Here is a 57,671-nt window from a genome sequence, read left to right as displayed (position 1 = left end):
GACCGGCAAGGTCGATCGTCGCGCCCTGTCCGACATGGCCGAGACTCCGGCGGAACGTACGGACCACAGGGAGCGTACGGACCACAGGGAGCGTACGGACCTTGCGCACCATGCGGACCGTGCGGACTTGGCGGTGAAGGACGCCGGGGTGGCGCCGGAGCAGGCCTTGACAGCACTGTCGGCGTCCCTGCCCGCACAGCCGAAGTCCCTGCCCGCACAGCCGAATTCCCCGCTCGCACAGCCGAAGTCCCTGTCCGCGCCATCGCCGTCCATGACCGCACCGTCGTCGACGACCGTCGGCCGTGGTACTCCCCCGGCGACGCCGACCGAACGACGGCTGGCCGGGATCTGGTCCGAACTGCTGGAGGCCGGACCGGTCTACCGGGAGGACGACTTCTTCGACCTCGGCGGCGACTCGATGCTGGTCCTCCAGGTCTTCGCGCGGCTCGGGAAGCAGGAAGGGCCGTTGCCCAGGCCGACCGCGGTCTACCGTCACCGCACCCTGTCCGCACTCGCCGGGGCGGTGGACGCGGCGATGGATGCGGCGGTGGACACGGCCGCCGGGCAACCGCGCGACTCGACCACAACCGCGGCCGTCCGCCCGGCGGGAGAAGACCATACGGCCCCGTTCCCGCTCACGCCGGGTCAGCGCGGTTTCCTCCTCGCCGAGGAGCTCTCACCGGGCGGCGGTGCCTGGCTGGCGCGGCTGCGGCTGTCCGGCCCGCTGGACCAAGAGGTCTTCCAGGCCGCGGTCGACCTGCTGGTGGAACGCCACGCCATGCTGCGTACCGTCTTCCCCTTCGGTGCCCGGCCGCCCGTCCAGCAGGAACTGCCGCGCTCGCTGCGGCTGCCGGTCGTCTTCGAGACGCTCGCCGACCGCGGCGAGGTGGACGAGCGTGCCGCGGCCGAGGCCGACCGACGCTTCGAGCCGTGGACCTGGCCCCTGCTGCGGCTTCGCGTGCTCACTGTGGCCCCGCAGGAGCACGTACTCCTCGTCCACGCACACCACCTCATCGGCGACGGGTACAGCGCCGCGTTGCTCATGCAGGAACTGACGGACGTGTACGACCGGCTGGCCGCCGGCCACACGACCGAGCTGTCCACACCGCGCGCCGCCTTCCGCGACCACTGTCTGCTGCTCGCCGGAGCGGAGTCCGGGGCCGCCGGAGCAGAGCCCGGCTCAGTGCCGGACGCCGCGGAACGCCGAGCCCGGCTGGGCGCCCCCTACCGGCCTCCGGTCCTTCGCGCCCCCGACGACGGCAGCGGCAGTACGGCAATCGGCAGTACGGCGATCGGCGGCGCGGCCACCGCGTTCCACTCGGCGGAGTTCGTGCTCGACGCGAGCCGGACAGCAGGGCTGCGGGCGCTCGCGGCGGAGGCGGGGGCGACGCTGTACGCGCCGCTGTTGACCGCCTACCACCAGCAGTTGACGGAGGCGACCGGCCAAGCGGACCTGATCGTCGGGCTGGCGGTGAGCGGCCGGGATCGTCCGCTGCCGGACGTGCACCGGATCTTCGGCCCGTTCGCCGCCGCCGTACCGGTGCGGCCGCCCGCCACAGCGGAACAGGAGCCGGCGGAAGGACACTTCGCCGGTGCTCTGCGCCGGATCGTGGCCGAGGCCGAGGAGGCGCGGACCCACGAGGACGTCCTGCCGCGGCACGCCAATGGGCTGCCGCTGACGTCGCAGTTCTTCTTCACCTTCCTGGACTTCTCCGCGCTGGCCGCCCCCAACGACGGCGGGCTGACGCTGTCGTGGGAGGAGGCGGACTCCGCGTTCGCCCCGCCTTCCACCGCGACGGACGTGTTTATGGCGGTGCGACCGGACGGGGACGGGCTGCGGGTAACGCTCCGCGGGTCCGCGAGGGCGTTCTCGCCGCCCGCGCTGGACAGCTTCGCGCGCTCCATCCGCGCCCGGCTCACGCGGGCCACAAGTCCTGGTTCCGCGGTTCGCCGGCAGAACCCTCAGTCGACGATGGACGCTGCACTCGTCGGATACCTGCCCGCTCCCGACCATCTGGCGCGGCTGGCGGGCCTGCCCGACGGGGCACTACCTCGCGCCGACCTGCGCGCGATGCTGTTCCCCGACGGCGAGCCGCGCCTGCTGGAGACGGTGACAACGACGCTGGGTCGGTCGGGCTTCGTCTGCGTGCCGCTCTTCGCCGACGAACTCGGCCGGGATCCCGGACTCGTGGGGCACACCGGCCGCGCGGTGTCACTGGCGGCCTCGCTCGGGGCACGCTGCGTCTCGCTGGCGGGGATGATCCCGTCGCTGACCGGTTACGGCTTCGACGTGCTGTCCTCCGTCGAGGAGGCGGTGGGCGTGACGACGGGCCACGCGGCGACCGTTGTGTCGGTGGTCAAGACGGTGCAGGCGGCGCTCGACGCCACCGGCCAGAACCTCGCGGACCTCAACGTCGCGTTCGTGGGCCTGGGTTCGATCGGCTCCTCTTCACTGGAACTGCTCCTCTCACAGGCCACCCGCCCGCCACGACGGCTGACGCTGTGCGATGTGCGCGGCAGCGGACCGCGTCTGACGGAACTGGCCCGGAACCTGCGTGAGCGAGGGCTGGCCGACGAGGTCGCGGTGGTGGAGTCCCGGCAGACGCTGCCCGACGCGGTGTACGGGGCGGATCTGCTGGTCACGGCGATCAGCGGCAGCGCCGCCGTACTGGACGTGGACCGGTTGAGGCCCGGCACCACAGTGATCGACGACTCGTTCCCCCACTGCTTCGACACCGGCCGGGCGCTCGCCCGGATGCGGGAACGGCAGGACGTACTGCTCCTGGGTGGCGGCCTGCTGCGCATCGGCCACGTCCGCCGTGAGCCCGCCGAGGGGCTACCGGCCGCCGCGGCGGCCGGCTATCTCGCCCAGCCGTGGATCGAGGACACGCTCGCCTCCTGCCGCACGGAATCCCTTCTCCAGGCCGCCCAACCGGAACTGCCGCTGGTACACGGCCTGGTGGACCGGGAGGTGGCGCACGCCTACGGGCAGGCCGTTGAACGGGCGGGGGTGACGGCGGCCCCACTCCACCTGCTCGGACACGTAATCGACGCGGACCTGCTCAAATGCGTCCGCCGCTGAGGCGGGATATCGGTCCACGCCGCCGCAGACCGGCACGGCGACCCACGGTGTAGGAGCAGAGAACCACGGTGGCGGTCCCCGTGCCGACCGCGGCCACCACGACCTTCCTGGCCTTCAGGAGGGTCCAGGCCATGCCTGCCTTTCCGACCGTCTGCTCGGCGGCCGACGTGACGGCTCCCTGCACTGTCCTGGCCGCTTCCCTGGCCTTCGTCGGCCTCTCGGCGCCCTCGGTCACGGTCTGCTTCTCTGCTCGCCCGCTCGCAGTGGGCGACTGTTCGTTCGTTGTGTTGTTGCTCGCTCCAGCCATGCGTGCCGGGTATCCAGCCCCACGATCGGCAAACGGCGACCGCGCCGCACAGTCTGATCCCATCGGGCGGCCGATGCCTGAGGAAGTGACAGGTCTGCCCCGTCGTACCTAGGATGCGCCCCGCGACAAGGAGCTGAGCCGCACAGCGACAGCGCGACAAGGAGCAGCGCCTCACATCGGCAGACGGTGCCTGAGACCTCACCGACCGCCGCGCACCGTCCCGATTCCCGATCGCTAGGCGGCACCACGGATCGGCGCTCGCGACGCGGGCGGGGTGATACCGGAAAGGTCGCGGGCAGCGACGCTGTTGCGGTCGCAGACCGAGCGGCCGAGGGCGTACTGCGGCCACAGACCCGCCGCCACACGTCGGCTGCGCTCACTCCACTCCCGGGCCGGTCCGCTGCTGGTCTTGTAGTAGTTGAGGGCGTAGCCGCCCGTGTGGATCCGCAGCAGGCAGAAGCCGCCCGGGTAGTCCTTCACGGCGCTGACCTCCTGCAGCGTGACGTGCCGCGCCTGTGGGAGGACGGTGCGCTTGTTGCGGTGGGTATGACCCGCGTGGTGGAGGAAGACGCCGGGGGCCACGGAGTAGGCGTCGAGGATCGCGCGGGCCTGGCGGCGGTTGAGGCGCTGCCCGGTCGTCACCGGGAACGGCGAATTGCGTACGGCCAGCGGGTGGTGTCCGAAGACCATGGTCGGCTGGTCCTTGTTCTCGTTCAACCGGGCTCGGAACCAGGCCAGTTGGTCGGTCGAGAGGCCGCCGGAGTCGCCGCCGTTGCCCCTCTTCTCGTAGGTGTCCAGTCCGACGATGCGCAGACCGCCGAGATCGCGTGCGAAGTACGCGGACCCGTCGCCGCCGGGGAATTCGGCCAGGAAACTGTCGCCGAACTGTTCCTGACCGCTGTTCGGTCTGGGCCGGTCGTGGTTCCCGCGTACCACGAAGTAGTCCCGCCCGTGTGTGCCGAAGCCGTCCAGGATCCGCCTGGCCTCCGTCAGATCGCGCGGTGCACCGCCGGCCGAGATGTCGCCCGCGGCCAGCAGATGGTCGGCGCCGCGTCGGCGGGCCTCGTCGACCAGGGCCCGGCCCATGATTTCCGGATACGGGGCGAGGCCGAGCCGCTGCGAGACGCCCCGCAGCAACGGGACACCGGCCACCAGCCCGGCCGTGGTCTCGCCCAGGTGCAGGTCGTTGCAGAGGGCGATCGACCTGAGGTGTCGGCCCGGCGGAGGCTGGGGCGTCGTGAAGGAGTACGGGCCGCCGCGCGAGCCGAACCCGTGCAGTGAGGTTCCCACGGCGTTGCCCTTCACGAGGTGCAACGGCGTGGGCGTCGCCGCCGAGCCTCGGGAGCGGGCCTGGTAGTAGTACGTCTGGCCGGGTTCCAGATCGGTCAGCTCTACGTAGTGGTGGGCTGTGCGGCGGCCCTCTGAGGCGGTGCGGTTCAGCCGGGCGGGGTGGGTGCCGTAGACGACTTCGCCCTCGGTCACCGCGGGGAGCAGGTGGCCGAACCCATCGTCGCTGCCGGTCACGCCGGTGTACCAGGTGATGACGGCCAGGTCCTCGGTGAGGGTGACCAGTTCCAGGTTGACGGCGGACACGGCATCCGGGTCGCGGGGGTGGCGTATCTGTGTCGTACCGCGGCGGGCGGCGGCGTGGAGGGCTCGGAGCAGGGCGGGGGCGAGGAGTGCGGCGGATCGTAGGCCACCGTGGGGAGCGGAGAGGCAGCAGTACATGTCTGATTCGTACCAGCTGGTGGTGAACTGCAACAGTGCCGCGAGCGGCGGCCACCTGAAACGACGGCGTGAGGCTGGTCTCACAGCAGGCCGAGGTCCCGGGCGCGGAGTGCCGCCTGGGTACGGTCGCGCAGGGCGAGGCGGGTGAGGATGCGGGACACGTGGTTCTTGACCGTGCCCTCGCTGAGGTACAGCCGCGCGGCGATCTCCCGGTTGGTGTGCCCCCGCGCCACGAGCCGCAGGATGTCCGTCTCACGCGGGCTCAAAATGGCGGCAGCGGTCTCCGCGGGGTTGGCGGTGGTGGTGGGAGTGGGAGTCGGCAGAGAAGCGGTGAGGTGGCGGGCGACGGACGAGTCGAGCTGGGTGACACCCGCGTGCGCCAGGCGTACCGCGTGGGCGAGTTCCTCGGCCGGCAGGTCCTTCAGCAGGTAGCCGTGGGCGCCGGCCCGCAGCGCCTGGACGACGTACTCCTCGTCCTCGAACGTCGTCAGCATCACCACCCTGCACTCCGGGGCCCGGCCGCGCAGGACGGCGACCGCCTCGATCCCGTCCATCTCCGGCATCCGGACGTCCATGAGTACGACGTCCGGGCCCAGTTCGAGCGTCTTCGCCACGGCATCCCGGCCGTCCACGGCCGTACCGACGACCACGACGCCCGGCCGGATGGCGAGCAGGGACGCGATGCCGTCCCGGATGAGCCGCTGGTCGTCCACCACCAGCACCCGGACCGGCGGTGCCTGTTCCTGGTCGCCGACGCTCATCACTGCCCGGCCTTCCCACGCGGAACGGTCACCGTCAGCCGGGTGCCCGTATCCGGGCCGCTGTCGATGTCCACGCTCCCCGCCACCAGGTGCACCCGTTCCCTCATCCCGAGCAGCCCGTACCCGGTGACGGCAGTGTCCGGTACGAACCCACGGCCGTCGTCGGTCACCACCAGTCGCGCGGTGTCCTCGGCCAGCAGAACCGCCACCGTCACCCGCGTGGCCCGCGCATGACGGCGCGCGTTGGTCACCGCCTCCTGAGCGGCCCGGTACAGGGCGGTCAGTTCGGCGGCGCCGAAGCCGTCCTCGTCACCTGCCACGTCGACGGTGACCACCGGCCGGGCCTCGCCGCCTTGTGCCAGACCGGCGAGCCCGACCGCGAGTGTGGGGGCGTCGCCTCGCCACGCAGGGCGCGGACCGACTGCCGTACGTCGCCGAGCGCGAGCTTCACCGAGCGCCTCGCCTCGTTCAGCGCCCGCTGGGCAGCATCGGGGTCCAGGGCACGGAAGTCCGAGGCCATCTCCAACTGCACGGACATCGCCGTGAGATGGTGACCGAGGCTGTCGTGGATGTCCTGGGCCAGCCGGTTGCGTTCGGTGGCGGCCGACAGTTCGGCGACCCGGGCGGCGTACGACTCCAGTTCGTGCCGGGCGCGCTGTTCACCGACGGCCACGGCGGCCATCGAGAGCGCCAGTACCAGACCGACGGTCAGCATCAGCAGGTCGGAGACGTGCTCCAGGTCGCGGTACCAGCCTGGAGCGGTCAGCACGTACACGGTGAGCAGCCCGGCCAGGCAGAGCGCGCCCAGTGCGAGCGCGGTCGTACGGCCGAAGGCGAAGTAGGCGGTGAACGGCAGCAGTACGAACAGCACTTGGGCCAGGTCAGAGGCGTCGAGAAGCACCGCCGCGCCGATCAGGGCGCACCGCGCCGGCAGCAGCGCCACAGGGGCTACGGGACGGCGGTGTCCCAGCGCTTCCAGGGCGAACAGCGCCCCGATCGCCGCGACGAAGCCGCCCGTTCGCCAGACCGACGGCCCCGGGCCGTCGCCCAGTCCGGCCGCCGTGTAGTACAGACCGCCGACGAGCACCGCGCCGTACAGCAACGGCGGCACCCACCGCACGGGCCCGTACGCCGCCACGCGCATCCCCATCCCCCTCCCCTCCCCGTTGTCGTCAGGCTAGGCCGAACGCGAGGGCTCAGCGGCATCGCCGCGGAAACTGCGGGCGGTCTGCGGGCGGTTGATGCCGAACGGCACGTGCCGAACGGCCGGACAGCGCAAGGGAGATGGTGACCTTCGGCCGCCGATGTCCCCGTTCTGCACCTCCCGCCGCTGATCAGCGGCTCTCTACGGTTGCGGCCTGCCCACTGCCAGAACCGTCGGAGCAACCGGAGTTGACCTCATGTCCTCGCCCACCACGTCGCCCACCACCTCGTACGTCACCTCTCCCTCGTACGTCGCCTCATCGGCGTTTCGCGCCGGCGCCCTGTGCGGGGCGCTGGCCGGTCTGCTGATCGCTCTGCCCGCGCTGGTGGAGGCGTTCACCGGGGAGACGAGTGCGACCAGCGTCCTGCTCGGCGTCTCCCCCGCGTTCGCTCTGCCGCTGCTCACCGCGTTGCATCTGCGGCAGCGACCTGCCACCGGCCGCTTCGGAGAGGTGGCGCACACCGTGAACCTCATCGGTCTCGGTCTGTTCGGCGGTGCCGCGTTCGCCTCGAACCTGGTGCTGTTCTACTTCGACGAGGACGTCATCGACGAGGTTCTGACCGGCCCGACGATTCCGGCGCTCATCGGTTGTGCGGCCGTGTTCGCCGTGGGTTGTGCGCTGTTCGGGACGGCGATGATCCGCGCCCGGGTGTTCCCGAGGCTTCCCGCCTGGGGCTACGCCGTCGTCCTGCCGCTGTTCGCGTTCGTCACGGGGCTGCCCGACAGCCCGCTCACGAGCGCTCTGCACGTCCTGGTCGGTGTCATCCTGATGTGGCTCTCGGCCGCGCTGTGGCGCACGGCGCGGGACACCCGACACGCGGCACAGCCGCCGCGCGGGGTCGGGCCATCGGACTCCTCGGACACGCTCCCGTAGCAGCAGCCGGACGTTCGCGAAGTTCGCGGTGCCTACGGTACGGAACTCCTGCCGTAGCAACCGCGACTTCCCCCGCCCCCGGTCAAACGGCCGCACAGCTGGCCCAAAGTATACGATTGACCGAAAACGCGTTCGCGTCACTTGCGGCGGTGGCCGTTCAGCGGCGCCCCGGCACAGCTTGTATCCGCCATTACCGCCGCACCGTTCCAGGGAAACCGAACCGCGGTGCGCGCCGCGCTCATCGGGCCCTCGATTCCGCGTTGCCGTGCAGTGATGCGGTAAGTCGCCGTTGATGGAGAGCCTTCACGAGGGCATCACCGAACGTCCACTTCCGGCCGAGCGTCGTTCCGGGTGTGCCCGTTGGGGAAGACGGTGCGTTCACGGTTTGCCTAGCCTCCCGGGTCATGCGATCAACACAGATGAGACGCATCGGTCTCGCCGGCATCTTCGCCCTTGTCCTAGCCCTGTTCGGTCTCGCGCCCAGCGCGAGCGCGGCCGAAGCGGGCCCGGCCGATCTGACCTTCACGACCGACAGCGCCACCACGACTCCGGGTGGCACGGTGAATCTGTCGATGACGCTCACCAACAACAACACCTACGACGTCTGGTTCATCTACCAGACGATCGAGCCGACCTGGCTGACCACGCAACGGCCCGACCTCAAGTACAGCTTCACCGGTTGCAGCCTGGCCACGGCGGCCGGCAGCGTGCCGTGCTCCGGTACCGGACCCGCCAACCTCGGCACCAACTACGGCGCCACCATCCCGCCCGGTCAGAGCCGGACCGTCACCCTGACCCTGCAGGTCGCCGCCGACTCCGGCTGCAACGGGAACATCGGCTTCTACTCGTACTTCTACGCCGAGTTCAGCGACACCACGAGCACCAGCGGCGGTCCGGTCTACACGCCCGAGACCCGCGTCCTCTGCGCCTGACCGCATAGTCGGCGCCACGTCGGGGTGAGCACGCCCCCGCCTGATCCATGACGCACCGACGGCACAACACGAAGCCTGTGGCGGCCGGACCACGTGGTCCGGCCGCCACAGGCACTCCCCGTCCGAGGCGCGGGTCGCATCGCCACCGATGGCCCGGGGTCTTCAAGCGAGCAGCGTTTCCGGCCGACCGCGCCGTTCACCGGCGCCGGTGGGAGAGCCGACGCGCCACCACGGGAATGATCACAGCGGCGGCCACCAGGTGGGACACCGCCAGGACGACCTGGGTGGACGTCGCCGTGTGCGGGGCCAGCGCGGGACCGGCCACGGACAGCGCGGTGAGCGCGACAGTGCACACCACGAACGTACGGGCGGGCCGCTTCGCCCAGCGGGCCAGGGCCACCGCGAGAACGATCCCGGCAACGGACCAGAACAGCACACCTCCGAAGAAGCCGCCCACTGGGATCTCCGCCGCTTCCGTGGCGCCGGGACTGGCCGCCTCCATCGGTACACCCACCCCCCGGGCGACGAGCCCGAACGCCTCGGTCACGACGGCACCGGCGAGGGTGGCCAGGGCACCGACCTGCCACACGGGGCGTGTGTCGAGCAGCCGTGCGGACCGGGGAAGGGCCCGGGGCTGGGCGGCGATGGTCCGGGTCTGGGGCGTGGTTGCACTCATGGCGCTGACTCCTGCTTCGTTGTTGGGTGTTGATGCCTTTCGCAGGGGTAGACGGCGAGCCGCCGCACAACTCATCGGTCAGCGGGCGACTCCTTTCCGGGTGCCGTACGAGAGTTGCTTCGGCGAGAGCGGTTCTCGCGGTTGGATGGCTCCATGACTGAGGCTGCCGAACGGTTCGATCCCGCGGTCCGGGAGATGATGCAGGCCAACCGGGCGAACTGGGACGCGCGTACCCCCATACACCTGGACAGCCGGTTCTACAACGTGCGGGAGGAGCCCGATCCGTTCCGTTGGTTCGCTCCCTTCGAATGGGAGGACCTCGGCGAGTTGGCGGGGCGGGATGTCGCGCATCTGCAGTGTCATCTGGGCACTGAGACCGTCGCGTTCGCCCGGCGTGGAGCCCGTACGGTCGGCCTGGACATCTCCGGGGCGTCGGTGGCCGCGGCCCGGGACCTCGCGGCGAAGGCGGACTGCGCCGTCGAGTACGTCCGCGCCAATGTGTACGACGCGGTGGACGCCCTTGGCCCACGACGCTTCGACGTGGTCTACACCGGAAAGGGGGCGCTGTGCTACCTGCCGGATCTGGACCGCTGGGCGGAGGTGATCGCCCGCCTCCTCAAGCCGGGTGGACGGCTGTACCTCGTCGAGTTCCACCCTCTGCTCAACTCCCTTGGGCCCAAGCCCGATCCGGACGAGGGCCCTGACCTGGTGCTGCGTCACGACTATCTCCAGGGGCGCGGCGCCATCCGCGGAAACTCCGCCCATACCTACACCGACGGTCCGGCCGTCGACGGAGCGACGGAGAGCTTCGAGTGGCGGCACGGCCTCGACGAGGTGATCAACGCGTTGGCCGGGGCAGGCCTGCGCATCGTCCGGCTCCGCGAGAGCGAGGAACTCCCCTGGCCGCGCTTTCCGCAGATGATCCGCACCCCGGCCGGCTGGTGGCGACTGCCCGACAGCGCCCCGCACATCCCCCTGCTCTACGGCCTGCTCGCCTCCCGCTAGGGACGCGGCCACAATGGCCGCAGCCGCCCGGCGAGCGGCGGGGAGCCGTTCGCCGGGCGGGCCGGGGTCAGGCGCAGCCGGCGGGAGTCGGCCGCGACGCGTCGTTGATCAGCGCCTCGTGGGCCGCCTTCAGTCGCCGCACGTCGGGCTTGACGACCGCACGGTCGTACGTGATCAGCCCGTTGAGCTCGCCCTCGACGTCCGCGATCTGGGTGTACACCGCGCCGTTGCCACCCTTGCAGGCCAGGGCGTGCACCTCGGCGAGCTTGGTGAGGTAGTCGTCGGTGTAGGTGGCCGGGTCGACGTCGACGTAGGACTGCTGCACCGACCAGGCGTGTCCGGGCACGGCCAGGCCGAGGCCGCCGTACTCGCCCATGACCAGGGCCCGTTTGCCGTCCGGGTGCGGCGGTAGCGCGGGGCTCGGGTAGCCGTGCTCGTCCATGATGTCGCCGGTGCCGCCGTCCGCGCCGAGGTTGAGGCCCGACTGGTTGTTGACCAGGCGGGTCGGGTCCCAGGCCTTGGCCTGTTCGGCGATGCGGCCGACGTCGTACTGGCCCCACCCTTCGTTGAAGGTGACCCACATGACGATGGACGGGCTGCTGATGTGCTCGTCGATCATCTGCTTCATCTCGCGCTCGTACTGGGCGCGGGCCGCGGTGGACGGGTTCACGCCCGCCGTCATGGCCGGCATGTCCTGCCACACCAGCAGGCCGAGCCGGTCGGCCCAGTAGAACCAGCGGTCGGGTTCGACCTTGATGTGCTTGCGGACCGCGTTGAACCCCATCGCCTTGTGCATCTTCAGGTCGTAGGCCAGGGCCTGGTCGCTCGGGGCGGTGTGCAGGCCGTCCGGCCAGAAGCCCTGGTCGAGGGTGGCCATCATGAAGACCGGTTGGCCGTTGAGGACGGTGCGCGGGGTCCCGTCGACGTTCTCGACCGCGATGGACCGCATGCCGAAGTAACTGCCGACGCGGTCGGCCCCGACGGTGACCACCATGTCGTACAGGAACGGGTCGTCCGGCGACCACAGGTGCGCGTCGGGGATCTTCAGGGTGAGCGGGCTGCCGGTGATTCCGGTGGCGGTGGCGACCTTCCGTTTGCCGTCGTACGCGGTCGCGGTGACCGGGAGGCCGGTGCGCACGCCCTGCGGGTCGACAGTGAGGGTGCCCGTGCCGGCGTCCGGGGTGAGTTTCAGCGAGTCGACGTGGTCGGCGGCGACGGGCTCCACCCACACGGTCTGCCAGATGCCGGACGACGGGGTGTACCAGATACCGCTCGGGTCGAGGCGCTGCTTGCCGATGGGCGGGTTCTCGCCGCTCGCGGCGTCGGTCGGGTCGTAGACGCCGACGATGAGCTCCTGGGTGCGGCCAGGCTTGAGGGCGTCGGTGATGTCGGCGGCGAACTTGTCGTAGCCGCCCTTGTGTTCGGCGACCTTGGTGCCGTTGACGTAGACCTCGGACGCCCAGTCGACCGCGCCGAAGTTGAGGCGCAGGCGCTTGCCGGAGCCGATCTTCCAGTCGGACGGGACGGTGAAGGTGCGCCGGTACCACATCCGGTCCTCGTGCCGCTCGATGCCCGACAGCTGGGACTCGACGGGGTACGGGACGAGGATCTTCTCGGCGAGTTTCCGCCCCACTGGGGGCTGTTCACCCGCCTTGGCCGCGGCGAACTGCCAAGTGCCGTTGAGGTTCTTCCAGTTGTCGCGCGTGAGTTGCGGGCGCGGGTACTCGCGATGCGCCGTGGCCGGGGTGACGTCCTTCGCCCACCGGGTGCGCAGTTGGTGGGTCGAGTGGTTGGCGCCGCTGCTCCAGAAGGCCTTGACAACGTTGCCGTTCGTGCCGGTGAGGCCGCCCGATCCGTCGTAGCGCACATCGGTGGCGCCGCGTGCGGTGCCGGTCTTGTTGCCGACCACGGGTTCCTTGAGGGCGACCAGCAGCGACCTCGGGTCGGCCGGGTCCAGACGTGCCCCGTCGAGCGGCCAGGTGGCTCCGCCGATCACGGCGCCCAGATGGTCGGTGAGACCGGGCGGGGGCGCCACGAGCGGCTGGGCGAAGTCGAGTCGGAGGGTGCGGCCGTCCTTGAGGACCGTGGCGGCGATGGCGCCGTCGTAGTCGTAGCCCTCGGGCAGCAGGAAGGCCGACTGCGGGATGGCGGTCTTGGTGCCGCCGGGCGGGGTCCAGCGCACATGGAGGTTGGAGCCGCCGTAGTGCTCGAAGTACTCGATCTTGATGTCGTAGGCCTTGCCCGCGGTCAACTCCACGGGTTCGCCGGTCTGTTCGCGGTCCCAGTCGTCGACCCAATGGTCGATGGCGAGTTTCCCGTCCACCCAGAGGCGGAAGCCGTTGTCCCCGATGACCGAGAAGGTGGTGGGGCCGGTCTTCTCCGGCACGATCCGGCCGGTCCAGCGGACGCTGACGTCGTCCGAGCGCCCGGTCGCCGAACGCAGGCGGGGTTCCAGGTTGTCGAAGTCGAGCTGGGGGTCGAATCCGGTGGCCTTGAGTTCGTGGAAGTCGAAGGCACCGGGGGCGGACTGGGTGTAGTACTCGCCCTTGAGGCCGTGGATCTCGGGTGGATCCTCCGCGGCCGTAGCGGTGGGTGCGGCGGCCAGTCCCGCGGCACCCAGCACTGCTGCGACGAGCAGGGCGAGGCTGTTTCCGAACGGTCTGATGCGCACGAATCCTCCTTGGTTGAGGAAGGGTGGCGGCTCGATGCTTCAGTCTGTACAACGTTGGAAGCAGAGGCAGTTGGCATGAGAGCACGGCTCCCGACAACTGTCCAGGTTCATGACAAAGCTCCGGCCGTAGAGCCCCCGTCGATGCCGAGGAGATCCCTTTGCGGGTCAGCCTGAAGGACGTGGCCGAACGGGCCGGTGTGTCGATCAAGACCGTTTCCAACGTCGTGAACGACTATCCGCACGTCACACCGGCGATGCGCGCCAAGGTGCAGGAGGCCATCGACGCACTCGGCTACCGGCCGAACCTCACCGCGCGCCACCTGCGCAAGGGCCGTACGGGCATCATCGCGCTCGCCGTTCCCGAGCTCGGCAACCCCTACTTCGCCGAACTCGCCGGCGCGGTCGTCGACGCGGCGGCCCGGCACGAGTTCACGGTCCTGCTCGACCACACGCGCGGCGACCGCGAGCAGGAGCTGCTGGTCAGCCAGGGTTTCCGGGCCCGGGTGATCGACGGGCTGATCCTCAGCCCGCTGGAGCTGGAAGCGGAGGACCTGCGCGGCCGGGCCGATGACGTACCGCTGGTGCTGCTCGGCGAGCGCGAGTACGACCTGCCCTTCGACCACATCGCGATCGACAACGTGGCCGCCGCGCGGACGGCGGTACGCCACCTGATCGGCCGCGGCCGGACCCGGATCGCCTACCTGGGCGCCCGCACGGACTCCGCGAACCGCCCCGCCCATCTGCGATTCGACGGCTGGCGGGCGGAGTTGACGGCGGCGGGCCTGCCGGCCACGGACGAGCTGATCGTGCCCGTCGCAGGCTGGGACCGGGACGACGGGGCCCGGGCCATGGCCCGATTGCTGGACGCCGGCCTACGGCCCGACGCGGTCTTCGCCTACAACGACCTCATCGCGATCGGTGCCATGCGGGTGTTGCACGAGCGCGGGCTCAGGGTGCCGTGGGATGTCGCCGTGGTGGGTTTCGACGACATCGCCGAGGGCCGTTTCGGCGCCGTCTCGCTGACCACGATCTCACCGGACAAGCAGGCCATCGCGCGCCTCGCGATGGGCTCGCTGCTGCGCAGTCTGTCGGGCCGTCAGGAGCCCGGAGGACGTGAACTGCCCGCGGAGTTCCGGCTGGTGGAGCGGGAGAGCACACTCGGGCGCCGCTGATCACGGCCCGGACCAACGGGCCGAGATCTCGGTCGGAAGGGTTTACGTCCCTCTTCCAACTTCCAACGATGTAAAGGCCGGCAAGTATGCGCGCAGGTGACGGTGCCGACCGGGCGGGAACGGATGACGAACTCCCGGTGGCCGGGCCGGTCCCGGCGCGTCCACGGCTCAAGACGATTGAACGGTTTCCCTCAGCGTGCGGGGCCGCCGAAACCGAACTCGTTGCCGTCCTGATCGCGGTAAGTGACCTTGCACATGCCCTCTTCCACGTAGGTCTCGCGCGTCGTGGGCTCCAGTCCCCGATCGGCGATGGCGGCGACGCGGGTGTCGAGGTCTTCGACGAGGAGGGTGTGGATGGCGTGGCCGGCCTGCTCGGGCCGCCGCACGATGTACACGTACCGATGCTCCGCGAGTTCCCATACGGCTTCCGTGTCATTGGGAAAGAACGCGGGCGGCGAGCCGAGAAGCCGTTCGTACCAGGCCAGTGCCGCCGGGTAGTCGTTGACTGGGATGCCTGCGAAGAGGTCGAGGGCCATGCCGTCATGGTAGGCCGGTGTCATCCGGCGACGCGTTTCCCCGCTCCCTCGCCGAGGTCGGTCCGCCGCCGCGGACGAAGCGCCGCCGTGCCCGACCGGACCGGGCACGGAATGTCGGGTCCGGCAGGGTGGGTCCTTCCTAGCGTGAGTGTCGAAAGGGAAGGAGGTCCGAGTGCTGGAGCGGCTCAACCAGGCCATGGAGCACATTGAGTGCCACCTCGATCAGCGCATCGAGGTGTCCGACCTGGCGCGGATCGTGGTGACGTCGGAGTACCACTTCCGGCGGCTGTTCTCCGCGCTGGCGGGGATTCCGCTGTCGGAGTACATCCGGCGCAGGCGCCTCACGGTCGCGGGTGCCGAGGTGCTGGCCGGTGAACGCACGCTGCTGGAGGTCGCGGTGCGTTACGGCTACTCCTCGGGGGAGGCGTTCGCGCGCGCGTTCCGCGCGATGCACGGCGTCGGTCCCGGCGAGGCCAGGCGGGTCGGCGGGAGTCTGCAGTCCCAGCCCCGGATGTCCTTCCGACTCATCGTCGAAGGGAGTAGCAGCATGCGATACAGGGTCGTGGAGAAGGAGGAATTCCGTGTGGTGGGCAAGAAGGCGCGTGTCCCCCTCGTGCACGAGGGGGTGAATCCGGCCATCGCCGCCTTCATCCGGGGCCTCGGCCAGGAGACGCTCCAGCGCATCGAGCGGCTGTCCGATCAGCATCCGGAGGGGCCGGAGGGGCCGGAGGGAATCGTCTCGGTGAGCGACAATCTGGCCGACAGCCGAGCCGAGGGAACCGAACTCGACTACTACCACGGCGTGGTGACCCGCGCCGACGTGCCCGAGGACATGGACGCACTCACCGTCCCGGCCGGGACCTGGGCCGTCTTCGAGAACTCCGGGCCGTTTCCGCAGGCGCTCCAGTACCTGTGGCGGGATGTGTTCACCCAGTGGTTCCCGTCCAACCCGTACCGAAGCCGGCCAGGGCCCGAGATCCTGCGGACCCGGCTGTCACCGGATGCCGCACACGCGGACGCGGAACTGTGGATCCCTGTGGAGCGGACAGCGGTCTGAGGGACAGCACGCCGCCCCGGTGCGGCGGCGCGGGACCGGATGGCCAACACCGTCTCGTCCCGCTCCGCCGCACCTGAGCTCGCAGTACGCGTCACTCACCGACAGGTGTGCCGCGTGCCTGGGTACGGACGGGTACGGGTCACGCGGCGTTGCCCGCCGTGAACGGACCGAACTCCCAGGTGCGGTCGCCGAAGACGGGCGAGGCCTCGATGCTGATCTGTACGTCCTCGACCTTGAGGTCGTGCTGCGTCGGGGTCATTCCCTCGGCGCAGTCGACCTCCACCGGCGCGAAGTTCACGAACCAGCCCGGCCCGAAGTCGGTCGTTGACGTGTCACGGTACTGGCCGAGCACGTACGCCGTGATCGGGGTGTAGTAGTAGGAGGACATCCTCCGCTGCTCGTTCACCTCGAAGGCGGTGTCCCAGTCGAAGACGCCGTTCTCGTCCATGCAGCCGAAGGTGCGGGACGTCGAAACGGTCGCCCGGAAGTACGAGTTGTCCTGCACTCCCTCGATGAAGCCGGGCTGTTCGCGCACATGGCTCAGCTTGGTGTAGATCGAGAAGCCACCGCAGCCTGCTGTGGGCCAGTAGTCCCGGATGTACAGCTGGCACTTGTTCGGGCCGAAGTAGGCATCGGGATCGGGCGTATAGGGCTGCGGGACGATCGCTTCGAACTGGCCCACTGTCATCTCGACGCGCGGTGTGGTCTCGTCGGCGTCGCTTCCCGGGCTCGCGGCCTGCGCCACCGCCGGACCCGCGAACACCAGTGTCATCCCCGCGAGTAACGTGCCCAGCAGTCTGGCCACCCTCGTTGTCCGCGTCACTGTCTCCCCCTGTGTCCTCGTACGCACCGCCCATCTTGGGCGGTGTCCATATACGACACGACATACGACCTACGGCGCGGTCATATGGTTGCGTTGCGCGCCGAGAGCAGCCGAGGGCAGGACGGCTCGCCGCGGCGGACCGGCATGTTCCAGTGATTGACGGTGAATGAAGGTGAATGAAAGGGAATGACGGTGGATGCGGGACGGGCGGGTCCAACGGTCTATCGTGATGGCATGTCCGTCCCTGAACTGATCCGTATCGTCTCCCGCGACTCGCCCATGGCCCTGGCTCAGGTGAAGCGCGTACAGACCGAACTGGCCGCGCTCCACCCGCACATGCGCACCGAAGTGGTGCCCGTGAAGACGACCGGCGACAAGTGGATGGGCGATCTCGCCCTGGTCGAGGGCAAGGGGGCGTTCACCAAGGAGGTCGACGCCGCGCTGCTCGCCGGGGAGGCGGACCTGGCGGTGCACTGCGTCAAGGACGTGCCCGCCGACCGGCCGCTGCCGGCGGGCACCATGTTCGCCGCGTTCCTCAAGCGGGACGACATCCGCGACGCCCTCATCCACCCCCGCGGACTCACCCTCGACGAGCTGCCGGACGGAACCCGGATCGGCACCTCCTCGGTACGCCGCATCGCGCAGTTGGCCGCTTCGCACCCGCACCTCGAGTGCGTGCCGTTCCGCGGCAACGCCAACCGGCGGCTGGCCAAACTCGCGGCCGGTGAGGCGGACGCGCTGCTGCTCGCGGTCTCCGGCCTGGAACGTATCGACCGCACCGATGTGATCAGCGAGATCCTCTCCCCCGAGACCATGATGCCGCCGATCGGCGCGGGCATCCTCGCCCTGCAGTGCCGCGAGGGCGACACGACGGTCATCGACACCGTCAGCGCACTCGGTGACCCGGACACCTACCGCGAAGCCACCGCGGAACGCATGTTCCTCCACGTCCTCCAGGGCCACTGCAACTCCCCGATCGCCGGCTACGCCACGGCCGGACGGGGCGGCGAACTCTCCCTGCGCGCCTGCGTGTTCACTCCCGACGGCAAGACCCAGCTCAACGCCCACGAATGGGCGGGCCGCCTCGATCCCGCCACGCTCGGCACCTCCGTCGCGGTGGCCCTGCTGCGCCAGGGTGCCCGCGACCTGATCGACGGCATCGCCCACTGACGGTTCAGAGGGAATCGCCGGGCGCCAGATAGCGGTAGCCGCAGTCGGTCGACTCGGCGAGCCAGCCGTTCACGCTGCTGAGGCCACGATGGTTGATCTGGGCGTCGTGTATCGGGAACGCCCTCTGCGGTTCGATCGCCTTGACGAAGCTGATGGCCTCCGCCGTCTTCATCCACGATCCCTGGGCCGGGACCAGGAGCGTCTCGATCGGCTGCCCAGGGACGTGGAGCGAGTCACCGGGATGGTAGACCGCCTCGTCGATGACGTAGCCGAGATTCGCGCAGTCCGGTTGACCGTCGTGGATGAACGCGTGACGCCCGCCGACCGCTCGTACTCGGAAACCCGCGGCGGTGAACTCGGTGCCGGAGGACACCCCGATGGTCGCCGGCCGCGGAATGTGCGCGTCGGCCGGGGCGTACACCGGCACGCCGAGCCCGGCCAGCCGAAGGACGTCGATGTGATCGGCGTGCTCGTGCGTCACCAGCACGGCGTCCGCGCCCCTCAAGGCCGCCGGCTCGCTCCACGTCCCGGGATCGATGACCAGCACCCGGCCTTCGTGTTCGAGCCGCACACATGCATGGGTGTATTTCGTGATCCGCATGGCGTCCCAACGTACGCCGCACGCCCGCTGGTTCCAGGCTCCCTGCACAGACGGGTGCACAGTGGCGGTAGCCGCCAACGGAAGTCGTGGCGCGTGTCGAGCCGTCACGGCGTGGCGTCGGTCCCGCCCGGGTCGTTGGGGTGGGACTGGAGAGCGGTGACGGTGAGGGTCATCCACGGGCGCAGCGGCAGCGTGCCGAGCACCTTCGTGTGGAGTTCCTCCTCTACGACGACGGGCGTGGAGTTGCGTCAACTGCGGTATTTCGTGGCGGTCGCCGAGGAGCTGAACTTCGGCCGGGCCGCCGAGCGGCTACTGATCGCCGGCCCGTCTTTGTCGCAGCAGATCAAGGCACTCGAACGCGATCTGGGGGTGCGTCTCTTCGACCGTGACCGCCGTTCGGTGTCCCTCACCGCGGCCGGTACCGCCCTGCTCCCCACACCCGCGCCCTGCTGGAACGGGCCGACGACCTCCAGCACCGCGCCCGTCGGCTGTCTGGATCGGATCCGGTGCGGCTCGGTTACGTCAACTGGCTTCCGGCGGACCTGACCGCCCGCACCTCCGCCGTGGCCCAGCTCCACATCGACGCGTGGATCGCGCCCTCCCACACCCAGGCCGCCCGGGTCGCCGACGGCAGCCTGGACCTCGCCGTGTGCTGGGTGCGGTCCGAGGACCTGAAACGGCACGGCCTGGAGGCCCGGCTCATCGGCGCCGACCGGCTCTACGCCGTCGCGACCGGCGACGACACCAGCGACGTGGCCGCTCAGGACACCGTCGTCCTTCTCGACGACGACACCACCTCCTGGTCGTCCTGGAACGCCTACGCCGAGCAACTGGCGCAGGACACCGGGGCCCACGTGGCACGCATCTTCGACGGCGGCATCACCGGCCCCGCCTTCTTCGACCACGTCCGGCGCAGCAGCCGCCCGGTCATCTTCACCACCCCGACCGTGGGACGCGGGCTCGCCATGAGCCTGCAGCGCTGCCCGGCGCCCGCGAGTTGCTGCGCGCTCCGGCCCTCGCCGACGCGGTCGCCCGGCTCATCCCCGAGATCGAGCAGCACGCACCGCCCGGACCTTCACGGGCCGACCTCCTCAAAGCCGTCGAGGGCAAGGTTTCCTGAAATCCGCTGGCGGGCCCGTCCGACGCCGGTGAACATCACGGCATGGGCATCTTCCTGGAGACCGACCGGCTGGTGCTGCGGCCGTTCACCGTCGCCGACGTCGACCACCTGCTCGCGCTGGACGGCGACCCCGACGTCATGCGGTTCATCAACGGTGGCCGGCCGGTGACCCGCGAGGAGATCCGGGAACGGACCCTGCCGCGGCTCCTGCACGACCACCCGTGCCTGGGAACGCGCGGCTACTGGGCAGCCGAGGAGAAGGCCACCGGGCTGTTCCTCGGCTGGTTCGAATTCCGACCCACGGCCGAGGACAGCCCGGCCGTCGTCGAACTCGGCTACCGGCTCAACAAGGCATCTCGGGGCTGCGGCTACGCCACCGAGGGGTCGCGGGCCCTGATCGACAAGGGCTTCACCGACCTCGGAGTCGAGCGGGTGACCGCGAACACCATGACGGTCAACACCGGGTCCCGGCGAGTGATGGAGAAGGCGGGCCTGTCCTTCGTCCGGACCTTCACCCAGGACTGGCCGGACGCGCTCGCGGGCTCCGAGCACGGCGAGGTGGAGTACGAACTCACCCGGACCGAGTGGCGGCGGCACCGCCGGGCTACGGCTTGACGCCCACCCCGGTCCACAGGCTGACCTCGGCGTCCGTCGGCTGCCGCTCCGTGGCCACGTGTTCCTGCCGCGCGTCGGGGCGCCAGCGGTGGCCGACGGAGATGCCGGGGTCGAGCAGGTCGAGGCCGTCGAAGAAGCGGGCGACGTCCTGCCGGGAGCGGAACCGCACGGGCGTGCCGGCGCCCGTGTAGATCGCGGTGACCTTCGCCCAGGTCGGCGGGTCGAAGTCGGGCGTGCAGTGGCTCAGGGCCAGGGCGCTGCCCGAGGGGAGGGCGTCCAGCAGACGGCCGACGATCGCGTACGGGTCCTGGGCGTCGGTGACGAAGTGCATGAGGGCGTTCAGGGACAGCGCCACGGGCTGGGCCAGGTCCAGTACTTCTGCCAACTCGGGGGCGTTCAGGAGCGATTCGGGGTCGTTGACGTCCGCCTGGACGTACGTGGTGCGGCCCTGGGGTGTGCTGCGCATCAGGCGCTCGGCGTACTTGAGGACGAGGGGGTCGTTGTCGGCGTACACCACCCTGGCCTCGGGGACCACCGACTGGGCGACCTGGTGGAGGTTCGGCTCGGTGGGGATGCCGGTGCCTATGTCGAGCCACTGGCGGATGCCGTGCTCCCGTGCGAGGACCCGGGTGGCCCGGTGCATGAAGGACCGGTTCTCCCGGGCGCACACGAAGATGCCGGGATAGGCCTCCGCGACCGTCTCCGCCGCCCGCTTGTCGATGTCGAAGTGGTCCTTGCCGCCCAGGTAGTAGTCGTACATGCGGGCGGAGTGCGGCCTGCTGGTGTCGATGTCCCGCGCGGCGTGGGAGGTGCTCATTCTGTCCCTTTCAGGGGTGTGCGTCGGCGTGCCGGGCAGGTCGCAGCCAGGGCGGGCCCGAGGTGTTCCGTTCGTGGTGCGGTCAGCCGGTCGTCAGATGGTCGGCGAGGCCCTTCTTGACGCCGACGACGAACTCGGCGATCTCCTGCGAGGTGTAGATCAGCGCAGGACCGGCGGGATCCGTCGACTGCCGCATCGCCACCCGGCCGTCGGCGAGTTGCTTCGTCTCCACGCACTGGCCTCCGTTGGGGCCGCTCCACGGACGCTCCCAGCCCTGCTCGCCGAGTTCCGAAGCGGGCATTCCGTTGTACACGCTTCCGTTGTACGCAATTCCGTCGGTGGTGCTCATGAGTACTCCTTGCGCATGCGGTTCAACAGGGCCTTGCTGTCCGCGGACGAGGTCAGCAAGGACATCCGGTTGTGTGCCTCCAGATGACCGGCGACGTCGGAGCGCTGGTCCAGGTACACGGAGGCGGAGAGGATCTCGCTGTAGACGATGTCCGGCAACTCCCGCTCCTCGAACCGGAAGTAGGTGAAGGGGGCGCAGGCCCCGACATGGGACCCCGCCGTGAACGGCACGACGTCGACGCTCACATGCTCCAGCTCCGAGGCCTCCAGGAGCCGCTCGATCTGCTCCCGCATCACCTCGGCACCGCCCACCACCCGGTGCAGTACGGTCTCCTCCATCACGACCCACAGGGTGGGCGCGTCGGGTCTCTCCAGCAGGCTCTGCCGACGCAGCCGCAGATCGATCCGCCGCGCCAGGCCCTCGTCGTTCTCGTTGGGAAAGCCTCCCCGCAGCACCGCGCGCGCGTAGTCGTACGTCTGCAGCAGCCCGGTGACGTAGTGCGGCTCGTACGTGCGCAACATCTTGGCGCCGGTCTCCAGGCTCACGTAGGCGCTGAACCACTCGGGCACCACATCGCGGTACGCGTACCACCAGCCGGGCTCGTTGGCCCGCTCGGCCAGGGTGACGAACTCGTCGACCTCCTGCTGGGCGGCGCCGTAGGTCTGGAGCAGTTTCTCGACGTAGAGGGTCTTGAGGGCGACCTCCGCCTTCTCCAGGCGGCGGATGGTCAGCGGCTTCACGTGCAGGGCCTTCGCCGCGTCCTCCAGCGACACTCCCGCGCCCTGCCGCAGTACCCGCAGTCGCTTGCCCAGGATCATGCGGAGAACGGTGGGTGCGCTGGTACCCGCGCCCGAACGAGCGTCACTCACGCCCTACCTCCTGAGGAACTGTCACCCGGACGAGTCTGACAGCGACTTGCTGGCGGCACCAGACAGATACCGCCTTGCTGAAATTATCAAGGAGACAGTTGCAGCGTGAACTCGGCTACGAGCATAGTTAGTTCCGTGAGCGATCCCTCCGAACGCACGCGTACTTCCGTCAACACCCGCCACGCCCTGTGGAGTTGGCGTCCCCGGCGTTCGGACCACAGGCCGCCGGACCACCCCTCCGGACGGAGCCGAAGGCTGCGATCCCCCACTCGCCCAGCGCTCGTCCCCGTTGGAAGGCAACCACCGTGTCCCCCCACACGACTCCCTCCCCCCGACTCTTAGGCTCCACGAGCCCGGACACCGCCCACTGGCTCGATCTGCCCGCGCACCGCACCAGCGTCAAGGTCGCGCGCAAGGCGATGGACGAGCGGCTCACCGCGTGGCGCCTGCCCCGCGAGGTGCGTGAGGACGCCGTGCTGCTCCTGTCCGAGCTGGCCACGAACGCCGTACTGCACACGGTCAGTACGCGGATTCTGTGCGGCGTCGGGCTCATCGCGGACGGCGGCCTCCGCTTGGAGGTGCACGATCAGGACCGCACGTGCCGTCTGCTGCCCCGGCGCGACCCGGGCCCCGACGACGAGAACGGCCGCGGGCTGCTTCTCGTGGAGCACCTCGCCGAGACCTGGGGAGTCGAGCGTTCCACGCTCACCGGGGGCCACGCGGTCTGGGCGACCCTGACGGTCGCCCCCTGACCCCACCGAGTGCGAAAACGCCCTCGCGGAGGCCGTTCTGCCCGGTCTCGGAGGTTCGGCGGCCCACCCCGAGGTTCCACGGCCCATGATCTTTTGCCCGCGGCCGGAAACGACTGTGACGCCTGAGCCCCCTGATCACAGTGCCTGAGGGGTGGCCCACGCCGGGGCGCGGCGCCACCGTGCCATGATCTCCGCGCCATCGCCGTAGCGTCTTCGCCGGACAACCACCGCTGTGTTGGGAGATGGTGAAGGCAGACCAGAACGGCACCGGAGGAAACGGTGAGCACGGTAGAACAGGGGACAGTCGGCACAGGGAACGGCGTGCCGCGTGGACGGGCGAAAGCGGTGCCTGCAATGAGCGCAGCCGGAATACCCGTGTCCGACGACGACGAGCGGGTCCGCGGGACGTTGGAGCCGAGCGGGCTGCTGGACGTGCTGGGCGTGGCCTCGGTGGTGCTGGACACCGAGGGGCGCGTCGTGCTGTGGAGCCCGCAGGCCGAGGAGTTGTTCGGCTACCCGGCAGCGGAGGCGCTGGGGCAGTTCGCGGCCCGGCTGATGGTGCACGAGCAGCACGTCGACCTGGTCGTCAAGCTGTTCAGCGATGTCATGGAGACCGGCCGGAGCTGGGCGGGCGGCTTTCCCGTCCGGCACAAGGACGGCACCACGCGGCTCGTGGAGTTCCGGAACATGCGGCTCCTGGACGACCGCGGCGGCGTCTACGCCCTGGGGCTCGCGGCCGACCAGTCGACCGTGCACCGCCTGGAACGGGATGTGGCACTGTCCGTACGGATGGTCTCGCAGTCGCCGATAGGGCTGGCGGTCCTGGACAGGGACCTGCGGTACGTGTCGGTCAACCCGGCCCTGGAGCGGATAAACGGCATCCCCGCCGCGGAGCACGTCGGCCGGACGATCCGCGAGGCCCTGCCGTTCCTGGACGTCGACGCCATCGAGTCCACGGCGCGCCAGGTCCTCGACACCGGCCTCCCTGTCGTCGAACAGTCCACGGTCGGCCGGACCCCGGCCGATCCGGACGAGGATCATGCCTGGTCGGCGTCGTACTACCGGCTGGAGGACTCCCTGGACACCGTGCTGGGGGTCGCCGTTTCGGTCGTCGACGTGACCGAGCGGCACCGCTCGACGATCGAGGCGGAGGCCGCGCGACGTCGCCTCACGGTCATCGCCGACGCCTCCGCCCGCATCGGCACCACGCTGGAACTGGACCGCACCGCCTGTGAACTGGCCGATGTCGCCGTGCCGGAGCTCGCCGACATCGCGTCCGTGGACCTGCTGGAGGCGGTGGTGGAGGGCCGCCGAAGCGACCTCGGTCCCACGGAGCCCACGCTGATCCGCACGCTGGCGGTCAAGGCCGATCACGCCGCCGTCGAGGCCTCCGACGGGGTCGCCCCTCCCGGTCAGGTGGCCCGGTACGACGCCGACTGCCTCGTCGCCCAGTGCATACGCACGGGCCTGCCGGTCATGGTGTCGCAGGTGAAGGACGAGGACCTGCCCCGTATCGCCCAGGCCCCCGGGGCTGCCGTACTCCTGGACCGGGCAGGCGTCCATTCGTATCTGGCGGTGCCGTTGATCGCGCGCGGCGAGGTACTCGGTGCCCTGGATCTCAAACGGACCCGCAACCCGGTGCCCTTCGGCGACGACGATCTCGCGCTGGCCCGGGAGCTGGCGGCCCGTGCGGCCGTGCAGATCGACAACGCCCGTTGGTACCAGAACGCCCGCAACACCGCCATCACCTTGCAGCGCAGCCTGCTGCCCAGCCTCCCGAGCACGACCGCCGGGCTGGAGGTCGCCTCCCGTTACCAGCCCGCGGGTGCGGCCGGTGAGGTGGGCGGCGACTGGTTCGACGTCATCCCGCTGGACTGCGACAAGACCGCGCTCGTCGTGGGTGATGTGATGGGCAGCGGTATCAACGCCGCCGCGACCATGGGCCGGCTGCGTACCGCGACGAGCACCCTGGCCTCGCTCGACCTCGACCCCGCCCGGCTTCTCGAACACCTCGACAAGACCACCGGGGGCCTGGACGAGTCCATCGCCACCTGCGTGTACGCCGTCTACGACCCCCATAGACACCAGTGCAGGATCGCCAACGCCGGGCATCTGCCGCCGGCCCGCATCCGCGTCGGGCACCCTCCGGAACTGCTCGAACTGCCCACCGGGGCGCCGCTGGGCGTGGGCGGTGTCGCCTTCTCCACCATCACCGTCGACTTCGATCCCGGCGATCAACTCGTGTTCTACACCGACGGGCTCGTCGAGACGCGCCGGCACGACCTCGACGACCGGCTGGACACGCTCCTTGGCCTCCTGGACGATCCCGCTCACCCGCTGGAGGACGTCTGCGACCTCCTGCTGAGCACCCTGCACCACCCCGACAACCACGACGACGTGGCCCTGCTCATCGCCCGCGCTCAGCCACAGGCGTGAGAGCTCCCCACTCCGGTCGACCTGCCAAGGTGCACTCATGACGAGCCTCGCCCAGCTCCGCAAGACGGCGCTCTCGCTCCCCGGGACCGCCGAGGAAACCGTCCGCCCCGGCGTGATCACCTTCACGGTGCGCGGCAAACGGTTCGCCTCGCTGGGCCAGGACAAACGGGTACAGCTCCACCTGCCCGCGACGGAGGCGGACGAGGTCCTTGCCGCGCACCCGACCGCCGAGCGGCTGACCCGCGGCACGACGTCCATCGGCGTACGTGTTCCGGTCGGGGACATCAACGGCCGGCAGCTCAACCACTGGGTACGTCGCGCGTGGCTCGCGCGCGCCCCGAAGCAACTCGTGGCGCAGGCGGAGGCCGCGGACACGGCGGCCGCGGGCGCAGTCGGCGACCTGCCCAAGGGCATCGGAAATCCCGCCACACGGGCGCTCGCCAACGTCGGCGTCACCACTCTCGCCCAGGTCTCCGAACTGAGCGAGGCCGAGCTGCTGGCCATGCACGGAGTGGGCCCGAAGGCCGTTCGCCTTCTCGGCGAAGCCCTCAGCGCGGCGGGACTCCGGCACAAGGGCTGATGCGGTCGCGGTGGGGTGCCGATTCAATGAGGGTTCAGGCGATCAAGTCGCCGCTATGAGTGTGTCGCGGTAGCACACCCAGTCGTTGCGGATGAATTCCCCGAAGCCGGAACGGGAAGCGCCGGATCCTGCCCGTCGGACACCTCAAAGAAAGACCGATCATAATCGTGTTGCGAGCCCGTAGGGGGCGCGGTGGCACAGAGGAGGGCTCACGCATGGCACGTTGAACCGGTGTTTGGGATGCCTCGTCCTTAGAGGCAAGCACCGGGACGCGGCACTTCATCCAGGCGCTCGCCTTAACGACGTAGCGCGAATATGTCAATACTGGGCCGGAAAAGCCCAGGTCACAATCTTCTGAAGGAGAAGCGGTGGAACACCTCCATCAAACACCTACCGAAACACCCAACACACAATCCTTTCCCGGCCCAAGGGAACACACCATTCCCAGGAACGCCAACTCGGCCGCCGAGGGCCCGACGAAGCCCATCGCACTTTCGGTCGCCACCTCCGAAGCCACCGCCGACCGGCAGCTGGCAGGCCTGGTCACCTCCCAGCTGGACCTCCTCACCACGGCGCGCGCCCACTTGACGCAATCACCCGAGGCGGACGTTGTCGTCATGCTGGCCGGGGAGTTAACCGAGACGGTCATGGACAGCCTTTCCCTCTTAGCGGCCCACGCCGAGAACCCCGCCCAATGCATCGTCCTGGTCACCGGGGCCATGCGGGAACAACAGCTGGCCCACGCGATCGCCTGCGGAGTCGTCAGCATCCTTTCCTGCAAAACGGTCTCACCGAAAGCAATCATCGCAACTGCGCTCACAAGCGCTTATGGCGGTTCAGTTTTACCGCAAATAGCGACGCGCTGGCTGGTCGACGGAATGCGCAATCGCAAAGATCCCACCCCCGATGAATACGGCCGCCATCCCGGCGGCATCACCCGCCGCGAAGCCGACGTGCTCCGGCTCCTGGCGAACGGGCGCAGCACCGAGGAAATCGCCAGCGAATTACACTATTCCGAACGGACGATCAAGAACATCATTCAACAGATGATGCTGCGCCTGGATCTCAAGAATCGGGTGCATGCCGTTTCCTACGCATTGCGTGCCGGGGCGATCTGACGTCGCGGAAATGTTCGAAGCAGGTTCGGACAACCGCTGATCCGGGCTCAGTACCAGGTCATCACCACAGCTCCGGTACAGAGCCCGCCACCCGCCGCCGTGATCAGGATCCGCTCGCCACGAGCGATCGGACGGGCACGGTGGGATTCGTCCAGGGTCACCGCCACCGAGGCAGCCGCCGTGTTGCCGAACTCGCCCACCGTGGTCGGCACTCGGTCCATGGACACACCGAGATCATCGGCCAGTGCCTCCAGAAGACGCATGTTGGCCTGGTGGAAGACGAACCGATCGATGTCGTCCAGCCGTAGGCCCGCCTCGTCGAGCGTCTGGAAGACCAGCTTGCGGGTGCTGGCGATCACGTAGCTCTTCACCAGCGGGCCGTTCATCCGGAACAGGTGATCGCCCCGCGCGAGAGCGGCGGCGTCCAGCGGCGTGCGGGTCCCCCCGGCCCGGACCGTCACCTCGTCGTAGCGATCCCCGTCGGTGACGAGGCGGATGGCCCGGATGCCGTACCCATCGGGCACCGTGCCGAGCACCGCCGCGCCCGCCCCGTCCCCGAAAAGCGTCACCGTTCGGCGATCGGTCCGGTCCATGATCGTCGAGAACATGTCCGCGCCGATCAGCAGTGCGGTTGCGTCGCCGCCCTGTCTCGCGAGCATCCCCTCGGCCACCGCCAGCCCGAACACGAAGCCGGCGCAGACGGAATTGACGTCGAACGCGGGAACCGAACGCATGGTCAGTTTGTGCTGCACGATGGCTGCCGTGGCGGGCTGCGGCACGTCCGGCGTGCACGTCGCCACCACGAGCGCGGCAAGACGGTCGTCGCCGGGTCCGTCCTGCCACGAGAGCGCGGCGCGAGCCGCGCGAGCCGCGAGGTCGGAGGTCACCATTCCCGGCGTGGCATAACGGCGTTCGCGAATTCCGGTCCGCTGCTCGATCCACTCCTCGGTGACGCCCGTCCAAGAACAGATGTCCGCGTTCGTGATCACCCGCTCGGGCAGGTAGGAACCCAGCCCTATGATTCCGATACCCATATCTCTGATGTCCTAAGAGTTGCCGACCACAATCGAAGCGAGACGCTCGTATTGGTCGAGGTAATCGGTCGCCGCGGGGAGCAGCACGACCAGATCCGCGCCGGCGGCACGGAACTCGGCAAGCCCATCGGCCACTTCGGCCGAAGTGCCCGCAATCAGGTATCGCTCGATCTGTGGTGAGGAGCCGCCATAGACCGCGGCCAGGAAGTCCCCGGCGGAGCGTTTCACCGGCCCGGGTCGCCGGTCGTCTACGGCGGTGAAGACCGTGATGCCGACCCGCGGCGCCGGACGGCCGAGCGCTTCGGCCAGTTCGGCGAGCCGGCTCCGCCGTCCGTCGAAGCGGGCGGCGTCGAGGAAGAGGCCCAGCCAGCCGTCGCCGTACCGGGCGGCCCGGTTCAGTGCCGGTTCCCCGCGGCCGCCGATCCAGACCGGGGGCATCTTCGCGGCGGGGGCCAGTGCGGGGACGTCGAGGTCGTAGGGAGGGCCGAGCCGCACCGCTTGACCTGCCAGAAGGCCGGGCAGCGCGGCGAGCAACGCGTCCGTGCGTCTGCCGCGGGTGCCGGGCGGAACGCCGGCGGCGGCCCACTCGGCAGGGTTCTCGCCACCGACGCCGACGCCGAGCCGGATCCGGTCCCGCGACAGCAGTTGCAAGGACGCCAGTTGCTTGGCCAGGAGTGCCGGTTGCCGCATCGCCGCCTGGAGAACGCCGAAGCCGAGGCCGATGTCTTCGGTGACGGCGGCGGCTGTCGCCAGCGCTGTCACCGGCTCGACGATGCCCGTATGGAAAATGAGGTGATCCACCACCCACAGCGAGTCGAACCCCAGTTGCTCCGCTCGTCGAGCTGATTCGGCGAGCGGGAAGTCGTTACCCGCTGCCGCCAGCGTGGGCATTCCCACGCCAAACTGCGTTGCCATCAGAAATCCTCGCATCCGGCCGGGTCCGCGGTGAGCGTCCGGCATACTCGACGATCGACGGGCACCGTCGATTCCCGCAGCGCTGTCAGAGCCAATGGCGTCGGCGGCGGAATGCGGCGGTGGGCAGTTCTATGAACCGTCCGCCCGTTCCCTCGAAATACGTCCGCCAGTCGACATTCGCGCCCCGCACAAAATGTTCGACGATGTCCAAGGCAGCCCCTTTTCCCACCGGCGCTTCGGGATTCTTGGCGATGTCTTCGAGACCGCGCTGAAAGTCGCCGAGATCGTCGGCGACGACGGCGGCGCGCACGGGCAGGGACGCCCGGCCGACCGCCAGCGTGAACGCCACGTCGACCACTGACAGTTCCGGCCGATCCCCCACGTACGCCAGAAGACGTTCGGCCTGTGCGGCCAGCGCCTCGGCGCTCCGCGCCGAGAGAACCCAGGGAACCGTCCGCGCCACCGGTGCCTCGGTCGCGGACGGCGGCGCCTGTTCCAGTACCAGATGGGCGTTGGTGCCGCTGACGCCGAAAGCCGAGACGGCGGCTCGCCGCGGCCCGGGACCGGCCGGCCACGCCGTCGGGCGCCGGACGAGTTCGACACCGTCCCAGTCCACGTGCGGCGAAGCCCGGTCGACGTGCAACGTCGGCGGCACAAGGCCGTACCGCATCGCCTGCACCATCTTGATGACTCCGCCGATCCCGGCCGCGGACTGGGTGTGCCCGAAGTTCGACTTCATCGACCCCAGCAAGAGCGGCGGACGGGTCCGGCCGGCCCCGTACACGGCGGCCAGGGCGTTGGCCTCGATCGGATCGCCGACCGGGGTACCGGTCCCGTGCGCCTCGACGACATCCACGTCGCCTGCCGACACCGCGGCGTCGGCGAGGGCCTGCCTGATCAACCGCTCCTGCGACGGGCCGTTCGGTGCGCCGAATCCGTTCGCGGCGCCGCTCTGGTTGACCGCGCTGCCACGGATCACGGCCAGGACCGGGTGGCCGTGGCGTACCGCGTCGGACAGCCGCTCCAGTACGGCCATTCCCGCTCCTTCGGACAGCCCCATGCCGTCCGCCGCCGCGGCGAAGGACTTGCAGCGTCCGTCCCCCGCCAGTGCTTCGCCCTGCCGGGCGGTCTCCTCGAAGAGTTCCGGCGTCGACATCACGGCCACTCCCCCGGCCAGCGCGAGGGAACACTCCTGCCGTCGCAGCGCCTGCACCGCCAGATGCATCGCGACCAGGGATGAAGAGCACGCCGTGTCCAGCGACATCGCCGGGCCCTCGAATCCGTAGTGGAACGCGAGCCGGCCCACGGCGACACTGCCGGCGCTGCCGAAGTAGGCGTACCCGCGGATGCCGGGGGGTGGTGGCCGGAACCGGTAGGCGTAGTCGTGGAAGATGACCCCCGCGTACACGCCCGTCCGGCTGCCGCGCAGCGACAGCGGATCGATGCCGGCCGACTCGAGCGCCTCCCAGGAGGTTTCCAGCAGCAGCCGCTGCTGCGGGTCGGATGCGAGTGCCTCCTCCTCGGTCAGGCCGAAGAACTCGCGGTCGAAGTCGGCGGCGTCGTGCAGGAATCCGCCTTGTCGTCCGTTCGTCGGATTCCAGCCCCGGTCGGTCGGTGGATCGCCGATCGCGTCCGCGCCGTCGGCGACGAACCTCCACAGCTCCTGCGGCGTCGTCACACCGCCCGGGTAGCGGCACGCCATGCCGACGATCGCCACCGGCTCGGTCAGCCGTTCCTTCTCCGTGCGCAGCCGCTCGTTCTCGCGCATCGCCGCGCGCAGGGCGTCGGCCAGCCGCTCGGTCGAAACCACCATCACCGTCTCCTCAGGCCTCGTCGAGCGCCTGCGCGACCAGGGCGTCCAGATCCATCTCGTCGAACTCGTCGTGCACCGGCTGCTCCTGGGGGAACAGGGTTTCCACCAGGTGTTGGGCGATCGCGGCCGGTGTCGGGTAGTCGAAGGCCGCGGTGGCCTTCAGCCGTACGCCGGTCGCCGCCGCCAGGCGGTTGCGCAGTTCGACCGAGGTCAGGGAGTCGAATCCGAGTTCCTTGAACGACCTGGTCGGCTCGACGGTGTCGGCGTCCGCATGCCCGCTCGCACCGGCCACCGTGGCCCGCACCAGGTCCAGCACGGCCTGGTCCCGATCCGCTTCGGTCAGCCCGGCCAGCCGGTCGTTGACCGATGGGGTCGGGGTGGTCACCGCACGCCGGGCAGTGGTCCGGACGAGCCCGCGCAGCACGGGCGGCAGTCCGCCGCGCTTGCGCAGGAGGGGGAGGTCGAGCCGCATGGGAAGGAGCAGGGCACGATCGCTGCCCAGCGCCCCGTCGAACAGGGCGAGGCCCTCCTCGGCGGTCATGGGAAGGACGCCGCTGCGGATCATCCTGCTCGCCAGTTCGCCCTGGTCGAGGTGTCCGGTCATGCCGCTGGCACGCTCCCAGTAGCCCCAGCCCAGGGCGAGGCCCGGCAGCCCGAGGGCACGCCGGTGCGCGGCCAGCGCGTCGAGTACGGCGTTGGCGGCGGCGTAGTTGCCCTGTCCCGGCCCTCCGAACGCCGAGGCCGCCGACGAGTACAGCACGAACGCGGACAGCGGCAGGTCCTTGGTCAGCTCGTGCAGATGCAGTGCGGCATCGGTCTTGGGCCGCAGCACCCGGTCGATCTGTTCCGGGGTCAAGGAGGCGATCAGCCCGTCGTCCAGCGTCCCGGCCGCGTGGATCACCGCGGTCAGCGGATGGTCGGCGGGCACCGACCCGATCACCTCGGCGAGTGCGGCACGGTCGGCGACGTCGCAGGCCACCATGGTGACGTCCGCGTCGAGAGCCATCAGCTCCTCGTCCCGGCCGCCCCTGCTGAGCAACAGCAGGTGCCTGACGCCGTGTTCGGCGACCAGATGCCGGGCCAGCAGGCGGCCGAGCGACCCGGTGGCGCCGGTGATCAGCACGGTGCCGTCGGGGTCGAGTCGTCCGGGTGCGGGCTCGGTGCGCACCAGCCTGGGCACGTGGACCTCTCCGTCGCGGATCACCAACTGCGGTTCGGTGGCGGCAGCTTCGAGCACGGCACGGGACGCGGGCGTGTCATCGGTGTCCACCAGCACGAACCGGTCGGGGTTCTCGGTCTGCGCCGAACGGATCAGGCCCCAGACAGCGGCCTGGGCCGGATGGTCGACCGTGTCTCCGGGCCGGGCCGCCACCGCGCCACGGGTCACGAAGGCCAGCCGGCCCCCGGTCGTTTCGGCGGTCAGCCAGTCCTGCGCCAGCGCCAGCGCACGGTGTGCCATCACGTGCGGGTCGTCGGCGTCCTCGCCGAGGTCCGCGACCACAACGCCCGGGACCACGCCGTCGGACACCACGCCGGCGGGCGCGGGTATCCGGACGTAGTCCATCCCGTAGAGGGCGTCATCGATCCGCCGCGGCCTGGGCACCGGACCGAACGTGACCGCGTCGATCGTTGCGACCGGTGCGCCGGTGTGGTCCGCGATCCGCACCGACGCCGAGTGTTCGTCGATCCGGACGACACGTACCCGCAGCACGGCGGCGCCGGTCGCGTGCAGGACAACACCCTGCCAGCGCACGGGGACCAGGCCGGATTCCGCCGGCAGCGCGGCTTCGAGCAGCAGCGGGTGCAGGACGAACCGGTCGCCGAGCCGGTCACCGTCGAGGCGTACCTCGGTGAAGTCCTCGGTCAGCTCGAAGTCCGGCGGCGGCCCGTCGGTCCCCAGCACGCCGCTCGCGTGCGACGTCCACTCCCCGCCGTCGGCCCCGGAACGGATCGTGAACGCCCGGCGGCCGAGCTCGTCGGGACCACCGACCCACACCTGGAGATCGGCTTTCGGGAGGACGGGGTCCCGCACCACGAGTTCTTCGAGCACGCCGCAACCGGCCTCGTCGCCGGCCCGGATCGCGAGCTCCACCAGTGCCGAGGGCAGCGGCCGATCGACCAGCCAGGCCGGCCCGGCGCGCCCGGTGACGAGGACACCGCCGTCCTCGGCCACGGTGGTGCTCGCGGTCAGCACCGCATGGTCGAGCGAACCGGTCGGTGCCGTCAGACCGGCGTAGTCGGGCCAGAACCGCCGCCGTTGGAAGGGATAGGTCGGCAGGTCGACCGGTAGGGCGCCGCTGCCGGCGAAGGCCGCACGCCAGTCGACCCTTACACCTCGGACGTGCAGTTCGGCGGCGCTGGTGAGCATCCGCCGCAGGCCGCCGTCGTCCCGGCGCAGGGTGGCGACCACGGTCGCGTCGCCACCGGTGTCGTCGAGCACGCCCTCGACAGCGGCACCCAGCACGGGGTGCGGGCTCACCTCGATCACGGTGCGGAATCCGTCCGCCAGCATCGTTCGCAGGACCCGGTCGAACAGCACCGGTTCCCGCATGTTGTCGAACCAGTACCGAACGTCCGGGCCGTCGTGCCGGGCGCCGGTCACCGCCGAGTAGAACGGCACCTCGGCGGGCCGGTGCTCGATGCCGGCCAGCAGCGTCATCAGCTCGTCGTGCAGGTCGTCGACCTGTGCGCTGTGTGTGGCGACCGACGAGGCCACCACCCTCGCCCGCACTCCCTCCGCGGAGAGCTCGGCCACCAACTGCTCGACGGCCGCGACGTCCCCGGCGACGTTCACCAGCCGTGGTGCGTTCACACCGGCGATGCTCATTCCGGCGGGCAGCCTCGCCTCGACCTGGTCGACCGGCAGCGCGACGGAGGCCAGCACGCCACGGCCGACCAGCCGTTCGGCGAGCAGCCGACTGCGCAGCCCGACCACGCGCGCGGCGTCGTCGAGGCTGAGTACACCGGCCACGTACGCCGCCGCGATCTCGCCCTGGCTCGTACCGGCGACCGCGGCGGGCTCAACACCGTAGGAACGCCACAGCGCGGCCAGCGACACCATGATCGAGAACAGCACCGGCTGTACGACGTCGATGCGCGTGACCGGTTCACCGGCACGGACCACGTCCAGCACCGACCAGCCCAGGACCTGCTCGAAGGCGGCCGAACACGCCGTCAGCTCGTCCCGGAACACCGGCGCGGTGTCCAGCAGTTCGCGCCCCATGCCGGTCCACTGGGATCCCTGGCCGGGGAAGACGAACACGATGTCGGCAGGCTCCGCCGCGACGCCGGTGACGACATGGGCGGAGAGTTCACCGGCGGCGAGCGCGGCCAGGCCCGCCTCGGCGTCGCCGCCGACGACCACGGCCCGATGCGCGAACCGGGACCGGGTCGTGGCCAGCGAGAACGCGATGTCCTTGGGCTTATGGTCGGCGAAGATCCCACCGACCCGGTCCGCCTGGGCCCGGAGTCCGGCTTCGTCCTTCGCCGACAGCGGCAGCGGCAGCGGCAGCGGCGCGACGGTGGCAGCGTGCGGTGGGGCGCCTACTTCACCGGCGCCGGACACGTCGGAGGCTGCGGGGGCTGCGAGGCCTTCGGGGACTTCGAGGCCTCCAGGAACTGCAAGGGCTTCCGGGGCTGCGAGGTCCTCGGGGGCTTGCTCCAGGATGACGTGTGCGTTGGTGCCCGACAGCCCGAACGACGACACGCCGGATCGCCGGGGATGCCCGTTGTCCGGCCACGGCACCGCGTCCGTCAGCAGCTCGACCTCGCCGTCCGACCAGTCCACGTGCGGGGTGGGCTCGTTGACGTGCAGGGTCTTGGGCAGCACGGCGTGTCGCATGGCCATCACCATCTTGATCACGCCGCCGACACCCGCCGCCGCCTGCGCGTGGCCGATGTTGGACTTCAGCGACCCCAGGAGCAGGGGCGTGTCGCGGTCCCGGCCGTAGGTGGCCAGCAGCGCCTGCGCCTCGATCGGATCACCCAGCCGCGTACCGGTCCCGTGGGCCTCGACGGCGTCCACCTCGGACGGTTCGAGGCCGGAGGCGGCGAGCGCCTGGCGGATCACCCGCTGCTGGGCGGGACCATTGGGCGCGCTCAGTCCGTTGCTCGCGCCGTCCTGGTTCACCGCCGAGCCGCGAACCAGGCCCAGCACCGCGTGGCCGTGGCGCCGGGCGTCGGACAACTTCTCCAGCAGCAGCAGGCCGACGCCCTCGGACAGTACGGTCCCGTCGGCATCGCCGGAGAACGCCCGGCAGTAGCCGTCGGCGGCGAGCGCGCGCTGGCTGCTGAACTCCACGTAGCTCAGCGGCGACGACATCGCGGTCACACCGCCGGCGACCGCCAGTTCGCACTCACCCCCGCGCAGCGCCTGGACGGCCAGGTGCAGCGCGGACAGCGATGAGGAGCACGCCGTGTCGACGGTGAGTGACGGGCCTTCCAGTCCGTACACGTACGACAGTCGTCCGGACATCACGCTGGCCGAGTTGCCCATCCCGGCATAGCCGCCGGTCAGGTCGTCACCGGCGAGCACCCGGGCCGCGTAGTCCTGGATGTTGCTGCCGATGAACACCCCGGAACGGCTGCCGCGCAACGATTCCGGGTCGACGCCGGCTCGTTCGAACAGCTCCCACGAGGTCTCCAGCAGCAGCCGCTGCTGCGGGTCGATCACCAACGCCTCACGCGGGTTGATCCCGAAGAACCCCGGATCGAAGTCCGCGAAGCCGTCGAGGAAGCCGCCGCGCCAGACGTAGGACTTCCCGGGGACTCCCGGCTCGGGGTCGTAGAGGGCGAGATCCCAGTCCCGGTCGGCCGGGAAGTCGCCGACGGCGTCCCGGCCGTCGGCCACCAGCTGCCACAGGTCCTCCGGCGAGGCGATGCCGCCCGGATAGCGGCAGCTCATCGCGACGATCGCGATGGGCTCGTCCGGGTCCGCGCCGTCCCGCACGGGAACCGGTTGAGCGGGTTCGCCGCGGAGGAATTCGACGACGGCCGCGGGCGTCGGGTAGTCGAACACCAGTGTCGCTGGCATGCGGCGGCCGACGGCCTCCGAGAGCCGGTTGCGCAGCTCGACCGCCGTGAGGGAGTCGAAGCCCATGTTCTTGAACGCGCTGGTCGGCTGGACCTCGTTGATGTCGGCGAAGCCGAGCACGGTGGCGGCCTGCGCGCGGACGAGGTCGAGCAGTTCCCGTTCCGAACGCGGGCTCTCGGGACGCGCGTCCGGTCCGGGATCCCCGGACTCGGACACGGGGGGCTCGGGCGCGGCGGGGATGACGTGGCGCAGGAGCGGACGCGGTAAGAACCGGTTCCAGTCGAGGTCCGCGAGGGTGACCGTGGTTTCGTCACGGTCCAGGGCGTGCCGCAGCGCGGTGAAGGCCAGTTCTCTGGACAGGAAGCCGACACCGTGATCGCGATGCGCGGTCCGGTCCTGTCCGAGGTCCCACAGTCCCCAGGAGATCGAGGTCGCCGCCAGTCCGCGCGCGCGTCGGCGTTCGGCGACGGCGTCCAGATGGGCGCTGCCCGCGGCGTGCGCGGCGTGGTCCTTGCTCCCCCAGACGCCGCTGATCGACGAGAACAGCACGAAGGCGTCGGTGTCGGCACCGAGCAGCTCGTCAAGGTGGGAGGCGCTGTCGGCCCTGGACGCCAGGATGTCGGTGAAGTCGTCCCGGCCGGTGTCGGCCAGCGGGGTCAGTGTGGCGGCGCCGGCGGCGTGGACGACCGTACGGATCGGGCCGTGGTGCTCGACGAGTGCGGCGAGAGCGTCCCGGTCGGTCACATCGCAGTCGGACACGGTCACATCGGGCTCGTCGATCTGATGGGCCGGTGCGCCCGTCAGCACCACGTGGTCGGCACCGTTGCGGAGCAGCCAGCGGGCGATCAGCGGACCGATCGGGCCACCGTCGCCCGTCACGAGCGCCGTTCCGCGCGCCTTCCAGTCGCGTACCGGCGTCGCGGTGGCGCGTACCAGCCTGCGCGCGTACGTCCCCTCCGGGCGGATCTCGACCTCGTCCTCGTCACCGGTCAGCGCCGAGCACAGGCGCAGTCGTGCCTCGGCGTCGACCAGCTCCGGCAGGTCGATCGCGCCACCCCAGCGCTCGGGCCACTCGACCCCCGCGACGCGGCCGAGCCCCCACACCTGGGACTGCTCCGGATCGGTCGCGGCTGCCCGGGTGACACACCAGTGCGGTGCGTCGATGCCGGCCTGGAGCAGGGTGAGCAGGTCCCCCGCGGGCAGCAGGGACAGCACGCCGGCGACCTCGGGCAGGTCGGACGGCGGCACGTCGGTCACGATCACGTCGGCGCCCTGCTCGGACAGCGCCCGCGCGCATTCGGCGGCCGGACCGCCGGAGGCCGGCGCCACCACCAGCCAGGTGCCGGTCAACGACGGCGCCGGGTGTTCGGGCACCTTCTCCCAGGTGATCCGGTAGCGCAGTCCGTCGACGACGGACTCGCGACGCGCGCCGCCGGTGGCCTCAAGCCAGTACCGCTGATGCTCGAAGGCGTACGTCGGCAGGTCGACGTGCCGGCCACCGGCCAGCACCGTGCTCCAGTCGACGTCGACCCCGCGTACGTGCAGTTCGGCGGCGCTGGTCAGAAACCGCTCCAGACCACCGTCGTCGCGGCGCAGGGAGCCGACGACTACCACGTCCCGCCCGGCCGCTTCCGCGCTGTCCTGAATGCTCATGGCCAGGGTGGGATGTGCGCTGGCCTCCACGAACACGGAGTGCTCGCTGTCGATCAACGTGCGCACCGTCTCCGCAAGACGGACCGTCTGGCGCAGGTTCCGGTACCAGTAGTCGGCGTCGAGCAGACCGGTGTCGAGGACCTCACCGGTCACCGTGGACCAGAAGGGGATCTCGGCGGGCCCGGGTCGGATGCCGGACAGTTCGTCCAGCAGTCGGGCGCGGATCGACTCCACCTGCGCCGAGTGCGACGCGTAGTCGACCGGGATGATCTTGGCCTGCACGCCGTCCGAGGTGAGCGAGGCGTGTAGTTCGTGCAGGGCCGCGGGCTCGCCGGACACGACGACGGACGAAGGGCCGTTCACGGCCGCGACCGAGACCCGGTCGTCGATCCGTTCGGCGATGGCGTCCGGGGACAGCGCCACGGACATCATGCCGCCGCGGCCGGCCAGTTCCTCCGCGATCAGCTTGCTGCGCAGCACGACGACCGTCGTCGCGTCCGCCAGCGACAGCGCGCCGACCACGCAGGCGGCGGCGATCTCCCCCTGCGAGTGGCCCACGACCGCCGCCGGTTCGACACCCATGGACCGCCAGAGCGCGGCGAGGGAGACCATCACGGCGAACAGGACCGGCTGGACGACCTCGACCCGCTCCAGGGCTTTCGCGTCGCCGAGCACGTCGAGCAGGGACCAGTCGACGAGCGGCTCGAACGCGGCCGCGCACTCGGCCATCCGCTCGGCGAAGACCGGCGAGGACTCCAGCAGGTCCGACGCCATGCCGACCCACTGCGAGCCCTGGCCCGGGAACACGAAGACCGGCTTGCCGTCCTCGTGGGTGGCGACGCCCTGGACGAGTCCTGGCAGCGGACGGCCACCGGCCAGCGCGGACAGCTTCTCCAGCGCGCCGTCCCGGTCCGGGGCGAGCAGCACGGCCCGGCTGCGGTGTGCCGAGCGGGTCGTGGCCAGCGAGTGACCGACGTCGAGTGTGCTCGGCTTCCCGGCAGCCACGTACTCGCCCAGTCGCGCGGCCTGTGCTTCGAGTGCCGCGTCCGTGCGGCCCGACAGCACCCAGGGGACGATCGCGGGGGCGTCCACGGGGGAAGGGGCCTGCGGTGTCGCGGCCTGCTCCAGGATCACGTGCGCGTTCGTGCCGGAGATGCCGAAGGCCGAGACTCCGGCGCGCCTCGGGCGGCCGGTCTCCGGCCACGGCACCTGCTGCGTCGCGAGCTCGACCGCGCCGGAGGACCAGTCGACATGGGATGTGGGTTCGTCGATGTGCAGTGTCTTCGGTACGACGCCGTGCCGCAGGCTCATGACCGTCTTGATCACACCGGCGACCCCGGCGGCGGCCTGCGCGTGCCCCATGTTGGACTTCACCGAGCCCAGCAGCAACGGGCGCTCGCGGCGCTGCCCGTAGGTGGCCAGCAGTGCCTGGGCCTCGATGGGGTCGCCCAGTGTCGTCCCGGTGCCGTGTGCTTCGACCATGTCGACGTCCACCGTGGACAGATCGGCGTTGACGAGGGCCTGTCGGATCACGCGTTCCTGGGCCGGCCCGTTCGGTGCGGCCAGTCCGTTGGACGCGCCGTCCTGATTGATCGCCGAACCGCGGATGACGGCCAGGATCCGATGTCCGTTGCGCTCGGCATCGGACAGCCGCTCCAGTACGAGCATTCCGGCGCCCTCGCCCCAGCCCATTCCGTCGGCGGCCGAGGCGAATGCCTTGCACCGGCCGTCGGTGGCGAGCCCGCGCTGTCGGCTGAACTCGACGAATCCACGCGTCGTCGACATCACCGCTACCCCGCCGGACAGGGCGAGCGAGCAGTCTCCGTCGCGCAGCGCCTGAATGGCCAGGTGCAGGGAGACGAGGGAGGACGAGCAGGCGGTGTCGAGCGTGATCGCCGGTCCCTCGAACCCGAATGTGTAGGCGATCCGGCCGGAGGCCACGCTCATCGCGTCGCCGGTCACCAGGTAGCCCGAGGCTTCCTCGGCCACCTCCAGGTCGCGGAACCCGTACCCCTGGTAGCACATCCCGACGAATACGCCGGTCTTGCTGCCGCGCAGGGTCTCGGGCCGGAGTCCGGCCCGTTCCAGCGCTTCCTGTGACACCTCGAGGAGTTGGCGCTGTTGCGGGTCCATCCCGAGCGCCTCGCGCGGGGAGATGCCGAAGAACGGCGCGTCGAAGTCGGCGGCGTCCTGGAGGAATCCGCCGCGCCGGACGTAGGTCCGGCCGGGTGTGCCCGGTACCGGATCGTAGAGCGCGTCGATGTTCCAACCGCGGTCGGCGGGGGCGTCCGACACGGCGTCGCCCTCGGAGGCGACCAACTGCCACAGGTCCTCCGGGGAGGCGACGCCGCCCGGGTAGCGGCAGCCCATACCGACGATCGCGACCGGCTCGCTTCCCCGGCCTTCCAGCTCGTGGACGCGCCGCGTGGTCCGCTGCAGCTCTGTGGTGGCCTGCCGGAGAAGGTGGCGAAGCCTGTCCTCTGTGGACACTGCGGTCCTCCCTGTGCTCATGAGATGCCGAAGTCCTTGCTCAGCAGGTCGAACATCTCTTCGTCCGAGGCCTCGCCGAGTTCCTCGCCGTCGGTGTCCCGGCCGCTGTCGAGCCGGCGCAGCAGTGCGCGCAGCCGGACCGCGACCTCGTCGCGGGCGGCACCCTCGGGTTCCGACGTGACGGCCGCTTCGAGGCGGTCCAACTCGGCCAGTACGTCCAGGGGTTCCGAGCCTGTGCCCAGCTGAGGCAGCAGGTGTTCGGCCAACTTGGCCGGTGTCGGGTGGTCGAACACCGCGGTCACCGGGAGGCGCAGCCCGGTCGCGGCGGCCAGCCGGTTACGCAGTTCGACCGCGGTCAGCGAGTCGAACCCGAAGTCCTTGAAGGCACGGCCCGCCTCGACCTGATCGAGACCCTGGTGCCCGAGCACGTCCGCGGCTTCGGTACGGATCGCCGTGACCAGTGCGCGGATCCGGTCCGGACCGGACAGCGTGGCCAGCTGCTGCCGCAGCCCCGAGTCCCCGGCCGCCGGCTCCGGGGCGGCCAGCGCCTGCCGGACCTCGGGCAGTTCGGACAGCAGCGGGCTCGGCCGCATCACGGTGAACCCGGGCGCGAACATGTCCCATCGCACGTCCGCCACCGTGACAGAGGTTTCGCCGTGCCCGAGCGCCTGGCGCAGCGCGAGCAGGTTGACCTGCGGCGACATCGGCGGCAGGCCGAGCGCCCGCAACTGGTCACGCATCGCGGGCTCGGCCGCCATACCGCTCCCGGCCCAGGCACCCCAGGCCACCGCCGTCGCGGGCACCCCCCTGGCGCGCCGCCGCGCGGCGAGTGCGTCGAGGTGGGCGTTCGCGGCGGCGTAGGCGCCCTGACCGCCACCGCCCCACACCCCGGACACCGAGGAGAACAGGACGAAGGCCGCGTCGGGCAGCAACTCGTCGAGGTGCGCGGCACCGGCCGCCTTCGCCGCCATCATCGCGCTCAGTTCCGACGGCGTCGTGTCCGCCAGGTTCGCGCTCTCCCCGACACCGGCGGCGTGCACGACCAGCGTCGGTGGTTCGGGCAGGGACGCGAGCAGCCGGGCCAGGCTGTCCCGGTCGGCCACGTCGCACGTCGCCACCGTGACCTTCGCCGCCAGCTCGCCCAACTCGGCCGCCCCCGGCGCGTCGGCACCGCGTCGGCTCGCCAGTACGAGGTGATCGGCTCCCTCCTCGGCGAGCCAGCGGGCGACCTGTGACCCGAGAGCGCCGGTACCGCCGGTGATGAGGACGGTGCCCTGGGGACTCCAGTCGGCCGCCGCCCCGGAGGTGGGCGGAGCGTGCACCAGACGCCGCGCGAACACGCCGTCGGCGCGGATCTCGATCTGGTCCTCGCCGCCGGCGCCCGCGAGCAGTCCCGCCAGGCGGTCCGCGGCGGCGTCGTCCAGCACACCCGGCAGGTCGATCAGGCCGCCCCAGCGTCGGGGGTGCTCCAGGGCGGCCACCCGCCCCAGCCCCCACAGCTGCGCCTGTGCCGGGCTCGTCGCGGCGTCCCGGGTCAGGCACCACAGGGGGGCACCGATCCCGCTGTCTCCCAGTGCCTGGATCAACGCGAGGGTGGCGGCGAGACCGACCGTGACGGCGGGCAGATGAGGGCGCTCGTCGAGCGCGAGCGTCGACACGACACCTGCCACCTCTCCGAGGCCGGCGAGTCGGCCGGCGAACTCCTCGCGGTCGGTGGTGGCCTCGATCGTCACGACGTGTGCTCCACGCTTGGCCAGCGCTTCTCGTACCTCGTCGGCCGGGCCGACGAGCAGCCAGGTGCCGTGCAGCGCCTCCAGCGGTTCGGGAAGCGGCTGCCACTGCACGTGGTAGCGCCACTGGTCCAGGACCGACGGCGTGGTGGTCTGCTCCAGCCAGTAACGAGTGCGTTGGAAGGGGTAGGTCGGCAGGTCCAGCGGCCGACCGGGCGGCGACAGGGTGTCCCAGTCGAGTTCGCCGCCGCGTACGTGCAGTTCCGCCGCGCTGGTGAGCATCCGGTGCGGCCCGTCCTCGTCGCGGCGCAGCGAGCCGACGGTCACCACGTCCGAACCGATGTCCTGGGCAATCTCCTGGATCGGCATCGTCATCACGGGATGGGGCGTGGCTTCGACGAAGGTACGGAACCCGTCGGCCATCAAGGCTCGGACGGCCTGCTCGAAGAGGACGGGTTCCCGCATGTTGTCGAACCAGTACCGGGCGTCCAGTTCCTGATGGCGCTCGCCGGTGACGGTCGAGTAGAACGGCACGGTGGCGGGGCGGGGGGTGATCTCGCCCAGCAGTTCGAGGAGTTCCGCACGCAGCTCGTCGACGTGGCCGCTGTGGGTCGCGACCGAGGACGCCACGATCCGGGCCCGGACGCCCTCGGCCGACAGTTCGGCGACCAGCCGCTCGATCTCGGGCACGCCTCCGGCGACGGTGACCAGGCTCGGCGAGTTGACCCCCGCGATGGTGAGCCCGTCGGCCAGCCGCGACCGCACCTGATCGGCGGGCAGCACGACGGAGGCCAGCGCGCCGCGACCTGTCATCCGCTCGTGCAGCAGCCTGCTGCGCAGGCCGATGACCCGCACCGCGTCGTCGAGGCTCAGCACACCGGAGACGTACGCCGCCGCCACCTCGCCCTGGCTGGTACCCGTCACCGCGTCCGGGACCACGCCGTGGGAACGCCACCACGCGGCCAGTGACACCATGATCGAGAACAGCACGGGTTGCAGGACGTCGATCCGGTCGATCGGTTCGGCGCGGCCGACCACGTCGAGGACCGACCATCCCAGCAGCGATTCGAAGGCCGCCGAGCACGCGGTCAGCTCGTCGCGGAAGACCGGCGACGAGGCCAGCAGCTCGCGTCCCATCCCCACCCACTGCGAACCCTGGCCGGGGAAGACGAGGACGGTGCGGCCGGGTTCAACGGCGACGCCCTGCACCAGGCCGGGGGCGGAGCCGCCTGCGGCGAGGGCGGAGAGCGCGCCACGTTGGTCGGCGCCGAAGACGACCGCGCGGTGCTCGAACGTCGCTCTGGCCCGCAGCGCGGCACCGATGTCCGCGGCACCGGCGTCCGCGTACGGCAGCAGGCGCTCGGCCTGCGCTCGCAACGCCGCCGCCGAGCGGGCGGACAGCAGCCACGGCGCCGGGGCCCGGCCGCCCGATTCGGGCTCGCCGGCCGCCGGAGCCTCTTCGAGGATCACGTGCGCGTTGGTGCCGGAGATCCCGAAGGACGAGACTCCGGCCCGCCGGGGGCGGCCGGTTCGGGACCACTCCACGGCGTCGGTCAGCAGCTCGACCGATCCGGTGGTCCAGTCGACACGGGGCGACGGCTCGTCGACGTGCAGGGTCTTGGGGAGGATGCCGTGCCGCATCGCCATGACCATCTTGATCACACCGGCGATCCCGGCCGCCGACTGGGCATGCCCCATGTTGGACTTCACCGAGCCCAGCAGCAGCGGACTCTCGCGCCGCTGCCCGTAGGTGGCCAGCAGCGCGCGGGCCTCGATGGGATCGCCCAGCGTGGTGCCGGTGCCGTGCGCCTCCACGGCGTCCACGTCGGACGGCTCGACCCGGGCGTCGGCCAGCGCGCTGCGGATCACCCGCTCCTGTGCCAGACCGCTCGGGGCGGTCATCCCGTTCGACGCACCGTCCTGGTTGACCGCCGTGCCGCGGACGACGGCCAGGATCCGGCGCCCGTTGCGCTGGGCGTCCGAGAGCCGCTCCAGTACCAGGACGCCCACGCCTTCACCGAGGCCGACGCCGTTCGCGGCGCCGGCGAACGCCTTGGACCTGCCGTCGGGGGCGAGGCCGCGCTGACGGCTGAACTCCCGCAGGGCCGTCGGCGCGAACATCACACACGCGCCGCCGGCGAGCGCGAGCGAGGACTCGCCGCGGCGCAGCGACTGCACGGCCGTGTGCATCGCGACCAGTGCGGACGAGCACGCCGTGTCGAGGCTGATCGCCGGCCCCTCCAGGCCGAACGTGTACGCCACCCGGCCGGACATCACGGCGAAGGTGTTCGCCGTCCCGAGGTACCCCTCCACTTCGCTGGGCACTTCGGTCAGTCGTGCTGCGTAGTCCTGGTACGTGCAGCCGACGAACACCCCGGTCCGGCTGCCCCGCAAGGAGGCCGGGTCGATCCGGGCGCGTTCGAGTGCCTCCCACGAGGTCTCGAGGACCAGCCGGTGCTGCGGATCCATGGCAAGCGCTTCGCGGGGGCTGATGCCGAAGAACTCGGCGTCGAAGTGCATGCTGTCCCGCAGGAATCCCCCCTCCCGCGAGTAGGTCCGGCCGGCGCGGTCGGGATCGGGGTCGTAGAGTCCCGCGACGTCCCAGCCTCGGTCCTGCGGCAGCTCGGAGATGACGTCGACACCGTCGGCGACCACGCGCCACAGGCTGTCCGGTGAGTCGATGCCACCGGGAAATCGGCAGCCCATGCCGACGATGGCGATCGGTTCGTGCGCGGCGTTCTCGACCTCGTCGAGCCGGGTGCGCGTGCGCCGGAGATCGGTCATCACCCGGTTCAGGTAGTCGCGGAGCTTGTCCTCGTCCGGCATTGTCTGTCCACCTCCACAATCCTGGTCCAGGAACGCCCTGAGGAACTCGGGCCTGCTGCGTGCCGCCCGGGCGCGGGCGGCGTGCGCGTCAGGGGCGGAGTTCTTCAGGACCGTCCGAGCCGCCGCCGAGCTCGCGGTCGATCAGCTCGAACATCTCGTCGTTGGTCGCCGAAGCGAATTCGGCCGCCACGCCCGTATCCGCCCGCGTGACTTCGTCGAGGAGCGTGCGCAGCCGTCCGGCGAGCGCGTTCCTGGTGCTGTCGTCGACGGGCCCGGCCCGCAGGCCGACTTCGAGCTCGTCCAGCGCGACGAGCGGCTGCCGGTCGTCCGCGGCGAGCAACTGCGCGAGATGGGCGGCCAGCGCGGCCGGCGACGGATGGTCGTACAGCAGGGCCGCCGGCACCGGCAGGCCGGTCGCCATACGGAGCCGCCTGCTCAGGTTGGTCACGGTCAGCGAGTCGAAGCCGAGCTCGGAGAACGTGCCGCCGGTCGGCACGGCACCGCGGTGCCCGAGCACGTCGGCGACCTCGCTGCGCACCAGGTCGACCAGGAACTGGGCCCGGTCCGCTTCGGCCATGCCCAGGAGACGCTCACGCCAACGGACGGTCGGCCGGTCGTCGCCGTGCCTGCGTCGTACCTCGGCGTTGGGCCAGAACCGCTGGTGCTGGAAGGTTCGCTTCGGCAGGGGTGCCTCCGACGCGTCGCCCTGCTCGATGACCACGTGCGCGTTGGTGCCGGAGATCCCGAAGGACGAGACACCCGCGCGCCGGGGCCGGTCGACGGCCGGCCACGGCACCTGGTCGACCAGCAGCTCGACGGCGCCCGCCGACCAGTCGACGTGCGGTGTGGGTTCGTCCACGTGGAGCGTCCTGGGGACCAGGCCGTGCCGCATGGCCAGCACCATCTTGATCACTCCGGCGACACCGGCGGCTGCCTGGGTGTGACCGATGTTCGACTTGATCGCCCCCATCAGCAGGGGTGTGGCGCGGTCCTGCCCGTAGGTGGCGAGCACCGCCTGCGCCTCGACGGGGTCGCCCAACGTGGTACCGGTGCCGTGCGCTTCGAGTACGTCGACCTCGGCCGGCCGGAGCCCGGCGTTGGCCAGCGCCTGGCGGATCACGGCCCGCTGCGAGGGACCGTTGGGTGCGGTCAGCCCGTTGGAGGCGCCGTCCTGGTTCACCGCCGAACCTTTGACCACCGCCAGGACGGGACGGCCGTGGCGTTCCGCGTCGGATCGTCGTTCCAGTACGAGAACGCCGACGCCCTCGGCCCAGCCGGTACCGTCGGCCGCCGCGGCGAAGGCCTTGATCCTGCCGTCGACGGCCAGTCCGCGCTGTCTGCTGAATTCGACGAAGCCCGACGGGGTGGCCATCACGGTGACTCCGCCGACGATCGCCAGGGAGCACTCGTCGTTGCGCAGCGCCTGAGCCGCGAGGTGCAGGGCGACCAGCGACGAGGAACATGCGGTGTCCACACTGAGCGCGGGCCCCTGCGACCCCAGCATGTAGGCGATGCGCCCGGACAGCACGCTGCCCGCCGTTCCGATGCGCAGATAGCCTTCGACCGCGGCCGGGTCCTGCCGCAGCAGCGTCTCGTAGTCCTGCCCGTTCGTGCCGACGAAGACACCGGCATCGCTGCCGCGCAGGGACTCCGGCTCGATGCCGGCCCGTTCGAGCGCTTCCCATGTCGTTTCCAGCAACAGCCGCTGCTGCGGGTCCATCGACAGGGCTTCACTCGGATTGACACCGAAGAACTCGGCGTCGAACCCGGCCACGTCCGCCAGGAATCCCCCGGACCGCACATAGCTGGTGCCCGCGGCGTCGGGATCGGGGTCGTAGAGCTCGTCCAGCTTCCAGCCGCGGTCGTCCGGGAATCCGGTGATCGCGTCCTCGCCCGCCGACACCATCCGCCACAGGTCCTCCGGCGACTCGACACCGCCCGGATAGCGGCAGCTCATCGCGGTGATCACGATCGGATCGCCGTCCACCGCGGCGGCTCGCGTCCGGCGTTCCGGCTCGTCGCCACCGCGCAGATGGCCGGCCAGCTCCGCCGGTGTGGGGTAGTCGAACACCGCGGTCACCGGCAGGTCCGCCACGGTGCTGAGCCTGTTGCGGAGCTGCACGGCGCTCACCGAGTCGAAGCCCAGCTCCCGGAACGCCTTCGTCGGGCTGATCTGGTCCGGGGATTCGTGCCCGAGTACGGCGGCCACTTCCGCGAGGACCAGGTCCAGGATGTCCCCCTGGTAGGCCGCCGGGACCGGCGCCGGTGCCGTACGCGACCGGTCGGCCGACCCGTCCAGCGCGTCCAGCAGCGGGCTGGGCCGGCTCGCGGTGAAGGCCGGGACGAAGGTGTCCCAGTCGACGTCCGCGACGACGAGGCAGGGTTCTCCGGAGCCGACCGCCTGCCAGAGCGCGTTCAGCCCGGCCTCGGGCGGCATGGGGGAAAGCCCACGTCGGAGCATGTGCTCGGCGACCGCGGGGTCGGCGGCCATGCCGTCGCCGGCCCAGGGCCCCCAGGCGATGGAGGTCGCCGGGAGACCGCGCGCCCTGCGATGCTCGGCGAGGGCGTCGAGATAGGCGTTCGCCGCCGAGTAGGCCGACTGACCGCCGCCACCCCAGACACCCGCGATCGAGGAGAACAGCACGAACGCGTCGAGATCTTCGAGCAGTTCGTGCAGGACGGCCGCGCCGGTGGTCTTGGCCGCGACGACGTCGGCGAACTCGTCGGCCGAGAGGTCCATGGCCGGGGTGAATCCGCCGCTGACCCCGGCGGCGTGCACCACGGCCGTCACCGGGCCGGGCAACGACGCGAGGAGCCCGACAACGCTGTCGCGGTGGGCCACATCGCAGGCGGCGATCGTGACCTTCGCGCCCGAAGCCGCGAGTTCCGCACGCAGGTGCGCCGCCCCCGGAGAGCTCTCGCCACGCCGGCTGACCAGGACCAGGTGCTCGGCCCCCTCCTTCGCCAGCCGCCGGGCAACCGCGGCGCCCAGTCCCCCGGTTCCGCCGGTGACCAGCACCGTCCCGCGGGGACGCCAGCCGCCGCCGGGCCGGTTCGTGGCGCGGGTCAGCCGGCGGGCGAACAGCCCGGACCCGCGCACGGCGACCTGGTCCTCGCCGTCGAGCCCGGACAGGACGGCGACGAACCGCTGAGCCGTGCGCTCGTCGAGCACCGCGGGCAGATCGATCAAACCGCCCCAGCGCCGCGGCTGTTCGAGCGCGACCACCCGGCCCAGGCCCCAGACCTGTGCCCGGTCCGGCGAGTCGAGTGGATCGGCGCTGCTCACGGCGACAGCGCCACGGGTCACACCCCATATCGGCGCGGGCAGACGGAGTTGCGCGAGCGCGAGAAGATCCGCCGCGTCTCCGACGGACACGATCCCCGCCAGCTCGTCGATGTCACGCGGCCCGATGTCACCGAATCCGGTGGCGTCGAATCCGGATGTGCCGACTCCTGATGCGTCCAATCCTGATAAGTCCGAGCCGGATACGTCGAATGCGGTGGTCGCCTGGATGACGTGAGCGCCGGCGTTCGTCAGCGCGGCCGCGATCTCGTCGTCCGCCCCGGCGAGCAGCCAAGTGCCGTGCAGCGTCCGCCCGGACGGCTCGGAAAGCGGCTTCCAGACGATCCGGTGACCGCGGGCGTCGTCGGCGGGACCGGGGCGCTCCAGCCAGAACCGCTCGTGCTGGAACGCATAGGTCGGCAGGTCGACGGGGCGGGCGTCGTGTTCGGCGAACACGCGGCGCCAGTCGACGTCGACCCCGCGCACGTGCAGTTGCGTGATGGCGTCGATCAGCGACTGCTCCTCCGGGCGGTCCTTGACCAGCATCGGCGAACACCCCGGCACCATCGCGGAGAGCGCACCGCCGGGCCCGACCTCGACGAAATCGGTGATCCCCTCGTCCTGGAGCCACCGCACACCGTCGCCGAACCGCACGGCCTCACGGAGGTGGCGCACCCAGTAGTCCGGTACGCACAGGTCCTCGGCGGTGGCGAGCCGTCCGGTCAACGTGGACACCACCGACAGCCGGGGCGGCCGGAGGTCCAGGCTCCGCACGATGTCCCCGAACTCGCCGAGCACCGGATCCATGAGCGGTGAGTGGAACGCGTGGCTGACGTGGAGCCGCTTGCACCGGCCCGGGAGCCGGTCGGCCAGTTCGTCGATGACGTCGCCGGCACCGGACAGCACGATCGACGTCGGTCCGTTGACCGCTGCGATGCTCACCCGGTCCTCGAACCCGTCGAGCAACGGCCGTACTTCGGACTCACCGGCCTGCACGGCGAGCATGGCCCCGCCGCCGGGCAGCGCCTGCATCAGGCGTCCGCGCGCGGTCACCATGCGGGCGGCGTCCGCCACCGTGAGCACTCCCGCGACGTGTGCGGCGGCGATCTCGCCGACGGAGTGGCCCGCCACGTACTCCGGGGCCACTCCCCAGTGCGTGAGCAGCCTGAACAGGGCGACCTCGAACGCGAACAGGGCCGGCTGGGTGTACTCGGTACGGTCGAGCAGGGCGCGGTCGTCGCCGAAGAGCGCGTCGCGCAGCGGCAGGTCGATCTCCTCGCAGATCTCGTCGAGGGCCGCGGCGAACACCGGGAAGTTCTTGTAGAGGCGTTTCCCCATCCCGATGCGTTGCGAGCCCTGGCCGCTGAACAGGAAGGCGACCCGACGCTCGGTGTCCGCGACACCCCGCAGCACCGTCGGCGAGCGTTCACCGCGGGACAGTGCCGTCAGCCCGGGAATGGGGTCCTTCGCGAGCACGGCCGCGCGGTGCTCGAAGGCGGTCCGGGTCGTCGCCAGCGACCTGGCCACATCGGCCTGCCGCAGTGCCGGGTTGCGCTCCAGGTGCGCGAGCAGCCGATCGGCCTGTGCCCGTAGTGCGGGCTCGGTCCGCGCCGACAGCATCCACGGCACCGGACCATCACTGCCGGGCACCGTGCCGTCGCCGCCGGGCACCGCACCGTCTGCGCCGGGCAGCCGGCCGTCGCCATCGGGCTGCGGAACCTCGCCGTCGGCCCGCGACGGGTCCGTCTGGACGGCGGGCGCCTGTTCCAGGATGAGGTGGGCGTTGGTGCCGCTCACCCCGAAGGCGGACACCCCGGCCCTGCGGATCGTCCCGGTCGGCCACGGCGTCGCCTCGGTCGCCAGCTCGACCTTGCCCACGGACCAGTCCACGTGCGGCGACGGCCGGTCGACGTGGAGCGTCTTCGGCACCACGCCGTGCCGCATCGCGTGCACCATCTTGATGACGCCGGCCACACCGGAAGCGGCCTGCGTGTGCCCGATGTTGGACTTGAGCGAACCGACCAGCAGCGGCGTCTCCCGGTCCTGGCCGTACGTGGCGAGCAGCGCCTGCGCCTCGATCGGGTCACCGAGCGTCGTTCCGGTGCCGTGCGCTTCCACGACGTCCACGTCGGCCGACCGCAGACCGGCGTTGGCCAGTGCCTCACGGATGACACGCTGCTGGGCTGGGCCGTTGGGTGCCGTCAGCCCGTTGGACGCCCCGTCCTGGTTGACCGCGGACCCCCGGATCACGGCCAGCACCGTATGACCGTTGCGCCGTGCGTCGGAGAGCCGCTCCAGCAGGAGCATGCCGGCGCCCTCGCCCCAGCCGGTGCCGTCGGCGGCCGCGGCGAACGACTTGCACCGGCCGTCCGGCGCTATCCCACGCTTGTGGCTGAACTCGACGAACACACCGGGGGTGGCCATGACGGTCACACCGCCGGCCAGTGCCAGTTCGCAATCGCCCAGGCGCAGCGACTGGGCCGCCAGATGCGCGGTGACCAGCGACGACGAGCAGGCCGAGTCGACAGTGATCGCTGGTCCCTCGGTGCCCAGCGCATAGGCGATCCGGCCGGAGATGACACTGGTCAACGCACCAGTGAGCGCGTATCCCCGGATCTGCTCGGCGCGGTGCCAGTCGTTCTGGTAGTCCTGGTAGCCGATCCCGGCGAAGACGCTGGTCCGGCTCCCGCGGAGGGAGGACGGATCGATGCCGGCGCGTTCGATGGTTTCCCACGCGACCTCCAGCAGGAGCCGCTGCTGCGGATCCATGCCGAGTGCCTCGCGAGGACTGATCCCGAAGAACTCCGCGTCGAAATCCCCCGCGCCGGGCAGGAACGCGCCTTCGTGGGTCGTCGAGGTCCCTGGCCGGTCGGGATCGGGGTCGTAGAGGCCGGGGTCCCAGCCTCGGTCCGCGGGGAGTTCGCCCATCGCGTCGACCTCACCGGCGGTCAGCTGCCACAGTTCCTCGGGCGAGCCGACGCCGCCGGGGTACCGGCACGCCATGCCGATGATGGCGATCGGTTCGTCGGCATGCCGCCCGGTGGGCCCGGGCTCGGCCATCTCGGGCTCTCCCAGGAGCAGTTCGGCGAGATGGCGGACCAGCGCGTCCGGGTTCGGATGGTCGAATAGCACGGTCGCCGGCAGTCGCACGCCGAGCGCGTCGCCGAGTGCCGCCCTGAATTCGGCGGCCTTCTCGCGCACGATCCCCATGCGACGAAAAGCATGATTCGGACGGAAGGCTTCGTTCTTTACTTTGTCGCGGACGACATCGAGTAAAAGGCGTCGACGCTGCACAGTGGATAAGCCGAGTAACTTTTCCCGCCACGCAGAGGGCACGGCCGAGCCACCCCCACGGAAGTCAGTCATGAATAGTCGAACTCCCCACACACCACGCACCGAGGACAGAACTTCCGACGCAGACGCTAACAAGAATCGACCGCGAGGGTGAGCGCGATCCGCTGCTCATGTCCCAAGAGGCAGAGATCTCGGCGAATTGCTGTTCTTCTGTTATCCTGCCGCGGCCACTCCACGCCCGTATCACATCGTCCATATCGATTGCCACATGACGGTGGTCACATATCGGGTGCGAATGGGCGGCTCAGGGAAACCTTCCGGGCCGCAAAGAGCCTTGCCGGACTGGACGCACGCCTCGGCACCAAGCCCTGCGCCACACCTCGGAACCGGGCCTGCCGGACCAATGCTCCGGCGGTACCACCACTGGAGCGCCAATACCCGGATTCGCCATCAGGCGACGCATGTCTGCCCGAAGAGGGAAACGTTCCGGGCATCTTCTTGCCCGCCGAGTGGCCATTCGTGTACGCATGTTCGTGTAACCCGTTCCGCATATGCTTGTGCGCAGCCCGTCGAGTCGAATCGGACTCGCGGATCGGTCCTGCGGAATACCGGAAACCCGTGTGCGGTTCATTCATCACCCCTGGCAAGGAGTGAAGTGCGACACATAGTCGAAGCCATCGTTTCCGACGATGTCTCACCCGACGAGCTCGGCTCGTTGCCGGTTCCGGAAAGCTACCGCGGCGCTGTGGTTCTCGCCGCCGAATCAGACATGTTCGCAGGCATGGCCACAAGGGAAAAGAACCCCGCCAAGGCGCTGCACATCCAGCAGGTCCCCACGCCGGAGGTCGGGCCGGACGAGGTGCTGGTGGCCGTGATGGCCAGCAGCATCAACTACAACACGGTATGGACCGCACTCTTCGAACCGATGCCCACGTTCGGGTTCCTCCAGCGGTACGCCAAGACCGCGCCCGGCGCCGCCCAGCACGACCGGCCGTTCCACGTGGTGGGTTCGGATCTGTCGGGTGTGGTGCTGCGAACCGGGGACGCGGTGCGTACGGCCAAGCCCGGTGACCGGGTCGTCGCGCACTGCCTGAACGTCGACCTCACGGCGCCCGACGGGCATGCCGACTCCATGCTCGACCCGGAGCAGCGGATCTGGGGCTTCGAGACCAACTACGGCGGTCTCGGCGAGCTGGCACTCGTCAAGGCGAACCAGCTCATGCCCAAACCTCAGCACCTGACCTGGGAGGAAGCCGCCTGCTCCGGGCTGGTGCATTCGACGGCGTACCGGCAGTTGGTGTCCCGCAACGGCGCCGACATGAAGCAGGGCGACGTGGTACTGATCTGGGGCGCGGCCGGCGGCCTTGGGTCGTACGCCACGCAGTTGGTCCTCAACGGCGGCGGTATCCCGGTGTGTGTGGTGTCCAGCCCCCGCAAGGCGGAGCTGGTCCGGTCCATGGGCGCGGAGTTGGTGATCGACCGCTCGGAGGCGGGATTCCGGTTCTGGTCCGACGAGCACACCCAGAACCCGAAGGAATGGAAGCGATTCGGGGCTCAGGTGCGTGACCTGACCGGTGGCGCGGATCCCGACATCGTCTTCGAGCACCCGGGGCGGGAGACCTTCGGCGCCAGTGTCTACGTGGCACGGCGTGGGGGCACGATCGTGACCTGCGCGTCGACGTCGGGCTATGAGCACGTCTACGACAACAGGCACCTGTGGATGCGGCTCAAGAGCATCGTCGGTACCCACTTCGCCAACTACCGCGAGGCGTGGGAGGCCAATCGCCTGATCTCTCTGGGAATGGTGCACCCCACGCTGTCCACGGTGTACGAACTCGCCGACGTCGGCAAGGCGGTCGGCGAGGTGCACGCGAACCGGCACGACGGCAAGGTCGGCGTCCTGTGCCTGGCCCCCGCCGCCGATCTGGGCGTCGACGACGACGAAACGCGTGCGCGGCATCTGACACAGATCAACCGGTTCCGCGTCCGCGGCGGAGAGAAGGCACTGTGACCGAACGGACCATCACTGTCGGTGTCGTGGGGCTCGGGTCGCTCGGCCTGGCCTGCGCCGAGCTGCTCCACGAAGCCGGGATTCCGGTCATCGCCGTGGACCCCGATCCCGCGGCGCTCGCCCAAGGCAGCGCCCGGGCGCTGCCCGTGTCCGCCGAGTTCGCCGCCTTGTCCACCGCCGACCTCGTCATCGAGTCCGTGACCGAGGACAAGGAGATCAAGGGAGCGGTCCTGCGCGCGGTCGCCGCGGTCTGCGCCCCGGACACGGTGCTGGTCTCCACCACGGCGTCGCTGTCGCTGCCGTCCCTGGCGATCGCGTCCGGCAGACCGACCAGACTCCTTGGCCTGCGATTCCTGGTGCCCCCGGTCCCGGGCACCGGCTGCGAACCGGTGCCGACCACCATGTCGGACCAGGACGCCGTAGACACCCTCACGCTGCTGCTGGACCGCCTTCCGTTACAGGAGAAGACCTTCGGCCCGGCGCGGCAGTTCGCGCGGGAATTACTGCTCGGCTATCTCAACCGAGCGGTCACGCTGTACGAGACCGGCTACGCCACACCCGAAGACATCGACACCGCGATGCGGCTGGGCTGCGGCCTGCCCACCGGCCCCCTGGCGTTGCTCGACCGGCTCGGACTCGACGTCGTCGAGCGTGAACTGTCGGGCCTGTACGAGCGAAGCGGCCGGGCCGCACACGCACCGGCCCCGCTGCTGACCGCGCTGGTCGAGAGCGGTCGATCGGGGCGCAAGACCGGAACGGGCATCTACGACTACGAACCGTCCGGGGCGGTGATCCCTTCCCGGCGCACCGACCCCGCGGAAGAGACGGCACCGCGCGAGGTCCGCCGCATCGGTGTCGTCGGCTCGGGCACCATGGCACGGGGCATCGCGCAGATCACGGCACTCGGCGGCCTGGACACGATCCTGGTCGCCCGTACCCGGGAGAAGGCCGAGACCGCCATCGAGGCGATCGACTCGGCGATGGCTCGTGCGGTGCGGCGCGGCCAGATCCACCCCGATCAGCGGCAGGCGGCGCTCGCTCGGCTGCACCCGTCTTCCGTGTTCGAGGATCTCGCCGACCGCGACGTCGTACTGGAGGCCGTCGCCGAGGACGAGGACGTGAAGGCGCACGTCTTCGGTCTCCTGGACCGAACGTGCCGGCCGGGCGCGATCCTGACCACGACGACGTCCAGTCTGTCGGTCGGCAACTGCGCCGAGGCGACCGGCCGCCGTGGTGACGTCGTCGGTATGCACTTCTTCAATCCCGCGCCGGCCATGAGCCTGGTCGAGGTGTGCCGCACGGAGTTCACCACCAACGACGTACTGGCCACCGCGCACGCGCTGGCACGGTCGCTGGGCAAGACACCGGTCGACTGCACCGACCGCGCCGGCTTCATCGTGAACTACCTGCTCTTCCCCTACCTCAATGACGCCGTGCTCCTCGCCGAGAGCGGGGCGGCCTCCATCGAAGACCTCGACAAGGCGGTCGAGGGCGGGCTGGGCCACCCGCTGGGGCCCTTCGCGCTGATGGACGCGATCGGCCTGGACGTGGGCGAGGCGATCCAGCAGCGGCTGCACGACGTCAACCACGACCCCGACGTCAAGCCGACCGCGATGCTCACCGCACTGATCAGATACGGCAGGCTGGGCCGCAAGACCGGCGCCGGCTTCTACAACCACGTGGAGCGGGCCGGCCGGGCGACGACGAGCGGCTGAGCCCGCACGGCTCGCCCCGCCCCGCAGGCCGCATGCCGTACGCCGGCACAGAGGCGTTGTCAGTGGCGGCAGGCAAGATGACGGGCATGACTACACCAGCTGCAGTGATCGTGGATGCCGCCGCCTACGCGCAGGCTGTCGAGGACGCGGTGAAGGCTTCGGCCGCCTACTACACGGGCGGCACCTCGGTGCTGGACGACGACGCCTACGACCGGTTGGTGCGCGGTATCGCGGCCTGGGAGGCCGACCATCCCGACCAGGCGCTGCCCGACTCTCCGACCGGGAAGGTCGCCGGTGGCGCGGTCGAGGGGGATGTGCCGCACACGGTGTCGATGCTGAGCCTGGACAACGTGTTCTCGGCGGAGGATTTCACCGCTTGGACCGCGTCCCTGGCCCGGCGCATCGGCCACGAGGCGGAGCGGTTCAGTGTCGAGCCGAAGCTGGACGGTCTGGCGATCGCGGCCCGCTACACGCACGGGCGCCTGGAGCGGTTGATCACGCGCGGCGACGGGACGGCCGGAGAGGACGTGTCGCACGCGATCGGCACGATCGAGGGCCTGCCGCAGGAGCTGGCCGAGCCGGTGACCGTGGAGGTACGCGGCGAAATCCTGATGACCAGCGCCCAGTTCGAGCACGCCAACGAGGTACGGACCGAGCACGGCGGGCAGCCGTTCGCGAACCCGCGCGGTGCCTCGGCGGGCACTCTGCGGGCCAAGGAGCGTACGTACACGGTGCCGATGACGTTCTTCGGCTACGGCCTGCTGCCCCTCGCCGGCACCGAGGCGGAGCTCGCGGAGCGGCTGGGCGAGAGCGCGCACAGCGACCTCATGCTGCGGGCCGCCGACCTCGGGGTGAACACCACCGCCACCACCGCCGTGCCCGGCATCGTCGCGGAGACGGCCGAGCAGGTACTGGACCGGGTGCGGGAAATCGCCGCGCTGCGGGCCGAGTTGCCGTTCGGGATCGACGGGATCGTCATCAAGGCGGACCTGGCCGCCGACCAGCAGGCAGCCGGTTCCGGTTCGCGCGCCCCGCGCTGGGCCATCGCCTACAAACTGCCCGCCGTGGAGAAGATCACCCGGCTGCTGGAGGTGGAGTGGAATGTCGGCCGCACCGGCATCATCGCCCCGCGCGCGGTGCTGGAGCCGGTGGAGATCGACGGCGCCACCATCACGTACGCCACTCTGCACAATCCGGCTGACATCACCCGCCGTGACCTGCGCCTGGGCGACCATGTCATGGTCCACCGCGCCGGTGACGTCATCCCCCGTATCGAAGCCCCCGTCGGCCATCTGCGCACCGGAGCCGAACAGCCCATCGTCTTCCCCGACGTGTGCCCGCGCTGTGGCGCCGGCATCGACACCAGCGAGCAGCGCTGGCGGTGTGAGAACGGCCGCAACTGTCACCTGGTCGCCGCCCTCTCGTACGCCGCCGGCCGCGATCAGCTCGACATCGAGGGCCTCGGCCACACCCGCGTCGTCCAGTTCGTCGAGGCGGGCCTGGTCACGGATCTCGCCGATCTGTTCACCCTCACCCGGGACCAGTTGCTGGGCCTGGAGCGGATGGGCGAGACCAGCACCGACAACCTCCTCGCCGCGCTCGACACGGCGAAGGGAAGACCGCTGTCCCGGGTGCTGTGCGCGCTCGGTGTCCGCGGCACCGGCCGGTCCATGTCCCGCCGTATCGCCCGGTACTTCGCGACCATGGACCACATCCGCGCCGCCGACGCCGAAGCGATGCAGCGGGTCGAGGGCATCGGCACCGAGAAGGCCCCGTCCATCGTCGCCGAACTGGTCGAGCTCGCCCCGCTGATCGACAAACTCGCCGCGGTCGGGGTGAACATGACCGAACCCGGCGCCACCCCGCCCCAGCCGGCCGCCGACAGCGGCGAGGACAACGAGGACGGCGGCGAAGGGGCCGTCGACGACAAGGGCGAGGAGGGCGGCGCGAGCGAGGCAGCCGGGCCGCTCGCGGGGATGACGGTGGTCGTCACGGGCGCGATGACCGGGCCACTGGAGAAGCTCAGCCGCAACCAGATGAACGAACTCATCGAGCGTGCCGGCGGCCGCTCCTCCTCCAGCGTCTCCAAGAAGACCACTCTGGTCGTCGCCGGAGAGGGCGCCGGATCCAAGCGTGCCAAGGCCGACTCGCTCGGTGTCCGCCTGGCCACGCCCGACGAATTCGCCGCCCTCGTCACCGACTTCGTCGACTGATCCCGCTGACCCCGCTCTCAACCCACCACAGGAGCCCTTGAGATGACAGGCAACGCGTCACCGGCCCGGACCGCGCACGACATCATCGAAACGAACCGGTACATGGTGCTGGCCACGGCCGACCACGCGGGTACGCCGTGGAGTTCACCGGTGTACTTCGCTCACCGGGAATACCGCGAGTTCTTCTGGGTCTCGTCGCCGCTGGCCACCCACTCACGCAACATCGCGGTACGTCCCCAGGTGGGCATCGTGGTCTTCGACTCCACGGTGCCGATCAGCACCGGGCAGGCCGTGTACATGTCCGCCGTCGCCACCGCGGTGGACGCCGAGGACACGGAGGACGCGCTCGACGTGTTCTCCCGCCGATCGGTCACCCACGGCGGCCGGGTGTGGACAGCCGACGACGT

At 70.5% G+C, this 57,671-nt stretch carries 35 protein-coding genes and 2 pseudogenes (2 of these 37 running past the window's edge); 17 read left to right on the top strand and 20 right to left on the bottom strand.

What is annotated here, in order from left to right; translation table 11 throughout:
* Positions 1-3,082 carry the 3' end of a non-ribosomal peptide synthetase/type I polyketide synthase gene (locus tag OHA11_RS45720; protein WP_266508295.1) on the top strand. Its footprint begins 9,716 nt before the window's first position, so the window shows 3,082 of its 12,798 coding nt (coding positions 9,717-12,798); its start codon lies beyond the left edge, outside the window; its stop codon occupies positions 3,080-3,082.
* On the opposite strand, the gene OHA11_RS45715 is transcribed toward OHA11_RS45720, so the two are convergent.
* The 5 genes from OHA11_RS45715 to OHA11_RS45695 form a co-directional block, all read right to left on the bottom strand.
* Entirely contained in the window at positions 3,063-3,317 is a 255-nt protein-coding gene (locus OHA11_RS45715; RefSeq protein ID WP_266508294.1) for a hypothetical protein, read from the bottom strand. The two genes, OHA11_RS45720 and OHA11_RS45715, sit on opposite strands and share 20 nt — an antisense overlap.
* A 306-nt stretch (positions 3,318-3,623) precedes the next feature.
* Positions 3,624-5,117 (bottom strand): metallophosphoesterase family protein, encoded by a 1,494-nt coding sequence (locus OHA11_RS45710; RefSeq protein ID WP_266508292.1) that lies wholly within the window; start codon positions 5,115-5,117, stop codon positions 3,624-3,626.
* An 80-nt stretch (positions 5,118-5,197) separates the two neighbouring features.
* Positions 5,198-5,878: a response regulator transcription factor gene (locus OHA11_RS45705; protein WP_266508291.1), complete on the bottom strand. Its 681-nt coding sequence runs from the start codon at positions 5,876-5,878 to the stop codon at positions 5,198-5,200.
* On the bottom strand, positions 5,878-6,198 hold the full coding sequence (locus OHA11_RS45700; RefSeq protein WP_266508289.1) for a sensor histidine kinase: 321 nt from the start codon (positions 6,196-6,198) through the stop codon (positions 5,878-5,880). Before OHA11_RS45700 ends, OHA11_RS45705 begins: the two co-directional genes overlap by 1 nt.
* Entirely contained in the window at positions 6,159-7,028 is an 870-nt protein-coding gene (locus OHA11_RS45695; RefSeq protein WP_266508288.1) for a sensor histidine kinase, read from the bottom strand. Before OHA11_RS45695 ends, OHA11_RS45700 begins: the two co-directional genes overlap by 40 nt.
* Positions 7,029-7,278: 250 nt before the next feature.
* Between OHA11_RS45695 and OHA11_RS45690 the strand changes: the two genes are divergently transcribed.
* Both OHA11_RS45690 and OHA11_RS45685 read left to right on the top strand, forming a co-directional pair.
* Positions 7,279-7,956, top strand: a complete 678-nt coding sequence (locus tag OHA11_RS45690) for a hypothetical protein (protein ID WP_266508287.1) — start codon at positions 7,279-7,281, stop codon at positions 7,954-7,956.
* 419 nt (positions 7,957-8,375) lie between these two features.
* Entirely contained in the window at positions 8,376-8,888 is a 513-nt protein-coding gene (locus tag OHA11_RS45685; protein WP_266508285.1) for a hypothetical protein, read from the top strand.
* A 196-nt stretch (positions 8,889-9,084) separates the two neighbouring features.
* On the opposite strand, the gene OHA11_RS45680 is transcribed toward OHA11_RS45685, so the two are convergent.
* Positions 9,085-9,564 carry a DUF6069 family protein gene (locus tag OHA11_RS45680; RefSeq protein ID WP_266508284.1) on the bottom strand — a complete coding sequence of 160 codons (480 nt, stop codon included), beginning with the start codon at positions 9,562-9,564 and terminating at the stop codon, positions 9,085-9,087.
* Positions 9,565-9,717: 153 nt separating this feature from the next.
* On the opposite strand from OHA11_RS45680, the gene OHA11_RS45675 reads away from it, so the two are divergent.
* Positions 9,718-10,569, top strand: coding sequence for a class I SAM-dependent methyltransferase (locus OHA11_RS45675; protein ID WP_266508282.1), 852 nt, complete (start codon positions 9,718-9,720; stop codon positions 10,567-10,569).
* 67 nt (positions 10,570-10,636) lie between these two features.
* Here the strand turns inward: OHA11_RS45675 and OHA11_RS45670 are convergent, their stop codons facing one another.
* On the bottom strand, positions 10,637-13,240 hold the full coding sequence (locus tag OHA11_RS45670) for a PA14 domain-containing protein (protein ID WP_266508280.1): 2,604 nt from the start codon (positions 13,238-13,240) through the stop codon (positions 10,637-10,639).
* 158 nt (positions 13,241-13,398) lie between these two features.
* Here OHA11_RS45670 and OHA11_RS45665 point away from each other — a divergent pair, with 158 nt between their 5' ends.
* On the top strand, positions 13,399-14,412 hold the full coding sequence (locus tag OHA11_RS45665; RefSeq protein ID WP_266508278.1) for a LacI family DNA-binding transcriptional regulator: 1,014 nt from the start codon (positions 13,399-13,401) through the stop codon (positions 14,410-14,412).
* Between the two features lie 191 nt (positions 14,413-14,603).
* On the opposite strand, the gene OHA11_RS45660 is transcribed toward OHA11_RS45665, so the two are convergent.
* Positions 14,604-14,948: a VOC family protein gene (locus OHA11_RS45660; RefSeq protein WP_266508276.1), complete on the bottom strand. Its 345-nt coding sequence runs from the start codon at positions 14,946-14,948 to the stop codon at positions 14,604-14,606.
* Between the two features lie 172 nt (positions 14,949-15,120).
* On the opposite strand from OHA11_RS45660, the gene OHA11_RS45655 reads away from it, so the two are divergent.
* Positions 15,121-16,005 carry an AraC family transcriptional regulator gene (locus OHA11_RS45655; protein WP_266508275.1) on the top strand — a complete coding sequence of 295 codons (885 nt, stop codon included), beginning with the start codon at positions 15,121-15,123 and terminating at the stop codon, positions 16,003-16,005.
* Positions 16,006-16,144: 139 nt separating this feature from the next.
* Here the strand turns inward: OHA11_RS45655 and OHA11_RS45650 are convergent, their stop codons facing one another.
* Complete coding sequence (locus OHA11_RS45650) at positions 16,145-16,777, bottom strand: hypothetical protein (RefSeq protein ID WP_266508274.1); 633 nt, start codon at positions 16,775-16,777, stop codon at positions 16,145-16,147.
* Between the two features lie 285 nt (positions 16,778-17,062).
* Here OHA11_RS45650 and hemC point away from each other — a divergent pair, with 285 nt between their 5' ends.
* Positions 17,063-17,998, top strand: coding sequence for a hydroxymethylbilane synthase (gene hemC, locus OHA11_RS45645; protein ID WP_266508273.1), 936 nt, complete (start codon positions 17,063-17,065; stop codon positions 17,996-17,998).
* 4 nt (positions 17,999-18,002) lie between these two features.
* On the opposite strand, the gene OHA11_RS45640 is transcribed toward hemC, so the two are convergent.
* Together OHA11_RS45640 and OHA11_RS45635 are read right to left on the bottom strand one after the other, a co-directional pair.
* Entirely contained in the window at positions 18,003-18,599 is a 597-nt protein-coding gene (locus tag OHA11_RS45640) for an MBL fold metallo-hydrolase (RefSeq protein ID WP_266508271.1), read from the bottom strand.
* A 104-nt stretch (positions 18,600-18,703) separates the two neighbouring features.
* Positions 18,704-18,823 (bottom strand): annotated as a pseudogene (locus OHA11_RS45635) (muconolactone Delta-isomerase family protein); the annotation flags it as partial.
* A gap of 13 nt (positions 18,824-18,836) precedes the next feature.
* Between OHA11_RS45635 and OHA11_RS48445 the strand changes: the two are divergent.
* A pseudogene (locus tag OHA11_RS48445) lies at positions 18,837-19,531 on the top strand (LysR family transcriptional regulator); the annotation flags it as partial.
* Positions 19,532-19,761: 230 nt separating this feature from the next.
* Complete coding sequence (locus OHA11_RS45620) at positions 19,762-20,334, top strand: GNAT family N-acetyltransferase (protein ID WP_323186799.1); 573 nt, start codon at positions 19,762-19,764, stop codon at positions 20,332-20,334.
* On the opposite strand, the gene OHA11_RS45615 is transcribed toward OHA11_RS45620, so the two are convergent.
* The 3 genes from OHA11_RS45615 to OHA11_RS45605 all read right to left on the bottom strand — a co-directional run bounded on the left by OHA11_RS45615 (position 20,324) and on the right by OHA11_RS45605 (position 22,369).
* A complete protein-coding gene (locus tag OHA11_RS45615; protein WP_266508268.1) occupies positions 20,324-21,151 on the bottom strand; it encodes an SAM-dependent methyltransferase in 828 nt (275 codons plus the stop codon). The two genes, OHA11_RS45620 and OHA11_RS45615, sit on opposite strands and share 11 nt — an antisense overlap.
* An 82-nt stretch (positions 21,152-21,233) precedes the next feature.
* Positions 21,234-21,500: a DUF397 domain-containing protein gene (locus OHA11_RS45610; protein ID WP_266508267.1), complete on the bottom strand. Its 267-nt coding sequence runs from the start codon at positions 21,498-21,500 to the stop codon at positions 21,234-21,236.
* Complete coding sequence (locus OHA11_RS45605; RefSeq protein WP_266508266.1) at positions 21,497-22,369, bottom strand: helix-turn-helix transcriptional regulator; 873 nt, start codon at positions 22,367-22,369, stop codon at positions 21,497-21,499. Before OHA11_RS45605 ends, OHA11_RS45610 begins: the two co-directional genes overlap by 4 nt.
* Positions 22,370-22,674: 305 nt before the next feature.
* Here OHA11_RS45605 and OHA11_RS45600 point away from each other — a divergent pair, with 305 nt between their 5' ends.
* The 4 genes from OHA11_RS45600 (at position 22,675) to OHA11_RS45585 (ending at position 27,255) form a co-directional block, all read left to right on the top strand.
* Positions 22,675-23,121: an ATP-binding protein gene (locus tag OHA11_RS45600; protein WP_266508265.1), complete on the top strand. Its 447-nt coding sequence runs from the start codon at positions 22,675-22,677 to the stop codon at positions 23,119-23,121.
* Positions 23,122-23,475: 354 nt separating this feature from the next.
* Positions 23,476-25,557, top strand: coding sequence for a SpoIIE family protein phosphatase (locus tag OHA11_RS45595; protein ID WP_266508264.1), 2,082 nt, complete (start codon positions 23,476-23,478; stop codon positions 25,555-25,557).
* A 37-nt stretch (positions 25,558-25,594) separates the two neighbouring features.
* Positions 25,595-26,137 carry an MmcQ/YjbR family DNA-binding protein gene (locus OHA11_RS45590; protein WP_266508263.1) on the top strand — a complete coding sequence of 181 codons (543 nt, stop codon included), beginning with the start codon at positions 25,595-25,597 and terminating at the stop codon, positions 26,135-26,137.
* A 368-nt stretch (positions 26,138-26,505) separates the two neighbouring features.
* The gene (locus OHA11_RS45585; protein WP_266508262.1) at positions 26,506-27,255 is read left to right on the top strand and encodes a response regulator transcription factor; all 750 of its coding nucleotides are present in this window, start codon (positions 26,506-26,508) and stop codon (positions 27,253-27,255) included.
* 47 nt (positions 27,256-27,302) lie between these two features.
* Here the strand turns inward: OHA11_RS45585 and OHA11_RS45580 are convergent, their stop codons facing one another.
* From OHA11_RS45580 to OHA11_RS45555, 6 genes are all read right to left on the bottom strand, one after another.
* Entirely contained in the window at positions 27,303-28,289 is a 987-nt protein-coding gene (locus tag OHA11_RS45580; RefSeq protein ID WP_266508261.1) for a 3-oxoacyl-ACP synthase III family protein, read from the bottom strand.
* A 12-nt stretch (positions 28,290-28,301) separates the two neighbouring features.
* Positions 28,302-29,204, bottom strand: a complete 903-nt coding sequence (locus OHA11_RS45575) for an LLM class flavin-dependent oxidoreductase (protein ID WP_266508260.1) — start codon at positions 29,202-29,204, stop codon at positions 28,302-28,304.
* Between the two features lie 85 nt (positions 29,205-29,289).
* Positions 29,290-31,017 (bottom strand): type I polyketide synthase, encoded by a 1,728-nt coding sequence (locus OHA11_RS45570; RefSeq protein ID WP_266508259.1) that lies wholly within the window; start codon positions 31,015-31,017, stop codon positions 29,290-29,292.
* A 10-nt stretch (positions 31,018-31,027) separates the two neighbouring features.
* A complete protein-coding gene (locus tag OHA11_RS45565) occupies positions 31,028-40,192 on the bottom strand; it encodes a type I polyketide synthase (RefSeq protein ID WP_323186797.1) in 9,165 nt (3,054 codons plus the stop codon).
* A 17-nt stretch (positions 40,193-40,209) separates the two neighbouring features.
* Complete coding sequence (locus OHA11_RS45560) at positions 40,210-44,748, bottom strand: type I polyketide synthase (protein WP_266508257.1); 4,539 nt, start codon at positions 44,746-44,748, stop codon at positions 40,210-40,212.
* Positions 44,749-44,836: 88 nt separating this feature from the next.
* Positions 44,837-51,241, bottom strand: a complete 6,405-nt coding sequence (locus OHA11_RS45555; protein ID WP_323186796.1) for an SDR family NAD(P)-dependent oxidoreductase — start codon at positions 51,239-51,241, stop codon at positions 44,837-44,839.
* A gap of 739 nt (positions 51,242-51,980) precedes the next feature.
* Here OHA11_RS45555 and ccrA point away from each other — a divergent pair.
* The 4 genes from ccrA to OHA11_RS45535 form a co-directional block, all read left to right on the top strand.
* Positions 51,981-53,336: a crotonyl-CoA carboxylase/reductase gene (ccrA, locus tag OHA11_RS45550; RefSeq protein ID WP_266508256.1), complete on the top strand. Its 1,356-nt coding sequence runs from the start codon at positions 51,981-51,983 to the stop codon at positions 53,334-53,336.
* Positions 53,333-55,051 carry a 3-hydroxyacyl-CoA dehydrogenase family protein gene (locus OHA11_RS45545; protein WP_266508255.1) on the top strand — a complete coding sequence of 573 codons (1,719 nt, stop codon included), beginning with the start codon at positions 53,333-53,335 and terminating at the stop codon, positions 55,049-55,051. Before ccrA ends, OHA11_RS45545 begins: the two co-directional genes overlap by 4 nt.
* 86 nt (positions 55,052-55,137) lie before the next feature.
* Entirely contained in the window at positions 55,138-57,264 is a 2,127-nt protein-coding gene (ligA, locus tag OHA11_RS45540) for an NAD-dependent DNA ligase LigA (protein WP_266508254.1), read from the top strand.
* A 42-nt stretch (positions 57,265-57,306) separates the two neighbouring features.
* A protein-coding gene (locus OHA11_RS45535) for a pyridoxamine 5'-phosphate oxidase family protein (RefSeq protein WP_266508253.1) crosses the window boundary here: on the top strand, positions 57,307-57,671 show its 5' portion. The gene runs 118 nt beyond the window's last position; the window shows 365 of its 483 coding nt (coding positions 1-365); the start codon lies at positions 57,307-57,309; its stop codon lies off the right edge, out of view.

It is taken from the genome of Streptomyces sp. NBC_00878 (assembly GCF_026341515.1).
Taxonomy (GTDB): Bacteria; Actinomycetota; Actinomycetes; order Streptomycetales; family Streptomycetaceae; genus Streptomyces.
The sequence above is the reverse complement of the archived record's forward strand: the minus strand, read 5'-3'. Positions and strand labels throughout refer to the sequence as shown.

What these genes read in the sequence shown, in the direction of transcription:
- OHA11_RS45685 (WP_266508285.1), top strand. Translation starts at nt 8,376, where the DNA reads ATGAGACGCATCGGTCTCGCCGGCATCTTCGCCCTTGTCCTAGCCCTG.
- OHA11_RS45660 (WP_266508276.1), bottom strand. Translation starts at nt 14,948, where the DNA reads ATGGCCCTCGACCTCTTCGCAGGCATCCCAGTCAACGACTACCCGGCG.
- OHA11_RS45615 (WP_266508268.1), bottom strand. Translation starts at nt 21,151, where the DNA reads ATGAGCACCTCCCACGCCGCGCGGGACATCGACACCAGCAGGCCGCAC.
- OHA11_RS45620 (WP_323186799.1), top strand. Translation starts at nt 19,762, where the DNA reads ATGGGCATCTTCCTGGAGACCGACCGGCTGGTGCTGCGGCCGTTCACC.
- OHA11_RS45695 (WP_266508288.1), bottom strand. Translation starts at nt 7,028, where the DNA reads ATGGGGATGCGCGTGGCGGCGTACGGGCCCGTGCGGTGGGTGCCGCCG.
- OHA11_RS45580 (WP_266508261.1), bottom strand. Translation starts at nt 28,289, where the DNA reads ATGGGTATCGGAATCATAGGGCTGGGTTCCTACCTGCCCGAGCGGGTG.
- OHA11_RS45675 (WP_266508282.1), top strand. Translation starts at nt 9,718, where the DNA reads ATGACTGAGGCTGCCGAACGGTTCGATCCCGCGGTCCGGGAGATGATG.
- OHA11_RS45575 (WP_266508260.1), bottom strand. Translation starts at nt 29,204, where the DNA reads ATGGCAACGCAGTTTGGCGTGGGAATGCCCACGCTGGCGGCAGCGGGT.
- OHA11_RS45560 (WP_266508257.1), bottom strand. Translation starts at nt 44,748, where the DNA reads ATGCCGGACGAGGACAAGCTCCGCGACTACCTGAACCGGGTGATGACC.
- OHA11_RS45570 (WP_266508259.1), bottom strand. Translation starts at nt 31,017, where the DNA reads ATGGTGGTTTCGACCGAGCGGCTGGCCGACGCCCTGCGCGCGGCGATG.
- OHA11_RS45710 (WP_266508292.1), bottom strand. Translation starts at nt 5,117, where the DNA reads ATGTACTGCTGCCTCTCCGCTCCCCACGGTGGCCTACGATCCGCCGCA.
- ligA (WP_266508254.1), top strand. Translation starts at nt 55,138, where the DNA reads ATGACTACACCAGCTGCAGTGATCGTGGATGCCGCCGCCTACGCGCAG.
- OHA11_RS45610 (WP_266508267.1), bottom strand. Translation starts at nt 21,500, where the DNA reads ATGAGCACCACCGACGGAATTGCGTACAACGGAAGCGTGTACAACGGA.
- hemC (WP_266508273.1), top strand. Translation starts at nt 17,063, where the DNA reads ATGTCCGTCCCTGAACTGATCCGTATCGTCTCCCGCGACTCGCCCATG.
- OHA11_RS45650 (WP_266508274.1), bottom strand. Translation starts at nt 16,777, where the DNA reads ATGACACTGGTGTTCGCGGGTCCGGCGGTGGCGCAGGCCGCGAGCCCG.
- OHA11_RS45555 (WP_323186796.1), bottom strand. Translation starts at nt 51,241, where the DNA reads ATGGGGATCGTGCGCGAGAAGGCCGCCGAATTCAGGGCGGCACTCGGC.
- OHA11_RS45705 (WP_266508291.1), bottom strand. Translation starts at nt 5,878, where the DNA reads ATGAGCGTCGGCGACCAGGAACAGGCACCGCCGGTCCGGGTGCTGGTG.
- OHA11_RS45690 (WP_266508287.1), top strand. Translation starts at nt 7,279, where the DNA reads ATGTCCTCGCCCACCACGTCGCCCACCACCTCGTACGTCACCTCTCCC.
- OHA11_RS45640 (WP_266508271.1), bottom strand. Translation starts at nt 18,599, where the DNA reads ATGCGGATCACGAAATACACCCATGCATGTGTGCGGCTCGAACACGAA.
- OHA11_RS45590 (WP_266508263.1), top strand. Translation starts at nt 25,595, where the DNA reads ATGACGAGCCTCGCCCAGCTCCGCAAGACGGCGCTCTCGCTCCCCGGG.
- OHA11_RS45680 (WP_266508284.1), bottom strand. Translation starts at nt 9,564, where the DNA reads ATGAGTGCAACCACGCCCCAGACCCGGACCATCGCCGCCCAGCCCCGG.
- OHA11_RS45595 (WP_266508264.1), top strand. Translation starts at nt 23,476, where the DNA reads ATGAGCGCAGCCGGAATACCCGTGTCCGACGACGACGAGCGGGTCCGC.